Below are 57,671 nucleotides of genomic sequence, written 5' to 3'. Positions count from 1 at the left end.
CCCCTCCTCGGTCAAGTCTTCGTCGCGATAGTCTTCGCGCAGTTGCCGCTTGACCAGGTCGAGGAAGCCGGGGAACGAGCTGTCGGCCAGGCTGCCACGCTTGGTCACGCCCAGCGGCATTTTCTTCGCCGCCTCGGCCTGCTCGGTCGTCACCACGCCCTGCTGGGCCAGCAGGTCGAGCACCAGGTTACGCCGCTCCAGCGCGCGATCCGGATAGCGCCGCGGGTTGTAGTAGGACGGTCCCTTGACCATGCCCACCAGCAATGCCACCTGGTGCAGCTTCAACTCGGACAACGGCTGACTGAAGAAGAACTGACTCGCCAGGCCAAAACCGTGCACGGCGCGCTGGCCGTCCTGGCCGATGAAGACCTCGTTGAGGTAGGCCTCGAGAATCTCTTGCTTGCTGTAGTGCATCTCCAGCAGCAGGGACATCATTGCCTCGGTGAGTTTACGACTCAGGCTGCGCTCGTTGGTCAGGAAGAAGTTCTTCACCAGTTGCTGGGTCAGGGTACTGCCGCCCTGGCGCATCTGCCCGGAAGAGGTGTTGACCCAGATCGCCCGGGCAATCGACTTCGGCGAGACGCCGAAGTGATGGTAGAAATCCCGGTCTTCCACGGTCACCAGGGTTTCGAGCAGATACGGCGGCACCTGGTCGAGCTTGATCAGGATGCGGTCTTCGAGGTTTTTCGGGTAAAGCCCACCGATCAGCAGCGGCTCCAGGCGCACCACCGAAAGCTTCGCACCGTTGAGCCCGGCCAGTTCGGCCACGTAGTCGCCGGAGAAGCGCACACGTACCGGCTGGGCAGCCTCCATGCCCTCGTAGAACTGGAAGCCACGGGTATTCAGGTCGACCGTGTTGCCATTCACGGAAGCCGCGCCAGGGCCATTGACCGCCGGTTCGCGGCGATAGCCAAGGGCATCGAGTTCAGTGAGGAAATCGTCCTTGCTCAGCTTCTGGCCGACGAACAACTCCAGCGGCCGGGCATAGACCTTGGCCGGAATGGTCCAGCGCTTGCCGGAGAACTTCTCCTGCACCACGGCATCAAGGTAGACGGCAAAGCCGGCCAGCACCACGAGGCCGACCAGGCTGAGCTTGAGCGCCCAGCCGAGCCAGGGACGCAGGCCACCGGACGGAGGTTTGGGTTTGGAACGAGGGGATCGGGTACGAGTCATGGGCGCGGATTATACGCACTTTATTCATGATCAACATGCACACCCGGCGGTTTGCACTACCCGCCCCAGCGGCCATAATGACGCCCTTGAATTTCTGACCCCTGAAGGATCGCTCGTGAGCCAGTCCCTGATCGCCGCCCTGCAAAACCCGGCCCTCTACCCGCACCCGGTAGAAGGATTCCAGCTCATCGAAACTCACATTTCCTGGGTTCTGCTCACCGGGTCCTACGCCTACAAGATCAAGAAGCCGATGAACTTCGGCTTCCTCGACTTCACCGAACTGTCCGCTCGCGGACACTTCTGCAAGGAAGAACTGCGCCTTAACCAACGCCTGACGGACGACCTGTACCTGGAAGTCCTGCCAATTACCGGCAGTGCCGAGGCCCCGCAACTGGGCGGCGATGGCCAAGCCATCGAGTACATGCTGAAAATGCGCCAGTTCCCGCAAAGCCAGCTGCTCAGCACCCTGCAGGCCAACGGCGAGCTGACGGCCCGGCATGTCGACGAGATGGCTGAACAGATCGCACATTTCCACCAGAACGCCCCACAAGTGCCGCAGGAGCATTACCAAGGCACGCCGGAAGCGGTCATGGAGCCGGTGCGGCAGAACTTCGAGCAGATTCGTCCATTCCTGCAGGACAAGGCCGACCTGCTGCAACTCGACGCCCTGCAGGCCTGGGCCGAGTCCAGCTTCGAACGCCTCAAGCCGCTGTTCACCCAGCGCAAGGCCGAAGGTTTCATCCGCGAGTGCCACGGCGACATCCACCTGGGCAATGCCACCGTCATCGACGGCAAGGTGGTGATCTTCGATTGCATCGAGTTCAACGAACCGTTCCGTTTCACCGACGTCTATGCCGACACCGCCTTCCTGGCCATGGACCTGGAAGACCGTGGCCTCAAGAGCCTGGCCCGGCGCTTCATCAGCCAGTACCTGGAACTGACCGGCGACTACCAGGGCCTGGAGGTGTTGAACTTCTATAAAGCCTATCGTGCACTGGTACGGGCCAAGGTCGCCCTGTTCAGCCTGTCGCCAGAAGCGACAGCGGTGCAGCGCGCCACCACCCTGCGCCAGTACCGCAACTACGCCAATTTGGCAGAAAGCTACAGCACCATCCCATCGCGCTTCCTGGCGATTACTCACGGTGTTTCCGCAGTCGGCAAGAGCCACGTCGCCATGCGCCTGGTCGAAGCGCTGGGCGCGGTACGCCTGCGTTCGGATGTAGAGCGCAAACGGCTGTTCGGCCAGCAGCAGGGCGCCAAGGACGTCGGTACCGGCATCTATAGCCAGGACGCCAGCGCACAGACCTACCAGCGCCTGCACGAAATTGCCGACATCATCCTGCGTGCCGGCTTCCCGGTCGTGATCGATGCCACCTACCTCAAGCGCGTCCAGCGCGATGCCGCCGCCACGGTTGCCGAGGCTACCGGTGCACCATGCCTGATCATCGACTGCGACGCCCCGCAGGCGGTCATCGAGAGCTGGCTGGCGCAGCGCCAGGCCGACTCCACCGACCCTTCCGACGCCACCCTGGAGGTCATCGCCGCGCAACAGGCGTCCCGCGAGGCACTGGGGGCCGATGAAATCCTGCGCTCCAAGCGTGTCCAGACCAACGAAAGTGGCAGCCTCGACACCTTGATCGCGCAAATTCGCCTGCGTCTGCCAAACTTGTAAAAACTATTTCAGCCGTGAAGCCGCAACCGCTTCACGGTTGAAACATAGTGGCATTATACTGGCGTCATAAAACCAACGGGAGACGCCCCATGAGCCAGCCCAAGCTTCTCGATTCAGCCCTGTACGCCCTGCTGCATAAAGATGACGTTGCCGGCTTCAACAAGGCCCGTCCCAAGGATGGCCCGATCGACATGCGCGGCGGCGACTTCCGCGGTCTCGACCTGCGCGAACTGAATGCCGACGGGGTCGACTTCACCGACGCCTATTTCCGCTCCGCCGACCTGCGCGGGGTCGATTTCCAGAACTCCCGCCTGGAAGGTGCCAGCGTGGCCCATGCGCAGATCTCCGGCGCCTATTTTCCTGCGCAATTGAAGGCAGCGGAAATCCTGATGTCGGTTCAGTTCGGTACGCGGATGCGCTACGAGCCGGAGTAACCCGCCCGGCACGGCCACAGTCCCTGCAGTCCAGGCCAGCCCCTGCCCTGGATAGCGGCAGCTGTCGCGTTTTCCATTCCCGGCGCCACAGGACCTGCGCATTCTCGTGCTGGCCCTTAGAAGCTTTTGCGCCAAAACCGACCAACGAACCACGCTTTTCCTACTGACCGCTACACTCATTCCAGGCTTGCCTACTCTCGACAACGCAGCGTTCGGCCATCGCAAGGAGGCTTGATGAACGATGAACTGCAACATTTGAAAAACCTGGGCAAGACGTCGGCGCAATGGCTGCACGCCGTGGGAATCCACAGCGCATCGGACTTGCGTCGATTAGGGGCAGTGGACGCCTATCGCGCGGTGAGGACCCGGGGTTTTCGAGCTTCGAAGGTGTTGTTGTACGCCATCGAGGGCGCCCTGATGGACATACACTGGAATGACATCCCGCAGGAACGTAAAGAAGCCTTGAATAAACAATTGGAAGCGATATCGTCACGCCATAAAAACTGATTGTGCAGGTTTGTCATGTATCTACTCGGGGAGCAACCGGCCTACGCCGATGAATTGATCAATCGGCTGCAGAGCATTCCCGCTCGACTACTGGAAGGTTTGTCGCCTTGTGGCCAAGCCATCGAACTCGAACAGACTTCCGACCTCGCCCCGCTGCTGGCCGATGATCGGGTTTTCCTGATCGAAAGCGGCCTGGTGCACGCCAGGGTAGACGAGCGCCCGCTGTTCTACCTGCATGAGGGCGATCTGGTGGGACTGCGCCAGGGCATCGACTGGCCGCGTTGCCTGCTCAGCAGCGACAGCCCTTTGCGCCTGCTGCCCTACCTGCGCCGCGAGGTGTTCCAGCACATCTACGCCGACGAGTCTCGCAGCGAACTGCTGCTGCGTTACCTAGTGGGCCAGACCGCCCTGCTGTCGGACGCCGTCACTCGCCTCAAGCAACCAGAATTCCGCAGCAGCAATGGCTTCCAGCAGGTGGCGGCCGGTGAAGTGCTGATCCGCCAGGGCGACGATGCCGATCATGTGTTCATCATCATCGAGGGACATGCCGAGGCGTTTGTCGACGGGCACAAGGTCGGCGACGTCCCCAAGGACGAGATTTTCGGCGCAATGGCCGTATTTACCGGCGAAAAACGCAGCGCCAGTGTGATCGCCAGCCAGGCCTGTTCGATCATGCTGATCCCCAAGGAGCAGTTCCTCAACCTGACCCAGAGCAACCCACGCATCGCCCACAGCCTGATCCAGAGCATGGCGCGCCGGATCGACCTGTTGAACAAGGAAGTCACCCGCTTGAACGCCGCCAGGTCGTCAAACCGAGAACATGAATAACGCGGCGACAGACGGTCGCGAAAAAGCTGTTGACTTAGAAATGAGAATCGTTATGATTATCACAACTGATCGCGAGATCGGTTGGATTTTCTGAAGGACCTTGGTTCGGACTCTTCAGATTATCTCCTCATCAGGCTAATCACGGTTATTGACCCGGCTTTTTGCCGGGTCTTTTTTTTCCCGAATACATTCACGTTCGCCACCATCGCCTGCCGGAGCGGTAGTCCACTCCAACTGCGCCAGCAGCTCATCCAGCAGCCCCGAAGCGCCCAGGCGCACATGGTCGGCATTGACCCAACTCGCACCGAAACGGGCCTTCGCCAGCTCGATGTAGGTCCGGGCATCGCCCAAGGTGCGGATGCCACCCGCCGCCTTCAACCCCACCAGCCCGCCTCGCTCGGCAATCGCTTCGAGCATGATGCGCACGGCCTGTTCGGTGGCATTGATCAATACCTTGCCGGTGCTGGTCTTGAGAAAGTCGGCGCCGGCAGCGATTGCATCCTGGCTGGCCTGGCGAATCATCTGCGGATCGCGCAGCTCGCCGGTTTCCAGGATCACCTTGAGCCTGGCCCGCCCCGCACACAGTTCGTGACAAGCCGACACCATGGCCTGTCCCGTCTGCGTGTCGCCCATCAGCAGCGAACGATAGGGATAGACCAGGTCCACCTCGTTCGCCCCGGCCTTGAGTACCGACTCCGTTTCCGACACCACCGACGCGACGTTCGGCCCGCCATAAGGGAAATTGACCACCGTGGCCACCCGGACCACCTGCGCCCCGAGGCTGTCGAGTGTCTGCCGAGCCAGCGCGACGAACCGCGGGAAAACACATACCGCGGCGACAGGCCCAAAGGGCGTCACGGCCCGTCGACACAACGAAACGATTCGCTCGGCATCGTCGTCATTGCTCAACGAGGTCAGGTCGAGCAGGCTGATGGCCAAGTGGGCCAATTGCCAATCTGTCTGATTAGTCTGCTTCATGTTTGCTCCCGAATCCGATCATTGCATCAACGCGACCACCATCTGCGCTGGAAACGCCAGACGGCACGCGCAATACACGCCGTGGACACAATAAAGGAGTCATCAGGAGGAAATCGTGGTGCGCCAAGGACAAAGACCCGGACTACAAAAGAACAGGAGATATCTGTGTCTAGCGGCACAGATATCTCATGAAAAGCAGGCTACAAGCTCAGACAGAGGTCATTTCCGATCCAACCTACAGTTGATAGAAGGATTGACTGACGCAGCAGTCCGCCCTCCCCTCAGCGCGCAATGATCAGCGGATGCCCACGCTCAGGGTGAGACAACACCAACACCTCCAGGCCGAACACCGCCTTGAGTGTGTCGCCCTGCAAAACCTGCGCGGGACTGGCCAGGGCTCGGGGACGGCCACTTTCCAGAAGCAGCAGCCGATCGCAGTAACGCGCCGCCAGATTCAGGTCATGCAGGATGATCAGCACCGTGGCGCCACGGTCGGCAAACTCGCGAATCGCCTGCAGGGTGGTGTGCTGATGCAGGGGATCGAGCATCGAGGTCGGCTCGTCGAGCAGTAAGGTCTGGCCGGCATGCCCCGGCCAGAGTTGTGCGAGCACCCGCGCCAGGTGGACACGCTGGCGCTCGCCACCGGATAACGCCAAATAGCTGCGCCCGGCCAGATGAGCGGCATCGGCTGCTTGCAGGGCCTCGCTGATGATCTCCTGGTCTCGCCGTTGGCCGGTCTGGTGCGGCAGGCGCCCCATGCCGACGACCTCCTCGACGCGAAAAGCGAAATCAAGCGTCGAGGTCTGCGGCAATACCGCCAGGCGCTGGGCGCGCTGCGCGCCCTTCCAGTGAGCCAGGGGCTGCTGGTCCAGCCAGACACCGCCCTCGGTCGGCGCCAGTTCGCCACTCAGGGCGCCGAGCAACGTGCTCTTGCCGGCACCGTTCGGCCCAAGCACGCCCAGCAGCTCTCCTGGCTTGAGCTGCAGATCGATGTCCGCCAGCACGACCTGCGAGCCACGGCAGACCGTCAACTTCTCCGCTCGCAGCATCAGGCCCGCCCTCGCAATAGCAGATACAGAAAGAAGGGCGCCCCCAGGAATGCCGTCACGATACCGATCGGCAATTCCGCCGGGGCCAGCGCCAGGCGTGCCACCAGATCCGCGAACAGCAACAGGCCGCCCCCCGCCAGCACCGAGGCCGGCAGCAGTATCCGATGATCCGGACCGGCCAACAGCCGAACCAGGTGCGGTACCACCAGGCCGATGAAACCGATCATGCCCGCAGCCGCGACTGCCGCGCCAACGCCCAGGGCCGTGCACAGGACCAGCTCGCGCTTGAGCCCTTCGACATCGATACCCAGGTGACTGGCTTCCGACTCACCAAGCAGCAGTGCATTCAGGGCCTTGGCCCGACGTGGCAGCCAGAGCGCCACGCCGGCCGTGACCAGCAGCAGCGGCCACAGTCGCGCGTAGCTGGCGCCGTTGAGGCTGCCCAGGTTCCAGAAGGTCAGGGTACGCAAGGTCGCGTCGTCGGCCAGATAGGTGAACAGCCCGACCGCCGAGCTGGCCAGGGCAGTCAGGGCAATCCCCGCCAGCAACATGACGGCGACGCTGGTCTGGCCATTGCGCCGCCCCAACCGATAGACCAGCGCCGTCACCCCGAGTCCACCAAGAAAGGCGCAGAGCGACAACAGATAAGGCCCCATCATCTCCGGCAATCCGCCAAACGCCGCACCGCCGACAATCGCAATTGCCGCGCCGAACGCCGCCCCACTGGAGACGCCCACCAGCCCGGGGTCAGCCAGCGGATTGCGAAACAACCCCTGCATGGCGACGCCCGACAACGCCAGTACCCCACCCACCGCCAACCCCAGCAAGGTCCGCGGCAGGCGGATCTGCCCGAGGATCAGTTCGGCCTGCTCCAGCCCCTCGGCCGGCAGCGGAAAACCGAGCAGCCGCAAGGCCGCCCGCAAGACATCGATCAGGGGCAGGCTGACCGGCCCCAGCGCCAGCGACAGCCAGGCAGCCAGCAGACACAACAGGCCCAGGCCGATGAACAAGGCACGAGGCTTGACCAGCACGGTCATGGTGCGACCGGGGCCTTCGCGTAAAACTCATCGGTGAGTTTTTTCAGCGACTCGGGCAACCTCGGACCGAGCCCACCGACCAGCAGGGTCGGGTCAAGCTCGAAGACCCGACCGGTCTTGGCGGCCGGGGTCGAGGCAAGAATCGGGTTGTCTTTCATCAGCGCCTGGCGGGCAGCATCGCCCGTCAGGCTGCGATCGGCGAACACCAGCACTTCGGGGCTCAAACCGGCCAGGGCTTCGACCGAAAATGGCTTGTAGCCATTGTGGGTCGCCAGGTTATGCCCACCCGCCTGGGTCACCAACCACTCGGCAGCGGTGCCCTTGCCGGCGATCAGCGGCTTGCCACCAGCGCCCCCAATCAACAACAGCACGCCAGGCGATGATTGCCGGGCTTGCAGTTGCCTGACCGAAACCTGCTGCTGATCGAGCTGTTGCTGGTAGCCCAGGAACAATTGTGCGGCACGCTCTTCGTTACCCAGCAACTTGCCCAGGTGCTGCAGGTTGCCTTGCAGGGTCGGCAAATCCGGTTCGGCAGAGAACAGCTCGACCTGCACCCCGGCCCCACGGACCTGCGCCAATACCGGGGGCGGGCCCATTTCCTCTGTACCGATCAGAATCTGCGGGCGCAGGCTCAGGATGCCTTCCGCCGACAACTGACGCTGGTAACCGATACTCGGCAAAGCCTTGAGCGTTTCGGGGTGCCGGCTGGTGGTGTCGACGCCCACCAGCCGCGACTCCGCACCCAGTGCACTGACCCACTCCGACAACGCGCCACCGGCACTGACCCAGCGCTGCGGCAACTCACCTGCCAGCACCGCGTGGCTGAGCGATAACGCGGCTCCCAGGGCAATCAGACGTGAACTCAGACGCATGGGGCAAATATCCTTCGAAGGTGATCGAGCGACAAGGCCAAAGGTAGGAAGGCAACACTCTCCCCCTTGGGTAAACAGCTATTTGATAATTATTTGCATTTGACCGTCAACCTGAAACATCTCTTGTCACAGGCTTCGCCCCACACCTTCGATTGCCTTATCCTTCCCGTAGAAAGGCAAGAACAGCTTGCAAAGGATCGAGACAAAAAAGGTCGACATGAAATTTCTCTGCACTTCAGACACCCTCGCCAATAACAGCAGCCGTGGCTTCGAGCTGGACGGCAGCCCCTTGTTGGCCGTGCGTCGTGAAGGCCAGGTGTATGTCTACCGCAATCGCTGTCCGCATCGCGGCATCGCCCTGGAATGGCAACCCGACCAGTTTCTCGATGCCAGTGCCAGCCTGATCCAGTGCGCCAGCCATGGCGCACTGTTCCTGATCGAAAGTGGTGAATGCGTGGCCGGCCCGTGCGCCGGTCAAACGCTGACCGCACTGGCCTGCCGGGAAGACGCCGAGGGGGTCTGGGTGCGCGCCTAGAGCAGCACCGGCAAGCGCCGATCCACGCGGACTTCCTCGGCCGTCAGGCTGACACCGTAGGCGAGCACCTCGACCCCCGCCGCCACCGCCTCGCGCAGTGCCAGGGCGTAGGCCGGATCGATTTCCTGTGCAGGACGCACCGCCTCGATCCCCGTCAGGTTCACGCAATACAGTTGCACTGCCCGCACACCTTCCCGCGCCAGGGCGGCCAACTCGCGCAGATGCTTGGCGCCACGCTGGGTGACCGCATCGGGAAACGCCGCCACCGCAGTGCCGTCGAAACCCAGGGTAACGCTTTTCACCTCGACGAATGCGGAGCCGCTCGGGTAGTCAAGACGAAAATCGATCCGGCTGTTTTCCTGGCCGTAGGCGACTTCGCGCTTCAACCCGGTGAACCCGTCGAGCTCGCTGATCAGCCCGGCACGCAAGGCTTCCTCGATCAGCGGGTTGGCCCGCGCGGTGTTGATGCACGCCAACCGCCCCTGGGGGGTCTCGCCGATTTCCCAGGTACCGGGCAGTTTGCGCTTGGGATCATTGGAGCGGCTGAACCACACCTGCCCACCCTCGACCATGCAATTGAGCATCGAGCCGGTATTCGGACAGTGGATCGTCAGCAACTCGCCACTGGCGGTCTCGATATCCGCCAGGAAGCGTTTATAGCGCTTGATCAGCCGTCCTTCTTCGAGTGCGGGAGAAAAGCGCATCAGCCTTGCCAGCTCCGCAAGCCACGGGCGATCCGCTCCACCGCCTCCTGAAGACGCGGCAGGCTCTGGGTATAGGCAAACCGCACATGATGGCTGGCCAGGTGATGACCGAAGTCCAGGCCCGGCGTGAATGCCACATGTTCGGTCTCCAGGAAATGCTTGCAGAACGCGAAGGCATCGCCGCCAAACGCGCTGACATCCGCATAAAGGTAGAACGCCCCCTCGGGCTCAACCGCAATGCCGAAACCCAGCTCGCGCAGCGCCGGCAGGAGGAAATCCCGGCGCCGGGCAAATTCGGCCCGGCGCTCTTCGAGAATGCTCAGGGTGTCTGGTTCGAAACAGGCCAGGGCGGCATGCTGGGCCATGCTCGGGGCACTGATGTAAAGATTCTGCGCCAGCTTCTCGAGTTCTGGAACCGCCTCGGGGGGAGCCACCAGCCAACCCAGGCGCCAGCCGGTCATGCCGAAATATTTGGAAAAGCTATTCAGGACAAAAGCACTGTCGTCCACTTCAAGCACGCTGGTGGCGTCGCAACCATAGGTCAGCCCGTGGTAGATCTCATCAACCACCAAGTGGCCATCACGGGCCTTCACTGCGGTTGATAGTCCTGCCAATTCGTCACGGTTCAACAAGGTTCCGGTCGGGTTCGCCGGAGATGCAACCAAGGCGCCAACGCTGTCCTGGTTCCAATGACGATCCACCAGCTCGGCAGTCAGTTGGTAGCGGACATCCGGTCCGACCGGTACTAACTGTGCAGCCCCCTCGACCAGACGCAGGAAGTGGCGATTGCAGGGGTAGCCCGGATCGGCCAGCAGCCAGTGCTTGCCAGGGTCTACCAGCAGGCTGCTGGCCAACAGCAACGCACCAGAGCCACCCGGCGTGACCAGGATGCGCTGTGGATCGACGGTGAGCCCATAACGTTGCTGGTAGAAACCGGAGATCGCCTCGCGCAGTTCCGGCAGGCCGCGAGCGGCGGTATAGCGCGTCTTCCCCGCCGCCAGGGCGGCCTGGCCGGCCTGGATGATCGGCTGGGCGGTGGTGAAGTCCGGCTCGCCGATCTCCAGGTGGATCACGTCGTGCCCGGCAGCCTGCAACTCGTTGGCGCGCGCCAGCAGAGCCATGACGTGAAACGGTTCGATCGCGCGGCTGCGCGCACTGTAGGACTGAGTCATTGGCCTTCCTTGCATTCGTGTGGGCAAAATCGGGTTGGGCAAAATCTGATTTTACCCGACCATGAACGGCCGGGAACCTTTAAAACGTCGCCGAAGTCCATGAAGACCAATAGCGAAGCATTCCGACATCATGCCCAGCATTGACTAAAATGAATTATCGGCCTTTCCGTCCTGCCAGGCTCGACAACCGGGAGTAGCGCGCCCCGATTTGATCTGGTAAGTTCGCCCGCTTGCAGCCGCAGGGCCGGCAGGTGTCGGTGACGTTGAAATCCTGCGCAATGGATTAGAAGAGTAGAGGCGGTCCATTCATGCCCACCCAAGCAAAGCAGCAAAGCATCCAGTCGATCAGCGGCTTCGAACCCTATGTTGAAAGCAAGGGCGAGGAATACATGGGTGAGCCCATGCGCAAGCACTTCACTAAGATCCTGCAGAAGTGGAAGCAGGACCTGATGCAGGAAGTCGACCGCACCGTTGACCACATGAAAGATGAAGCGGCCAACTTTCCCGATCCCGTCGACCGCGCCAGCCAGGAAGAGGAATTCAGCCTCGAACTGCGCGCCCGCGACCGCGAACGCAAGCTGATCAAGAAAATCGACAAGACCCTGCAACTCATCGAGGATGAAGAGTACGGCTGGTGCGAGTCCTGCGGCGTCGAGATTGGCATCCGCCGACTGGAAGCCCGGCCGACCGCCGACATGTGCGTCGACTGCAAGACCCTTGCAGAAATAAAGGAAAAACAGGTCGGCAAGTAATCCTCGCCGAACTGAACGAACGGAGCGTGTGAACGCTCCGTTTTCGTTTCTGCGTTTGCTCGCATCACCTGCGGATTCTCCAGTACCCTGCTCGCCATGACTGCCCTGACTGCCTCTCCTGCCTATATCGGGCGCTTCGCCCCTACTCCCAGTGGACACTTGCACTTCGGCTCGCTGGTCGCGGCGCTGGCGTCCTACCTGGATGCCCGCGCGGTCGGTGGTCGCTGGCTGCTGCGCATGGAAGACCTCGACCCGCCACGGGAGGTGCCTGGCGCCCAGGCAGCGATCCTCGATGCGCTGGAGCGCTACGGCTTCGAGTGGGACGGCGAACTGATCCGCCAAAGCGACCGCCACGACGCCTACGCCCGGGTACTCGACCGCCTCTTCAGCCAGGGCTTGGCCTACGCCTGCACCTGCTCACGCAAGGAGCTGGAGGCCTATGGCGGAATCTATCCAGGCTTGTGCCGCAACCTCGGGCATGCCAGCGAAAACGCCGCCATCCGCCTGCGGGTCCCGGAACTCAACTACGGCTTCCAGGACAGGGTCCAGGGCGAGTTCCGCCAGCACCTGGGCCGCGAGGCCGGCGACTTCGTGATTCGTCGCCGCGACGGTTTCTATGCCTACCAGTTGGCGGTGGTGCTCGACGACGCCTGGCAAGGGGTGACCGACATCGTCCGCGGCGCCGACCTGCTGGACTCGACACCGCGCCAGCTCTACCTGCAGGAATTGCTCGGCCTGCCGCAACCACGCTACCTGCACGTCCCGCTGATCATCCAGCCGGACGGCAACAAGCTCGGCAAGTCGTATCGCTCCCCACCGCTGACCGGCGACCAGGCCACGCCGTTGCTGCTGCGTGCCCTGCGAACCCTGGGCCAGAAGCCCCCTGCGGAACTGGAGCAGGCCACCCCTCGGGAAGTACTCGACTGGGGAATTCGCCACTGGAATGCCACACTGATTCCACGGGTCGCGACCCTGGCCGAGGCGCAATTGCACTGACGCCTCTTGCAGGTTGGCGCCCATCCGTTACCATCGCCGCACGTTTTCGGGCACGTCATAAAAAAGAGAGGCCAGGATGTACATCTATCGATTGGTCCTGCTCCTGGTCGTCGGGATCTACCTGTTCTCGCCAGCGATCATGGATTGGTGGATCGACGCGACAGGCGCCTGGTATCGGCCTTACCTGCTCTGGCTGATCCTGATCGTCGTGACCTTCATCCTGCAGAGCCAAAAAGATGCCGATGAGCTTTAGCCTGACGCAGATGCTGCTGATCAGCGCCTTGTACATGCTGGCGCTGTTCGGCATTGCCTGGATCAGCGAACGGGGCGTGATTCCCCGCTCGATCATTCGCCACCCGCTGACCTACACCCTGTCGCTGGGGGTCTATGCCAGCGCCTGGGCGTTCTATGGAACCGTTGGCCTGGCCTATCAATATGGCTACGGTTTCCTCTCCAGCTACCTCGGTGTGTCCGGCGCCTTCCTGCTGGCACCGGTGCTGCTGTACCCGATCCTGAAGATCACCCGCACCTATCAGCTGTCATCGCTGGCCGACCTGTTCGCCTTCCGTTTTCGCAGCACTTGGGCCGGCGCACTGACCACGGTGTTCATGCTGATCGGCGTATTGCCATTGCTGGCGCTGCAAATCCAGGCGGTGGCCGACTCCATCGGCATTCTCACCCGCGAGCCGGTACAACATCGCGTGGCCCTGAGCTTCTGCGCCCTGATCACGTTGTTCACGATTTTCTTCGGTTCCCGGCATATCGCCACCCGGGAAAAACACCAGGGCCTGGTGTTCGCGATCGCCTTCGAGTCGGTGATCAAACTGGTGGCTATCGGCGGCGTCGGCCTTTATGCCCTCTACGGGGTGTTCGACGGTCCGCAACAGCTCGAGCTGTGGCTGTTGCAGAACCAGACCGCCCTCGCCGCCCTGCACACGCCGCTGCAGGAAGGCCCCTGGCGGACCCTGCTGCTGGTGTTCTTCGCCTCGGCCATCGTGATGCCGCACATGTATCACATGGCCTTCACCGAAAACCTCAACCCGCGCTCGCTGGTCAGCGCCAGCTGGGGCCTGCCCCTGTTCCTGCTGCTGATGAGCCTGGCCGTACCCCTGATTCTCTGGGCCGGCTTGAAGCTGGGCGCCACCACCAATCCGGAATACTTCACGCTGGGCATCGGCATCGCCGCCAACAACCCGGCCCTGGCCCTACTGGCCTACGTCGGCGGGCTCTCGGCGGCCACCGGGCTGATCATCGTCACCACCCTGGCGCTGTCCGGCATGGCCCTGAACCACCTGGTGCTGCCGCTCTACCAGCCGCCCGCCGAAGGCAACATCTACCGCTGGCTGAAGTGGACCCGCCGCGCCCTGATCGTCGCGATCATCATGGCCGGCTATGGCTTCTACCTGCTGCTGGGAGCTGAGCAGGACCTGGCCAACCTGGGTATCGTCGCCTTCGTCGCCACCCTGCAATTCCTGCCGGGGGTGCTCTCGGTCCTGTACTGGCCGACCGCCAATCGGCGCGGTTTCATCGCCGGCCTGCTGGCTGGCGTCCTGGTCTGGATGGTGACCATGATGTTGCCGCTGATCGGCAACCTGCAGGGTTTCTATATTCCCTTGCTGAACATGATCTACGTACTGAACGACACCAGTTGGCATATGGCGGCCATCGCCTCGCTGGCGGCCAACGTGCTGATGTTCACCCTGGTCTCGCTGTTCAGCAACGCCAGTGCCGAGGAGGCCAGCGCCGCCGAAGCCTGCGCGGTCGACAACGTCCGTCGCCCGCAACGCCGAGAACTGCATGCGGCCTCGCCCCAGGAGTTCGCCACGCAACTGGCCAAGCCGCTGGGGGCCAAGGCCGCGCAGAAGGAAGTCGAACAGGCCCTGCGCGACCTCTACCTGCCGTTCGACGAACGCCGCCCCTATGCCCTGCGTCGCCTGCGCGACCGGATCGAGGCCAACCTGTCCGGCCTGATGGGCCCCAGCGTGGCCCAGGACATGGTCGAGACCTTCCTGCCCTACAAGGCCGGTGGCGAAAGCTATGTCACCGAGGACATCCACTTCATCGAGAGCCGCCTCGAGGATTACCACTCGCGCCTGACGGGCTTGGCCGCCGAACTCGATGCCTTGCGCCGCTACCACCGCCAGACCCTGCAGGAACTGCCGATGGGGGTCTGCTCGCTGGCCAAGGATCAGGAGATCCTGATGTGGAACAGGGCCATGGAGGAGCTGACCGGCGTCGCCGCGCAACGGGTGGTCGGCTCGCGCCTGCCGACCCTGGGCGAACCGTGGAGAGGATTGCTGCAAGGCTTCATCAACCTCCCGGACGAACACCTGCACAAGCAGCACCTGGCGCTCGATGGTCAGACCCGCTGGCTGAACCTGCACAAGGCGGCGATCGACGAACCGCTGGCGCCCGGCAACAGCGGCCTGGTGCTGCTGGTCGAGGACCTGACCGAAACGCAGATGCTCGAAGACAAGCTGGTCCACTCCGAACGCCTGGCGAGTATTGGCCGCCTGGCGGCCGGTGTTGCCCATGAAATCGGCAATCCGATCACCGGTATCGCCTGCCTGGCGCAGAACCTGCGCGAGGAGCGCGAGGAGGACGGCGAGATCACCGAGATCAGCGGACAGATCCTCGAACAGACCAAGCGCGTCTCGCGTATCGTCCAGTCGCTGATGAGCTTTGCCCACGCCGGCAGCCACCAGCACAACGACGAGGCGGTGTGCCTGGCCGAGGTTGCGCAGGATGCCATTGGTCTGCTGGCCCTGAACCGACGCAATTTCGAAGTACAGTTCTTCAACCTCTGCGACCCGGACCATTACGTCGAGGGCGATCCGCAGCGCCTGGCCCAGGTGCTGATCAACCTGTTGTCCAATGCCCGTGACGCGTCGCCCGCCGGCAGCGCGGTACGGGTCAAGAGCGAAGCCTCCGAACATACCGTCGATCTGATCGTCGAAGATGAAGGCAGTGGTATCCCGAAGAACATCATGGATCGATTGTTCGAACCCTTCTTCACCACCAAGGATCCTGGCGAAGGCACCGGACTGGGCCTTGCACTGGTCTATTCCATCGTTGAAGAGCATTATGGACAAATCACCATCGACAGCCCGGCTGACACCGAAAGCCAACGTGGCACCCGTATCCGGATTACTTTGCCCCGTCATGTCGAAGCGACGTCCGCTGTGAACTGAGACCGTCGAGAGAACCGAATCAATGCCGCACATTTTGATCGTCGAAGACGAAACCATCATCCGCTCCGCACTGCGTCGCCTGCTGGAGCGCAATCAGTACCAGGTCAGCGAGGCCGGCTCGGTACAGGAAGCCCAGGAACGCTTCAGCATTCCCTCGTTCGACCTGATCGTCAGCGACCTGCGCCTGCCCGGTGCCCCCGGTACCGAACTGATCAAGCTCGGCCAGGGCACCCCGGTGCTGATCATGACCAGCTACGCCAGCCTGCGTTCGGCCGTCGACTCGATGAAGATGGGCGCGGTGGACTACATCGCCAAGCCTTTCGATCACGACGAGATGCTGCAGGCCGTGGCGCGTATCCTGCGCGATCGCCAGAACGGCCAGGCCGCCCCGGCAGAACGCAGTGCGCCGAAGAGCGGCGGTGCGGCGGAGAAATCCACCGGCGGTAACAGTAACGGCGAAATCGGCATCATCGGCTCCTGCCCTCCCATGCAGGATCTCTACGGCAAGATCCGCAAGGTCGCGCCCACCGATTCCAACGTGCTGATCCAGGGCGAGTCGGGCACCGGCAAGGAACTGGTCGCCCGCGCCCTGCACAACCTGTCCAAGCGGGCCAAGGCGCCGATGATTTCGGTGAACTGCGCGGCCATTCCGGAAACGCTGATCGAATCCGAATTGTTCGGCCACGAGAAAGGCGCATTCACCGGTGCCAGCGCCGGTCGTGCCGGACTTGTGGAAGCCGCTGACGGCGGCACCCTGTTCCTCGACGAAATTGGCGAACTGCCACTGGAAGCCCAGGCCCGCCTGCTGCGGGTGCTGCAGGAAGGCGAAATTCGCCGGGTCGGCTCGGTCCAGTCGCAGAAGGTCGACGTGCGCCTGATCGCCGCGACCCACCGCGACCTCAAGAGCCTGGCCAAGATCGGCCAGTTCCGCGAAGACTTGTATTACCGCCTGCACGTGATTGCACTGAAACTGCCCGCCCTGCGCGAGCGTGGTGCGGACGTCAACGAAATCGCCAACGCCTTCCTCGCCCGCCAGAGTGCCCGCATCGGCCGTAACGATCTCAAGTTTGCAGCGGATGCCGAGCAAGCGATCCGCCATTACTCCTGGCCGGGTAACGTCCGGGAACTGGAGAATGCGGTCGAGCGCGCGGTGATCCTCTGCGAGAACCCGGAAATCTCGGCCGATCTGCTGGGTATCGACATCGAACTGAGCGACCTCGAGGAAGAGGAATTCATCGGCCTCGCGCCGGTGCCCGGCAACCCGGCCAACACCAGCCATGAGCCGACCGAAGACCTGTCGCTGGAAGACTACTTCCAGCACTTCGTCCTCGAGCATCAGGACCACATGACCGAAACCGAACTGGCCCGCAAGCTCGGGGTCAGCCGCAAGTGCCTGTGGGAACGTCGCCAGCGCCTGGGCATCCCACGGCGTAAAACCGGGGCGACCAGCGAAAGCTGAGTGGGGGAGCCAGCCCCACGGGTAACACCCCCAGATGTGAAAAAACTGTTACCGCAGATTTTTCACGTAACAAAAGCCGGGTCTATCGGTAACGAAGCCCGGCTTTTTTTCGGGCCCCAAAAACCGAAAAATCCTCGAAACCCCCGGTTTTGCTGGACATCGAAAAAGTTGGCACGGCATCTGCTATATGCTTAGTACAAAAACAATAACAAGCAGACGTACAAGACAATAAAAATAAGACGAATCGACTCACGCATAACAAGAACAACACGGCGGAGGCGCAGCTAACTGATTCTTTTGGAGAGGCGTTGTATTTGGGGCTTGCCCCGCAACCAGGCTGAGAACAACAAGAACTGCACTCAAAGCAGAGCCTGAACTGGTTGGATCCACGGATCATGACGACACAGCGACCAAAGCAATCCGTTTGCTCTTATCTCCCGAATGGGAGGCGTCACAGGGTTAGAAACCCGTGACACAGGGCGATCAACAAAAACAAAAAGCCCGCGACCATAATAAAAAGAGCACGCAACTACTTCTGGGGGAGCTTCGGCTCCCCTTGTAGTTTCCGCAATATGCCCCATCAAGCCCGCCACACCTGGCTCCTGGCTCTCCTTGAGCACTCTCCCGCAGCGTCCTACACCATCCCTCGACTAAATGCTAGAATCCCCGCCCATCATGCGGCCATTTTCCGTGCTCGCCGAATATTCCTTCAAACAGTGCATCCCATGCTGAAGAAGCTGTTCCAGTCATTCCGTTCTCCCGTGCGTCGCACGCAACATAAGCGCAGCACCCCTGAAGTGCTTAACAGCAGCCAGCATTCGCTGCAAAAGGCCCAGTTCAGCCGGTATGCGGTGAATATCGTCGAGCGCCTGCAGAGTGCCGGCTACCAGGCCTACCTGGTCGGCGGCTGTGTACGCGACATGTTGCTGGGCATCACGCCCAAGGACTTCGACGTTGCCACCAGCGCCACGCCGGAACAGATTCGTGCCGAGTTCCGTAACGCCCGCATCATCGGGCGTCGGTTCAAGCTGGTGCACATTCACTTCGGTCGCGAAATCATCGAGGTCGCCACCTTCCGCGCCAATCATCCTCAGGATGAAGACGAGGAGGACAGCAACCAGTCCTCCCGCAATGAAAGCGGGCGTATCCTGCGCGACAACGTCTATGGCACCCTGGAAGACGACGCCCAGCGCCGCGACTTCACGATCAACGCCCTGTATTACGACCCGGTCAGCGAACGGATCCTCGACTATGCCAATGGCGTGCACGATATCCGCAACCGGCTGATCCGCCTGATTGGCGACCCGGTCCGCCGCTACCAGGAAGACCCGGTGCGGATGCTGCGGGCCGTGCGCTTCGCCGCCAAGCTCGATTTCGGCATCGAACGGCACACGGTCACGCCTATCCGCGACCTGGCAGCGCTGCTGCGCGAGATTCCGTCGGCGCGGCTGTTCGAGGAAGTGCTCAAGCTGTTCCTTTCCGGCCATGCCGCCGACACCTTCGAGATGCTGGTCGACCTGAACCTGTTCGAGCCGTTGTTCCCTGCCAGTTTCGAAGCGCTGGAACACAACCCGACCTACACCCATACGCTGATCAGCCAGGCGCTGATCAACACCGACCTGCGCATCAAGCAGAACAAGCCGGTCACCCCGGCGTTCCTGTTTGCCGCCCTGCTGTGGCCAGCGTTGCCAGCGCGGGTGCTGCGCCTGCAATCGCGTGGCATGCCGCCGATTCCGGCGATGCAGGAAGCTGCTCACGAATTGATCAGCGAGCAATGCCAGCGCATTGCGATCCCCAAGCGCTTCACCATGCCGATCCGGGAAATCTGGGACATGCAGGAGCGCCTGCCACGCCGCAGCGGCAAGCGCGCCGACCAGTTGCTGGACAACCCGCGCTTCCGCGCCGGCTACGACTTCCTGCTGCTACGCGAAACCGCTGGCGAGCAGACCGATGGCCTGGGTGAATGGTGGACCGATTACCAGGACGCCAATGACGCTGGCCGTCGCGACATGATCCGCGACCTCAGCGGCAAGGAAGACAGCAGTGGTGCGCCACGCAAGCGTCGACGCAGCAATGCCGGCAAGCGCAAGCGTACCGCCGGCTCGGAAGAGTGAAGTAATGGAGCGCGTCTATATCGGCCTGGGCAGCAACCTGTCCGACCCGGCAGAACAGTTGCGCAACGCGGTACAGGCCCTGGCCGAGCTGCCGGACAGTCAACTGGCCGGGGTTTCCGCGTTCTACCAGAGTGATTCGCTGCTGCCCGGCCAACCGCGCTATACCAACGCGGTGGCGGCCCTCGATAGTCGTCTGGCGCCACTGGATCTGCTCGACGCCCTGCAGCGCATCGAGATCGATCAGGGCCGCGAACGCCACGAACGCTGGGGCCCGCGCACGCTGGACCTGGATATCCTGTTGTTCGGTGAGCGCCTGATCGACGAACCGCGCCTGAAGGTCCCGCACTATCACATGCAGGCCCGTCCGTTCGTCCTGTACCCGCTGGCAGAATTAGCCCCGGCCGACCTGCAACTGGCCGATGGCCGCCGCTTGCAGACATTGCTCGCCGAATGCCCGTTCGTCGGCCTGGAGCGCCTGGCCCCGTAACTCTGCAGGAGCGCGACGTGCCCGCGAATTGGCCCTTGAAGCGTGCAAAAGCTTCGCGGGCAAGCCCCCGCTCCTACAGCTGGCTCGCTCCCCCACCTCTGTCGCCTCCTGCTGAATCGCATCAGTTACAGCGGTAACACTCCCCCCGTAACATTGCGGTAACACACACGATTGACTTCCCCTGTCCTCCTCACGACTATAGGCGTCCCGTTGCCGCCCCTGCGGCGTTGAAGGGCGCAATCCAGGCTTTATAAGCACGACAAAAGAACGTGCGCCTGTATAAATGACGAATCACGCGCGTTACTCGCAGTAATTTGCACAGCGCCTGAAGAGGACTTTTTCATGCCAGACATTACCCTGACCACCTTGCAAAGCCTCAAGCAGAAAGGTGAGAAAATCACCATGCTGACTTGCTATGACGCCACCTTCGCCCAGGCCAGTTGCGAGGCTGGCGTCGAAGTGCTGCTGATTGGCGATTCGCTGGGCATGGTTTCCCAAGGGCATGACAGCACACTGCCAGTGACTGTGGCCGAAGTCGCGTACCACACCGCCAGCGTCAAGCGCGGCAACCAGGGCGCGTTCATCGTCGCCGACCTGCCGTTCATGGCCTACGCCACCGTCGAACAGACCCTGCACAACAGCGCCCAGCTGATGCAGGCCGGCGCCAACATGGTCAAGGTCGAGGGTGCCGCCTGGCTGGCCGAATCCATTCGCCTGCTGGCCGAGCGTGGTGTGCCGGTGTGCGCGCACATGGGCCTGACCCCGCAGTCGGTGAACATCTTCGGCGGCTACAAGGTCCAGGGCCGCGGCGAGGCCCAGGCACGGCAGATGCGTGCCGACGCCATTGCCCTGGAACAGGCCGGTGCCGCGATGATCCTGCTGGAATGCGTGCCAAGCGACCTGGCGGCGGAAATCACGCAGGCGGTGAAAGTGCCGGTCATCGGTATCGGTGCCGGCAGTGCCACCGACGGCCAGGTGCTGGTGCTGCACGACATGCTTGGGCTGTCCATCAGCGGTCGCGTACCCAAGTTCGTGAAAAACTTCATGGCCGGCCAGACCAGCATCCAGGCCGCCCTCGGCGCCTACGTCAGCGAAGTCAAGGCGGTCACCTTCCCTGGACCCGAACATGGGTTTTCGGCATGAATACAGTAAAGACCGTCCGTGAACTGCGAGCCGCCGTCGCGCGCGCCCGCAGCGAAGGCAAGCGCATCGGCTTCGTCCCGACCATGGGCAACCTGCATGCCGGCCATGCCGCGCTGGTGACCAAGGCCGCACAGCGGGTCGACTTCGTGGTCGCGAGCATCTTCGTCAACCCGCTGCAGTTCGGCGCCAACGAAGACCTCGACAAGTACCCGCGGACCCTCGCCGCCGACCAGGAAAAACTGCTGGAAGCCGGCTGCCACCTGCTGTTCGCGCCAACCGTCGAAGAAATGTATCCCGATGGCATGGCCGGACAGACCCGGGTCAGCGTCCCGCAGTTGTCCGAAGGCCTGTGCGGCGCCAGCCGTCCCGGGCACTTCGAAGGCGTGGCGACCGTCGTCAGCAAGTTGTTCAACATGGTCCAGCCGGACCTGGCCGTGTTCGGCCAGAAGGACTTCCAGCAACTGGCGGTGATTCGCGCCCTGGTCCATGACCTGAACATGCCGATCCAGATCATCGGCGAGCCGACGGTCCGTGCCGCCGACGGCCTGGCACTGTCCTCGCGCAACGGTTTCCTCAGCGAAACCGACCGCGCCGCCGCCCCTGCCCTGTATCGTAGCCTGAGCCTGATCGCCACAGCCATCGAACAGGGAGAGCGTGATTATCCGAAACTGCTCGCCGAGCAAGCCAAGCTGATCGAGAGCGCCGGTTTGCGCGTGGACTACCTGGAAATCCGCCACGCCCTGAACCTGCGCACGGCTACCGCGCAGGACCGCGACCTGGTGATCCTGGTCGCCGCCTTCCTCGGCACCACCCGCCTGATCGACAACCTGCACCTTAACCTCGACACGCCAGCCTGAGCAGCGATTGCCCGGACCCCAGGGTTCGGGCAAACTGCCGCCGCACCTGGACTTCTATACGATTTCCGGACTCCTCGCCTGCCTGCCGGAAACCCGGATGAGTGCGAAAAAGTACCGGGAAAAGGACAGACAAAGCCAAGACAGATGCCTGCGCGAGGTTTACTGTAATCGCGCTGCGTCTCCAACCGTGCCGACGCAGGTTGCCGGACACTGCCACCCATAAGGGCAGGACGTTCCGGCATTTCTGATGTCCAAAAAAGCCAAATGTCCAAAAGGCAGTTCTCGTAAAAGGAAATCCGCAGCGATGGCGTACTACCGCACTCCTCACGACGTGACCGCTCTGCCCGCCTGGCAGGCGCTGAATCAACACCGCGAAAACATGCACAACTTCAGCATGCGCGAAGCCTTTAATGCCGATCCGCAGCGCTTCAATCAGTTCACGCTCAGCAGCTGCGGGTTGTTCCTCGACTACTCCAAGAACCTGATCACCAGCGAGACCCGCAACCTGCTGGTCGGCCTGGCCAACGAAGTCGATCTGCAAGGCGCGATCAAGGCGCTGTTCGCCGGCGAACCGGTCAACTCCTCCGAAGGCCGCCCGGCGTTGCACACCGCGCTGCGCCGCCCGGTGGGCGACAAGCTGTCGGTCAACGGCGTGAACGTGATGCCCGACGTGCACAAAGTGCTGAATCAGATGACCGAGCTGGTCGGCAAGATTCACGATGGCCTGTGGCGCGGTTACACCGAGAAACCGATCACCGACGTGGTGAACATCGGCATCGGTGGTTCGTTCCTCGGCCCGGAGCTGGTCTCCGAAGCCCTGCTGTCCTACACCCACAAGGGTGTGCGCTGCCATTACCTGGCGAATATCGACGGCAGCGAATTCCACGAGCTGTCGGCGAAGATCCGCGCCGAGACCACCCTGTTCATCGTCTCGTCGAAAACCTTCACCACCCTCGAAACCCTGAAGAACGCACGCGCCGCACGTGACTGGTACCTGGCCCAGGGCGGTTCCGAGGCCGAGCTGTACAAGCACTTCATCGCGGTATCGAGCAACAATGCCGCCGCCGTCGCCTTCGGTATCCGCGAAGAGAACATCTTCCCGATGTGGGACTGGGTCGGCGGGCGCTACTCGCTGTGGTCGGCCATCGGCCTGCCAATCGCCCTGGCGATCGGCATGTCGAACTTCAAGGAACTGCTGTCCGGTGCCTACACCATGGACCAGCACTTCCAGAACGCGCCGTTCGAACAGAATATGCCGGTGCTGCTGGCCCTGCTGGGCGTCTGGTACGGCAACTTCTGGGGTGCGCAGAGCCACGCGATCCTGCCGTACGACCACTACCTGCGCAACATCACCAAGCACCTGCAACAGCTGGACATGGAATCCAACGGCAAGAGCGTGCGCCAGGACGGCACGCCGGTGTCGACCGATACCGGTCCGGTGATCTGGGGTGGCGTCGGCTGCAACGGCCAGCACGCCTACCACCAACTGCTGCACCAGGGCACTCAGTTGATCCCGGCCGACTTCATCGTGCCGATCGTCAGCTTCAACCCGGTCGCCGACCACCACCAGTGGCTGTACGCCAACTGCCTGTCGCAGAGCCAGGCACTGATGCTCGGCAAGACCCGCGCCGAGGCCGAAGCCGAGTTGCGTGAGAAAGGCATGAGCGAGGCCGACGTGCAGAAGCTGGCACCGCACAAGGTGATTCCGGGCAACCGTCCGAGCAACACCCTGGTGGTCGAACGCATCAGCCCGCGTCGTCTTGGCGCCCTGGTGGCGATGTATGAACACAAGGTGTTCGTGCAGAGCGTGATCTGGGGTATCAACGCCTTCGACCAGTGGGGCGTGGAATTGGGCAAGGAGCTGGGCAAGGGCGTCTACAACCGCCTGACCGGCAGTGAAGAGTCCGCGGCCGAGGATGCCTCGACCCAGGGCCTGATCAACTACTTCCGCGGCCGCCATCGCGGCTGACCCCGACGGCGGTCGCGCTTCGGCACGGCCGCCTCTCCTCCCCGCGCAACGCGGGTGACGGGAAAGGCCGGGGTGACAAAAGGCTGGTAGAATTGCGCGCCAATTCCGACCCAAGGCGCGCTCCATGTCTTCCTTGAACCAGGCGCTGCGCGCCGCTCTTGACCAACGCCAGGACCTGCTGGCCGAACTCCATGCCCAAGGTACCGACTGCTACCGACTGTTCCATGGCAGCCAGGAAGGTGCAGGCGGCCTGACCTTCGATCGCTACGGTCCGCAACTGCTGGTACAGAGCTTCCACCAGACGCTCGATCGCGAGGCATTGCTCGCCGCACACGACGTCGTCAACCAGGCATTGGGACTGCAAACCCTGCTGGTCTATAACGACCGCTCCCACGGCAACTCGCGAATCGACCGGGAAGATCCCATCTACCGGGCCGAGGACAACGCCCTTGCCGACCTGGTCGGTCATGAGTGGGGTCTCAACTATCGCGTTCGTGGCCGCCACGCAGGACAAGACCCACTGCTGTTCCTCGACCTGCGCAATGCCCGTGGCTGGGTCAAGCAACACAGCCGTGGCAAGAGCGTGCTCAACCTGTTCGCCTATACCTGTGGCGTCGGCCTGAGCGCTGCGGCCGGGGGCGCGCGGGAAGTCTGCAACCTCGACTTCGCCGAGGGCAACCTGGCCGTGGGCCGTGAGAATGGCCTGCTCAATCCAGAACTGCCAGGCATGCAGTTCATCCAGTCCGACTACTTCCCGGCCATCCGCCAACTGGCCGGGCTGCCGATTGCCCAACGCCGGGGCCAGAAACTGCCGAGCTATCCACGCCTGGAACAACGCCAGTACGACCTCGTGCTGCTCGATCCACCCGCCTGGGCCAAGAGCGCCTTCGGTACGGTCGACCTGCTGCGTGACTATCAGAGCCTGCTCAAGCCCGCCCTGCTGGCCACCGCCGAGGGTGGCGTGCTGATCTGCTGCAACAACCTGGCGAAGGTCGGCATGGATGACTGGCGTGAACAGGTCCTGCGTTGTGCGGAAAAAGCCGGCAGGCCCGTGCGCGACTGGCAGGTGCTCAAACCTGCCGCGGACTTCCCTTCCAGCGACGGCCAGCCACCGCTGAAAATCCTGATTCTGCAACTCTAGAAATGACGCCAGAAAACCGTGGTCCGCGAAGAAAAAAGGCGATTGCTTCGCAACCATAAACGCGTGCCATACTCCAAGGCATCTTCGACTGAGAAAGACGACGCATCACATGTCCAAAGGATTGAAACGCGCCCTCGGCGCCTTGCTGACCGTCCTCGCACTCTACACCGTGCTGGGCTTTTTCATCCTGCCGGGCGTGGCGTTGCGCATCGCCAATCAGCAACTGGCGAACTACGCCACGGTACCGGCCAAGCTCCAGCGCCTGGAGCTCAACCCGTTCAGCCTCGAAGTGACGCTGTGGGGCCTGAATATCGGTGAGCCGGGCAAGGAACAGGTCGCGTTCGAGCGCCTGTACGTCAACCTGCAGATCGACAGCCTCTGGACCCACGCCCTGCACCTGGCAGAGATCCAGCTCGACAAGCCCCATACCGAAGTGTCCTTCAACAAGGACGGTACGCTGAACCTGGCCCAGCTGTTCAAACTGCCGGCCAGCGAACCGACGCCGGCCGACCCGAATGCCAAGCCGTTCCCCGTGCGCATCGACAAGATCGCCCTGGCCGACGGCTACCTGCACTTCCAGGACCTGCGCCCCAGCGAGCCGATCGAGTTCATCTACGACAAGCTGGACCTGCAACTGAAAAACCTCAGCACCCTGCCCGACGACAGTGCCGACATGGTGCTGGTGGCCGCCGGTCCAGAGGGTGGGCGCATTGACTGGAAGGGCAACTTCAGCCTGACGCCAATCACCTCCGAAGGTTCGCTGAAAGTCACCGACGGCAAGATGAAGCTCTGGTGGCCTTATGTGCGTGATGCCCTGCCGCTGGTTCTGGAAGACGGCATCCTGAACCTCAGCACCGACTACAAGCTCAGCCTCGCCAAGGAAACCGAGATGCAACTGAGCAACGCCTCGGTCAGCGTTGCCCCGTTCGCCATCAAGGCCCCCGACGGCCGTCAGCTGGCACGCCTGGAACGCCTGGACGTGAGCGAAACCACCGTCGACCTGGCCAAGCAGCAGGTGGTGGTCGGCAAGATCCACAGCAACAAGCTGGAAACCTGGGCCGCTCGGGAGGCCGACGGCCAACTGGACTGGCAGAAGCTGTTCGCCAGCCAAACGTCCAAGCCCGAGCCGAAGAAACCCGAACCTGCCACCGCCGACGCTCCGCCGCCGGCTCCGGCTCCGGCCGCGCCAAGCAAGCCATGGCAGGTGCTGCTCAAGGATGTGCAACTGCGCGACTACCGCGTCCATCTGGCCGATCGGGCCAACAAGACACCGGTCGCGCTCGAGGTTGGACCGCTGAACCTGGACCTGCAGAACTTCGACAGCCTGAACCAGTCACCCTTCACCCTCAAGCTCGACACCGGCTTGGGTAAACAGGGCAAGGTCCTGGCAAGCGGCGAAGTCAACCTGAACCCCATCAGCGCAAAATTGAAGGTCAACACAAAAGACATCGACCTGCGGGTAGCGCAAGCCTACGTCGAGCCATTCATTCGCCTGGAAGTGCGCAGCGGCATGCTGGGCAGCGACCTCGACGTCAACCTCAAAAGCGTCGACCCATTGGCCTTCAGCATCACCGGACGGGCCCAGGTCGACCAGATGCACACACTCGATACCCTCAAGAGCCGGGACTTCGTCAAATGGCAGAAGCTGCAGGTCGACGGCCTGAACTACCAGCACGGTGACGCCCTGTCGATCGACAAGGTCAGCCTGTACCAGCCTTATGCGCGCTTCATGATCAACGACGACCGCAGCACCAACGTCGATGACCTGCTGATTCCGCAGCCGCCCAGCAGCGGCAAGAAGTCCGCCGCCAAGCCCGCACCATCGAACAGCAAGCCTCTGGGTATCCGCATCGGCGGTATTGCCATCAACGACGGCTCGGCCAACTTCGCCGACTTCAGCCTGACGCCCAACTTCGCCACCGCCGTCCAGCAACTCAACGGCCAGATCGGTACCATCGACAGCCGCCAGGCGAAACCGGCGGATGTCGACGTCAAGGGCAAGGTCGACCGTTATGCGCCAGTGACCATCAAGGGCGCGCTGAACCCCTTCGACCCGATGGCCAGCCTGGATATCGCCACCAGTTTCAAACGGGTCGAGCTGACCACGCTGACCCCCTACTCCGGCAAGTTCGCCGGCTATCGTATCCGCAAGGGTCGGCTCAACCTCGACCTGCATTACCTGATCACCAAGGGCCAGCTCAAGGCTGAAAACAAACTGGTGGTCGAGCAATTGCAACTGGGTGAGAAAGTCGACAGCCCGGATGCCGTCGACCTGCCGATCAAGCTGGCCATCGCCCTGCTCAAGGACGTCGATGGCAAGATATCCATCGAATTACCGGTTTCCGGCGACCTGAACAATCCGCAGTTCAGCGTGATGCCGATCGTCTGGCAGACCTTTCGCAACCTGATCGTCCGTGCCGCCGCCGCGCCCTTCAAGTTCATCGGTGGGCTGATTGCCGGTGGCGACGCCCAGGACCTGAGTAACGTGGCGTTTACTCCCGGCTCCAGCGACCTGAGCAAGGACGCCGAGTCGTCGCTGACCAAACTGGCCGCCGCGCTCAAAGAGCGCCCGAACCTGCGCCTGGAAATCGAGGGTACCAGCGCCCAGAGCAGTGATGGCATGCTGATTGCCCAGCAACGCCTGGAGCGCGAGTACCAGGCGACCTACTACAAGATGCTCCAGCGCCGCGGCGATAAGGTTCCGGCCCAGGCGGCGCAGTTGCAGGTACCGGAGGATGAGAAGGCGCCGATGCTCGAAGGTATCTATCGCAACTTGCTCAAGCAGCAGCCACCGGCCGAATGGGCGCAGCTGGGCCGCGACGAACGTACCGCCAAGCTCCGCGAAGGTGTGCTGAAAAACTGGAGTGGCAATGCCGTGCTGCTGCGCAAACTCGGCCAGGATCGAGCCAGCAGCATCAAGGACTTCCTGGTGGACAAGGGGCAACTGCAGGACGACCGTGTCTACTTCATCGACGCCACGCTCGGAGAAGCCGAAAGCGATGGCCGTATCATCACCCCATTGCACCTGGACAGCGAGTAATCATGTCGAAACGCGTCATCTTCAGCCTGGCGGCTGCCTTGTTGCTGGCCGCCCAGGCCCAGGCCACTACCCTGCGCTGCGAGAAAGGCCTGATCAGCTACGGCGACAGCACCTATGATGTGACCACCAAGTGCGGCACTCCGGTGGCGGTCATCGACAAGGGCTATCTCGAAGTACGCCACGGCAATCGCCGGGATGGGGTCAAGGTCGAGGAGTGGATCTACACGCCTAGTGGCGGCATGAAACAGTCGCTGCGCTTCGAGGGTGGCCAGTTGGTGGATATCCGCAGTACCCGCAGTCCTTGAGCTGTAGCCGATGCTGAAGCCTATTCGCGGGCAACCGAGCGTCGGCCCGCTCGCCCGCAATGCTCCAAGGTGCATACCTTGCAGGAGCAGGCGGTGCGGCGACCTGGCTTGACCACGAAAAGGCGCGCCGCCCCGCGAAATAGAACAGGCCCCGACGCGAAGCGCCGGGGCCTGTAATGGTCACATCCGTGTGACCCGTCGCATGAACCTCAGGGTTCAACGAATGAACAACAGACTCATCCGTCATGCCCTACTGCCGGCTCTGGCGAAATTTTGATCGTTACTCGGTTTTCAGGGCTTCAGCGGTAACGCCTTTAACGCCCTTGATGTTCTTGGCGATATGCACCGCGGTTTCTTTCTGAGCGGCGGTCACCTTGGTTTCCGACGACAGCGAAACGACGCCCTTGGCGGTTTCTACCTTGATGTCGCTGCCAGGAATGCCTTTCTCGGTGAGCAGGTCAGCCTTGACCTTGGTGGTGATCCAGGTATCAGAGGTCTCTTCCTTGGCCTTGGTGACTTCACCGGCGGCGAGCATCATTGGCTTGGACGCCTGGGTCTGTTCAGCCGCGAAGGCAGCATTGGCCAGAGTCAGGGTCAGGGCGGTAGCAGCTGCGGTAGCGATAGCGAACTTTTTCATACGAGTCACTCCTGTTCTTCTGGAAAGTCTGCTGCCGTGTCCTGGCAGCAGGGTTACCTGAATATTGCAGGTGCTGTGCCAACCTGAAGATGGAAATAAAATACTTTAAAATCAAATAGTTAAACGAAACGTCGAAAAAATTGATCGTGCAGATTGCATGACCACCCATCCGCAGTGCATGCAAGTTGCAGCTTCTTTATGCCAGCAACCCGCTGAAATACCGCTGCTTTTGCGTGCCCATGAAAAAAGGACCCCGAAGGGTCCTTTTTCAACACAAGACGCTGGAACGATTAAACGCCCGATGCCTTGGCCGCCGCGACGTCCTTGATGGACAGCTTGATGCGACCGCGGTTGTCCACGTCCAGCACCAGCACTTCGACTTCCTGGCCTTCCTTCAGGATATCGGTGACTTTCTCTACGCGAGCGTCGCTCAGCATCGAGATGTGCACCAGACCATCCTTGCCCGGCAGGATGTTGACGAACGCACCGAAGTCGACGATGCGTTCTACCTTGCCCAGGTAGATCTTGCCGATCTCGGCCTCTGCGGTGATGCTCAGGACGCGCTGGCGAGCCGCCTCGGCCGCTTCCTTGGTTTCACCGAAGATCTTGATCGAGCCGTCGTCTTCGATATCGATCGAAGCCTTGGTTTCTTCGCAGATCGCACGGATGGTCGCGCCACCTTTACCGATCACGTCACGAATCTTGTCGGTGTCGATCTTCATCGAGATCATGGTTGGGGCGTTGGCCGACAGTTCGCTACGGGACTGGCCAATGACCTGATTCATCTGGCCGAGGATGTTCAGGCGCGCTTCCAGGGCCTGGCCCAGGGCGATTTCCATGATCTCTTCGGTGATGCCCTTGATCTTGATGTCCATCTGCAGCGCGGTGACGCCCTTGGCGGTACCGGCTACCTTGAAGTCCATGTCGCCCAGGTGATCTTCGTCACCCAGGATGTCGGTCAGGACAGCGAACTTCTCGCCTTCCTTGACCAGGCCCATGGCGATACCGGCCACTGGCGCCTTCATAGGTACACCGGCGTCCATCAGGGCCAGGGAAGCACCGCAGACCGAAGCCATGGAGCTGGAACCGTTGGATTCGGTGATTTCCGATACCACGCGAATGGTGTACGGGAATTCACTGTCGCTTGGCAGCATGGCCTGGACCGAACGACGGGCCAGACGGCCGTGGCCGATTTCACGACGGCCAGCACCGCCCATGCGGCCACACTCGCCCACCGAGAACGGAGGGAAGTTGTAGTGCAGCATGAAGGGGTCTTTCTTCTCGCCTTCGAGGGTGTCCAGCAACTGTGCGTCACGGGCGGTACCCAAGGTCGCAACGACCAGAGCCTGGGTTTCACCACGGGTGAACAGGGCCGAACCGTGGGTCTTCGACAGAACGCCGACTTCGATGTTCAGCGGACGCACGGTGCGGTTGTCGCGACCGTCGATACGTGGCTTGCCGTTGACGATGTTTTCGCGAACGGTGCGGTATTCGATTTCACCGAAAGCGGCTTTCACGTCGGAAGCCGAAGGCTGGCCTTCTTCGCCCGACAGCTTGGCAACCACCTGGTCCTTCAGCTCGCCCAGGCGAGCGTAACGGTCGGCCTTGACGGTGATGGTGTAGGCCTGGGAAATCGCTTCGCCGAACTCGGCACGGATTGCGCCCAGCAGCTCGGTGGCTTCAGCTTGTGGAGCCCAGGTCCAGGTTGGCTTGGCCGCTTCGGCAGCCAGCTCCTTGACGGCCTGGATCACGGCCTGGAACTCGTCGTGGGCGAACAGTACGGCGCCCAGCATCTGGTCTTCGGTCAGCTCCTTGGCTTCCGATTCAACCATCAGTACCGCTTCGGAGGTACCGGCAACGACCATGTCCAGGCTCGAGGCCTTGAGCTGCTCGTAGGTTGGGTTCAGCAGGTAGCCAGTGCTTTCATGGAAGGCTACGCGAGCGGCGCCGATCGGGCCGTCGAAAGGAATACCGGAGACCGCCAGGGCCGCCGAGGTACCGATCATCGCGGCGATGTCCGGATCGGTCTTCTTGCTGGTGGAAACGACGGTGCAGACGACCTGCACTTCGTTCATGAAACCTTCAGGGAACAGCGGGCGAATCGGACGGTCGATCAGGCGCGAAGTCAGGGTTTCTTTTTCGGAAGGACGGCCTTCACGCTTGAAGAAGCCGCCGGGGATCTTGCCGGCAGCGTAGGTTTTTTCCTGGTAGTGCACGGACAGCGGGAAGAAACCCTTGCTCGGGTCGGCCTGCTTGGCACCGACAACGGTCACCAATACGCTGACGTCGTCGTCAACGGTGACCAACACTGCGCCGGAGGCCTGGCGAGCGATGCGACCAGTCTCGAGGGTAACGGTCGACTGACCGAACTGGAATTTTTTGATTACCGGGTTCACGGTGTCCTACCTTCTTTGTGGCTCTTGGGGGAACTGGCTTCTTGCGAAATCCTTGGCCATTACCGGGCATCGACCCGGTTCTGGATCATTACGAAAACGGCCCGCCTGGCGGCTTTCGTAATGATCCGGCGCTCCAGATAAAACTTGAGGTTGGGAGCCTGCCCCTTGCCGATGGAAAACCACGGGCAAGGGACAGACAACCAACCTCTAGCGCAACCGCTTGTTAGCGACGCAGACCCAGGCGACCGATCAGGGCGCTGTAACGAGTCACGTCCTTGCCTTTCAGGTAGTCCAGCAGCTTACGACGCTGGTTTACCATGCGGATCAGACCACGACGGGAGTGGTGGTCCTTGCCGTTGGCCTTGAAGTGACCTTGCAGCTTGTTGATGTTGGCGGTCAGCAGTGCAACTTGCACTTCTGGCGAACCAGTGTCACCAACAGCTTGCTGGTAGTCGGTTACGATCTGAGCTTTTTCTTCAACGCTGAGTGCCATGTGGGCAATCCTTATATCAGGAAACCGTCCGGGAACGGTTTCAACAGGCCGAGGACAAATCCCCGTATCTATAAAAGAGTAGTGACCGTGCCTGTTGACAGCCACCCTCGTCCGGTCATTCTGACCGAATCAGTCGACGCGGCGCGATGCGCCCGTCTTCGCTCACTTCACCGATACCGATGAAGCGACCGTTATGATCCTGTACACGGACCATGCCGAATTTCGGCGCGTCCGGGGCACGAACTGGCTGGCCGTTGAGCCAGTAGAACGCACTGTGCTCGGAGAACTTGAGCAAAGGCCAATCCTGCAGGCCACTGTCCGACGGCATCAGGAAGCGATCGATCGCTTCGTTGCCACCTTCGGCATGGGCGGCTTCCAGCTCTTCGAGCGTCACCGTCTGGGCCAGGCTAAAGGGTCCGGCCTGGGTGCGACGCAGTTGCGCGACGTACGCGCCGCAACCGAGTCGCTCACCGATATCCTCCACCAGGGTACGAATATAGGTGCCCTTGCTGCACTCCACCGCCAGTCGGGCAGTATCGCCTTCGCTGGCCAGCAACTCCAAGCGCGCAATAGTAACAGAACGCGGTTCGCGCTCCACTACTTCCCCTGCACGTGCCAGCTTGTAAAGCGGCTGGCCATCACGCTTGAGCGCCGAGTACATAGGCGGTATCTGGCTGATTTCGCCACGAAAATCCGGCAGGACCGCTTCGATATCGGCACGACCAACGGTCACCGGACGGGTCTGCAGGACCTCGCCTTCGGCGTCCGCGGTGGTCGTGGTCTTGCCCAACTGCATCAGGGTTTCATAACCCTTGTCGGAATCGAGCAGGTATTGCGAGAACTTGGTCGCTTCGCCGAAGCACAGCGGCAGCACGCCGGTGGCCAGCGGATCGAGGCTGCCGGTGTGGCCGGCCTTCTCGGCGTTGAGCAGCCAGCGAACCTTCTGCAAGGCCGCATTGGAAGTAAACCCCAGCGGCTTGTCGAGCAGAATGATACCGCTGACGTTACGACGGATACGTTTGACCTGAGCCACCGATTACTCCCGGCCGTCTTCTGGAAGGCTGCCTGCTGCCGACGTACCGTCGGTGTGCTGGCTGTCCTCGGCCACGGCCCGCTCGATCAATGCCGACAGGTGCGCGCCACGGACGACGCTTTCGTCATAGTGGAAGTGCAGTTGCGGCACGCTGCGCAGCTTCATTTCGCGCGCCAGTTGCATGCGCAGGAAGCCCGCCGCCGAGTTGAGCACCTTGATGCTCTGGGCGATTTCTTCCTGGTTGTCCTGGCCCATCACGGTGATGAAGATCTTCGCGTGGCCGACGTCACGGCTGACATCGACTGCGGTGATGGTCACCAGGCCTACGCGCGGGTCCTTGACTTCGCGACGAATCAGTTGCGCCAGTTCGCGCTGCATCTGATCGCCGATACGCTGGGTACGGCTGTATTCTTTTGCCATGTCTTGTTACCTGTTACTGCCTCACGGCGAAACCCGTGTGGTCTGAAAGCGGCAAACGCCCGGCCTGGCAGAAGCCGGACCGGGCGTTGCGTTTAGAGTCCGCTCGACAACCGGTGCAGCAAACCGCGGCCGGCCATCGGGGCTCTTGAAGCGTTCGAATCAGAGGCTGCGAGCAACCTGGACCTTCTCGAAGACTTCGATCTTGTCACCGACCTTGACGTCGTTGTAGCTCTTGACGCCGATACCGCACTCCATGCCGTTGCGAACTTCGGAAGCGTCATCCTTGAAGCGGCGCAGGGATTCCAGCTCGCCTTCGAAGATAACGATGTCTTCGCGCAGTACACGGATCGGACGATTGCGGTACACGGTACCTTCGATGACCATGCAACCGGCGATCGCGCCGAACTTCGGCGAACGGAACACGTCACGGACCTCGGCCACACCCAGGATGTTCTCCCGGACGTCGCTGCCAAGCATGCCGGTGAGGGCCTTCTTGACGTCTTCGATGATGTCGTAGATGACGTTGTAGTAACGCATGTCCAGGCTTTCCTGCTCGACGATCTTCCGTGCGCCAGCATCGGCACGCACGTTGAAGCCGAACAGAACAGCGTTGGAGGCCAGTGCCAGGTTGGCGTCGGACTCGGTGATACCACCGACACCGCCACCGACAACGCGCACTTGCACTTCGTCGTTACCCAGGCCGTTGAGCGCACCTTGCAGAGCTTCAAGCGAACCACGAACGTCGGACTTGAGGACGATGTTAAGCGTCTTCTTCTCTTCCTGGCCCATGCTCTCGAAGATGTTTTCCAGCTTGCCGGCATGCGCACGAGCCAGTTTGACTTCGCGGAACTTGCCTTGGCGGAACAGCGCGACTTCACGAGCTTTTTTCTCGTCAGCCACCACGCTCATCTCGTCGCCAGCATCCGGAGTGCCGTCCAGACCGAGAATCTCGACCGGAATCGCCGGACCGGCTTCCTTGATCGGCTTGCCGTTCTCGTCGAGCATGGCACGCACGCGGCCGTAGTTCGAACCGACCAGTACCATGTCGCCTTGACGCAGGGTACCGTCCTGAACCAGGACAGTCGCCACCGGGCCACGGCCCTTGTCCAGACGCGACTCGACAACCACGCCACGGCCTGGAGCCGAAGGTGTGGCGGTCAGTTCGAGAACCTCGGCCTGCAACAGGACCGCTTCGAGCAACTCGTCGACGCCGGTACCCATCTTCGCGGAAACCGGAACGAATGGTGTATCGCCACCCCAGTCCTCGGAAGTCACGCCGTGAACCGACAGTTCGCTACGGATACGATCGAGGTCGGCACCCGGCTTGTCGATCTTGTTCACTGCGACCACGAGAGGAACGCCAGCCGCCTGGGCGTGCTGAACAGCCTCGACGGTTTGCGGCATCACGCCGTCGTCCGCCGCAACCACCAGGATCACGATGTCGGTTGCCTTGGCACCACGGGCACGCATTGCGGTAAACGCGGCGTGACCTGGGGTGTCGAGGAACGTCACCATGCCACGGTCGGTTTCAACGTGGTAGGCGCCGATGTGCTGGGTGATGCCGCCGGCTTCACCAGCTGCAACCTTCGCACGACGGATGTAGTCGAGCAGGGACGTCTTACCGTGGTCAACGTGGCCCATTACGGTCACGACCGGTGCACGGGAAACCGCTTCACCTTCGAACTTCAGGGACTCGGCCAGGGAATCTTCCAGGGCGGTGTCGCTGACCAGGGTCACCTTGTGACCGAGTTCTTCAGCAACCAACTGGGCAGTTTCCTGGTCCAGTACCTGGTTGATGGTGGCTGGGGTACCCAGCTTGAACATGAACTTGATGATCTCGGCAGCCTTGACCGACATCTGCTGGGCCAGATCGCCAACAGTGATGGTCTCGCCGATCTTCACATCACGCACGACCGGTCCGGTCGGGCTCTGGAAACCGTGGGCGTTACGCTTCTTCGGCTTGCCCTTGCCGCCACGACCGCCACGACGGAAACCATCGCTCTCTTCGTCGGTAGTACGCGGGGCCACACGTGGCGCCGGCGCCTTTTCCTTGACCGAGGCACGGTGCGGGGCATTCTTGCGCTCGCCGTCGCCGCTGCCGCGACGATTGTTGTCATCGGCACGTGGTTTATCCGGGCGACGCGGCTCTTCGCGCTTGCGCGCATCGGCAGCAGGCGCGGCGGCCGGTGCTTCACGCACAGGCTCGGCGGCCGCCACAGGGGCAGCAACAGCTTCCACCGCTGCTGCGGCAACCGGTTCGGCTGCAGCAGGCGCAGGCTGGCGGCGCGCTTCTTCTTCGGCGCGGCGCTTGGCTTCTTCTTCAGCCTTCTGGCGAGCCGCGTTTTCTACGGCGCGACGTTCTTCCAGCTCGCGCTTGCGCTCGGCTTCGATTTCTTCCGGGCTGCGCTGTACGAAGACTTTCTTCTTGCGTACTTCAACACTGATGCTCTTGCTGCCGGCAACACGCAGGGTGCTGGTGGTCTTGCGCTGCAAGGTGATCTTGCGCGGTTCTTCCACTTTCGCCTTGTGGCTGCTTTTCAAGTGAGTCAGCAGCGACTGCTTTTCGCTGTCGCTGACATGCTCCTCGGCGGCGGTGTGCGGCAGACCTGCCTCACGCATCTGCTGCAACAGGCGCTCTACCGGTGTTTTGACCTCATCGGCCAGTTGTTTCACCGTGACTTGCGTCATGCACTTCTCTCCTCAGGCCGCGCCTAATTACTCGAACCAATGGGCTCGGGCGGCCATGATCAACTTGCCGGCACGATCATCGTCGATGCCGTCGATGTCGAGCAGGTCGTCAATCGACTGCTCGGCCAGGTCTTCGCGGGTAATGACGCCGCGCACCGCCAGTTCCATCGCCAAATCCTTGTCCATGCCCTCAAGCGAGAGCAGGTCTTCGGCCGGATGGGCGTCTGCCAGCTTTTCCTCTGTAGCGATGGCTTTGGTCAACAGGCGATCCTTGGCACGAGCGCGAAGCTCGTTGACGATGTCTTCGTCAAAGCCGTCGATGTTGAGCATCTCTTCCAACGGTACGTAGGCAATTTCTTCCAGGCTGGTGAAACCTTCATCGACCAGCACCTGTGCCAGCTCTTCGTCGACTTCCAGCTCGTCGATGAAGTTGCGCAGGATGTCACCGGTTTCTGCCTGTTGCTTAGCCTGGATGTCCGACTCGGTCATCACGTTCAGGGTCCAGCCAGTCAACTGGCTGGCCAGGCGGACGTTCTGACCACCACGGCCGATGGCCTGGGCCAGGTTGTCGGCACCCACGGCGATGTCCATCGCGTGGGCATCTTCGTCAACGATGATCGCCGCGACTTCAGCCGGCGACATGGCGTTGATGACGAACTGCGCCGGGTTGTCGTCCCACAGCACGATATCCACACGCTCGCCACCCAGCTCGCCGGAGACGGCCTGGACGCGCGAACCACGCATGCCGATGCACGCGCCCTGCGGGTCGATACGCTTGTCCTTGGAACGGACGGCGATCTTGGCACGCGAACCCGGATCACGGGACGCTGCCATCACTTCGATCAGCCCTTCGGCGATCTCTGGCACTTCGATACGGAACAGCTCGATCAGCATTTCCGGCGCGGTACGCGACAGGATCAGCTGGGGGCCGCGGTTCTCGGTGCGGATTTCCTTGAGCAGTGCACGAACCCGTACACCGACGCGGAAAGTCTCGCGGGAAATGATGTCTTCGCGTGCCAGCAGGGCTTCGGCGTTGTTACCCAGGTCAACGATGACGTTGTCGCGGGTGACTTTCTTCACGGTGCCGGAGATGATCTCGCCCAGGCGCTCGCGGTAGGCATCGACCACCTGCGCACGCTCGGCTTCGCGAACCTTCTGCACGATGACTTGCTTGGCGGTCTGGGCAGCGATACGACCGAACTCGATGGACTCGATCTTCTCCTCGACGACGTCACCAACCTTGGCACCCGGATGGGTTTGCTCAACCTTGCTTGGCCAGGTCTCGATCGCCGGATCATCAAGATCGGCTTCCTCGACGACAGTCCAACGACGGAAAGTCTCATAGGAACCGGTGTGGCGGTTGATTTCCACACGCAGGTCAACTTCGTCTTCAAAGCGCTTCTTGGTAGCGGTCGCCAGAGCAATCTCCAACGCCTCAAAAATCACGCCTGCCGGTACACCCTTTTCATTGGATACCGACTCAACAACCAGCAATACTTCTTTGCTCATCGTACGCCTCGCCTTTCGCAAGCCATTGGATCCGCGGGATCCGCGTCTCAGTCAAAACTGGGAATAATGTTGGCCTTGTCGATCAAATCGATCGGCAACAGGAACTCGTGGTCATCCACCTGCACCACGACGTCCTGCTCTTCCACTCCGCGCAGAAGGCCCTGAAAGTTGCGTCGGCCCTCGAAAGGCGAGCGCAACCTTATTTTCACTTGTTCGCCGGCATGCGAGGCAAACTGTTCAAGAGTGAACAGCGGGCGTTCCATGCCAGGAGAGGAAACTTCAAGGGTGTATTCAGTGGAAATCGGATCTTCGACATCCAGCACGCCACTGATCTGGCGACTGACGATGGCGCAGTCATCCACCAGAACACCACCCTCTTTATCGATATAAACGCGCAACACGGAATGGCGGCCTTGAGCGGAAAACTCGATACCCCAGCATTCATAGCCCAGGGCCACGACCACCGGGGCCAGCAAGGCCTGCAACTGTTCTAGCTTGCTCGACACCTGAACCCCCTCGTGCATGATGTGCATGCGATTTAAGAAAACAAAAAATGGGCGAATCGCCCATCCCTGAAATGCCGTCAAAAAGCGGCATCAATTGTGTCCAGCTAACAAAAAGCCCCTGAAAAGGGGCTCCGCTAAAACTGGTTGCGGGGGCCGGATTTGAACCGACGACCTTCGGGTTATGAGCCCGACGAGCTACCAGGCTGCTCCACCCCGCGACAAAGCTGGGGCAAAAGTATACGACTGATCCCATTTTGGGTCAATGTAACCTTTCCACCTACAAGAAAGCCCGCAACAGCGGGCTCTCCTGATAATTGGTACCGAGAAGGGGACTCGAACCCCTACACCCTATGGGCACAACCACCTCAAGGTTGCGTGTCTACCAATTCCACCACCTCGGCAATACAACATTTACAGCATGAAACCCGTTTTACTTCTGCTCTGGAGCTTGAGGTACATCGCCTGCCGGAGTGGCCGACTTTTGCTCCTGGAGCACCGGAACATCATCAGATGCCGGTTTTTGCTTTGGCGCTTCCAACACTGCCGGACTTGGAAGACCTGCTTGAGTCAGCTGATGAGCTTTCTCTTTAGCAAAGTAACCTAACCCTAAGCTGGTTATGAAGAAACCTGCGGCAAGTATAGCAGTAAACTTACTAAGAAAGGTAGAGGAACCTTGGCTTCCGAACACAGTATTTGAAGCACCTGCGCCGAAAGATGCACCAGCTTCCGCACCTTTACCCTGTTGCAGCAATACGAGAGCAACAACGCCCAATGCTGCCAACAGATGAAGAACGACTACGATCGTTTCCAGCATTTCTCAGTTTCCCGCAGCGCGACAGATCGCGCCGAATTCATCTGCATTCAGGGACGCTCCACCAATGAGCCCCCCATCGATATCCGGCATGCCGAACAGTTCGACCGCATTGGCCGCCTTCACGCTGCCGCCGTATAGAAGCCGCACACCTTGAGCGACTTCAGAATTCTCTGCCGCCAACTGTGCGCGAATGGCTGCATGCACATCCTGCGCTTGTTGCGGCGAAGCTGTCAGCCCGGTACCAATGGCCCAGACCGGCTCGTAAGCGATCACAGCCTTGGCAAAAGCACCGACACCCAACTCTTCGATGATGCTGCCCAACTGACGCGAAACCACTTCCAGCGTCTTGCCGGCTTCACGCTCTGCCTGGGTCTCCCCTACGCACAGCACCGGAATCAGCCCGCAAGCTTGCGCTGCCGCAAACTTGCGATTGAGCATCCGATCCGTTTCACCCATTACCTGGCGGCGTTCAGAGTGCCCAACCAGCACCAGGGAGCAACCTGCATCGACCAATTGGCTCGGTGCAATCTCACCCGTCAAGGCGCCTTGCATGGATTCCACTGCAGAGTTCTGCGCGCCGACCGAAATCGACTTACCCTTCAAACCATCGACCACTTGGGTGATATGCAAGCAAGGCGGGAATACCACAACATCAACACCGCTCGGCAGGGCCAGATTCCGCAGCCCCTTGATCAGCTCAGCGACGCTGGCGCGGGTACCGTGCATCTTCCAGTTACCAGCTACCATGGGGCGACGCATGCTCTACCTCGCGGGTCAAAGTGGGCGCAGATATTACCCAACCAGATCATTGCTGGCAAGCCGAATCAGGCACAAACTTCAGCAACCAGTTTTGCCAGCCCTTCGGCATGCCCGCGAACGGCCGCTTCATCCTCGCCTTCGACCATCACACGCACCAGCGGCTCGGTTCCCGATTTACGCAGCAGCACGCGCCCACGACCGTTCATGGCCTCGGTCACGCGCTCGCATTCGGCGACCACCTGCGGATGCTTGACCGGGTCGACACCGCCACCAAAACGCACGTTGAGCAGCACCTGCGGGCACTTGCGCAGCGCCTGACGCGCCTGGGCAAGCGTCTCGCCCCGACGCCGCAACGCCAACAGCACCTGCAGTGCCGCGATGATCGCATCACCGGTGGTGTTGTGATTCAGGCACAGGATGTGCCCGGAGTTTTCGCCACCCACCAGCCAGTTACGTTCGAGCAACTCGGCAATCACGTAGCGGTCACCGACATTGGCACGCACGAAGGGAATATCCAGTTCCTTCAGTGCCAGCTCCATGCCCAGGTTACTCATCAGGGTTCCAACCACTCCCCCATTGAGCTTGCCGCGCTCAGCCAGGTCACGCGCAATGATGAACACCAGCTCATCACCATCGACGACCGTGCCCGTGTGATCGACCATCAATACCCGATCGCCATCACCGTCGAAGGCGATCCCGAGGTCGGCCTGCTCGGCCAGCACCGCCGCCTGCAGCGGTTTAATGTGCGTCGAGCCGCAGTTATCGTTGATGTTCAGCCCGTTGGGCTGCACGGAGAGCGCAGTGACCTGCGCACCCAACTCACGAAAGACACTCGGCGCCACCTTGTAGGTCGCACCATGTGCACAATCGAGCACCACCTTGAGGTTCGATAGCTTGGTGCCCGTCGGCACGCTGCCCTTGCAGAACTCGATATAGCGGCCGGCCGCGTCATTGATCCGCGAGACCTTGCCCAGCTTCTCCGAATCGACGACCGTCATCGGCGCGTCGAGCAACTCCTCGATCATCAGCTCGACTTCGTCTGGCAGCTTGGTGCCTTCGCCGGAGAAGAACTTGATGCCGTTGTCATCATGCGGGTTATGCGACGCACTGATGACGATCCCCGCCTCGGCGTGGAACGTACGGGTCAGGTAGGCGATGGCCGGGGTTGGCATCGGCCCCAGCAGCATAACGTCAGCCCCAGCGGCGGACAAACCGGCCTCCAGGGCGGACTCGAACATGTAGCCAGAGATGCGCGTGTCTTTGCCGACCAGCACGCGGCAGTTACCCAGCTTGCGGAACGCCATGCCGGCGGCCCAACCCAGCTTGAGCATGAAATCAGGAGTGATCGGGTATTGCCCGACGCGGCCACGAATACCGTCGGTGCCGAAATATTTCTTCTTCATAGGTGCTCCATCGTTCTTATTCGGCAGCGTCTACCGCGGCAAGCATCTTGACGATATCGGCCGTCTCGGCCACATCGTGCACGCGCAGGATGCGCGCGCCCTTGGTCATTGCCAAAGCGGCCAGGGCCAAGCTGCCATACAGACGCTCGCCCACCGGGCGCCCCAGCGTCAGGCCTATCATGCTCTTTCGCGAGACACCGACCAACAGCGGCCGCCCCAGGGCATGCAACTGCTCCATATGCTTGAACAGGCTCAGATTGTGTTCCAGGGTCTTCGCGAAGCCGAAGCCCGGATCCAGGACAATCCGCTCGGCAGGAATCCCCGCCGCCTCGCACTCACGCATGCGATCGACGAGAAACGCCTGCACGTCCTGCGTGACGTTGTCGTAATACGGGTTGTCCTGCATGTCGCCAGGCTCGCCAAGCATGTGCATCAGGCACACCGGCAAGCCGGTCGCCGCCGCCGCATCCAGCGCGCCATCACGCTGCAGCGAGCGCACATCGTTGATCAGGCCCGCACCCAGGCGGGCCGTCTCGCGCATCACGGCAGGCGTCGAGGTATCGACCGAAATGATCACATCCAGCTCACGATGAATGCGTTCGACAATCGGCGCCACCCGCTCGAGCTCTTCCAGTGGCGATACGACACGCGCACCGGGCCGCGTCGACTCGCCACCAACATCGATCAGCGTCGCACCGGCCTGCACCATGCCTTCGGCATGACGCAGCGCAGCGTCCAACTGACTGAAGCGACCGCCATCGGAAAAGGAATCGGGGGTAACGTTGAGAATGCCCATGACATGCGTCCGGGCCAAATCAAGAACCCGGTTGCCGCAAGGCAACCGGGTCGAGGACTGAACAGAAGTCATTTCAAACCTTAGTGATCAGCCGCAGGGCCGCCAATCGGGGCTTCAGGACGCTCGTTCTTCGCCACGGGAGGCGTAGTACCCGAAGAGCCCGAGCCACCCCAGTCACGCGGTTCGCGCGGAGTGCGACCGGCCATGATGTCGTCGATCTGGTCGGCATCGATGGTCTCGTACTTCATCAGCGCATCGGCCATGGCGTCGAGCTTGTCGCGGTTGTCGGTGAGGATCTGCTTGGCCGTGCCATAGCACTGGTCAATGATGCTGCGCACCTCGGAGTCGATCAGCTTGGCCGTTTCACCAGAGAAACTGGCGTTCTGGCCACCGCCGCCGCGACCCAGGAACACTTCCTGATCTTCCTCGGCATACATCAGCGGGCCGAGCTTCTCGGACAGGCCCCACTTGGTGACCATGTTCCGGGCGATCTGGCTGGCACGCATGATGTCATTGGAGGCACCGGTGGTGACGCCATCGAAGCCCAGGGTCATTTCCTCGGCGATACGGCCGCCGTACAGCGAGCAGATCTGGCTGATCAGCGCACGCTTGGACAGGCTGTAGCGATCCTCTTCCGGCAGGAACATGGTCACACCCAGTGCACGACCACGCGGGATGATCGAGACCTTGTAGACCGGATCATGCTCGGGAACCACACGACCCACGATCGCGTGACCGGCTTCGTGATAAGCGGTGTTCTGCTTTTCCTTCTCGGACATGACCATGGTCTTGCGCTCGGCGCCCATCATGATCTTGTCCTTGGCCAGCTCGAATTCCTTCATTTCGACGATGCGCTTGCCGGCACGGGCAGCGAACAGCGAAGCCTCGTTGACCAGGTTGGCCAGGTCGGCACCGGAGAAGCCAGGAGTACCACGGGCGATCACCGCTGGCGCGACGTCGTCACCGACCGGCACCTTGCGGATATGCACCTTGAGAATCTGTTCGCGACCACGGATATCCGGCAGGCCGACCACCACCTGGCGGTCGAAACGGCCTGGACGCAGCAGCGCCGGGTCGAGTACGTCGGGACGGTTGGTCGCGGCGATGACGATGATGCCATCGTTCATTTCGAAACCATCCATCTCCACCAGCAACTGGTTGAGGGTTTGCTCACGCTCATCGTGACCGCCGCCCATGCCGGCACCACGGTGACGACCGACGGCATCGATCTCATCGATGAAGATGATGCAAGGTGCGTGTTTCTTGGCCTGTTCGAACATGTCGCGAACACGGCTGGCACCGACACCGACGAACATCTCGACGAAGTCGGAACCGGAAATGGTGAAGAACGGCACCTTCGCCTCACCGGCGATGGCCTTGGCCAGCAGGGTCTTACCGGTACCCGGAGGGCCGACCATCAGCACGCCACGCGGAATGCGACCGCCCAGGCGCTGGAACTTGCCCGGATCACGCAGGAACTCGACCAGCTCACCGACTTCTTCCTTGGCCTCATCGCAACCAGCAACGTCGGACAGGGTGGTTTTCACCTGGTCCTCGGACAGCAGACGCGCCTTGCTCTTGCCAAAGCTCATCGGGCCGCCCTTGCCGCCCGCGCCGCCCTGCATCTGGCGCATGAAGAACATGAACACCGCGATGATCACCAGGATCGGGAAGCTGGCTACCAGCAACTGGGTCCAGATGCTCTGCTGCTCAGGCTGCTTGCCTTCGACCACGACGTGGTTGTCGACCAGGTCGCCGATCAGGCCGTTGTCCTGGATCGCCGGACGAATGGTCTTGAAGCTGTCGCCATCGTTGCGTTTGCCGGTGATCACATAGCCGTCCACGGCCACGCGCTCGACCTTGCCATCCTTCACTTGCTGGATGAAGTCGGAATAGTTGAGGGTCTGTGGTTCGTTAGGGCTGGAGAAGTTGTTCATCACCGTCACCAGGACAGCCGCGATGATCAACCACAGGATCAGATTCTTTGCCATATCGTTCAATTAACTACCCTCTGAAGCTTGCTCCGTTCGTGGTGCGCGCTTCGCATGATATTCACCGGCATAACTTACTACATTACCTACAGCTTCGCAGGCGCCGTCTGTAACCCTTTGTGAAACATTGACTACACAATATTCGCTTATGTTCACGAGGCGAAATGCGAATTTCCTATTGCCCCGTTCAAAACCCTTGCCTTACTCGACCCGCCCTCGGAAACCGCGACCCAGCAGATACTGCTCGCGGGAGCGATCACGGGACGACACCGGCTTGCGCGTCTGTACCTTGTCGAATTGCTTGCGGAAATTCTTGTGGTACTCGTCGAAGCCTTCGCCCTGGAAAATCTTGATCAAAAAATCACCACCAGGACGCAACACACGCCCCGCCAGATCCAGCGCCAGCTCGCACAGGAACATCGAGCGCGGCATATCCACTGCAGGCGTACCACTCATATTGGGGGCCATATCGGAAATCACAAGGTCCACCTCGGAATTTCCCACGGCTTCGAGGATCTGCGCCAGAACGGCATCCTCGGTGAAGTCGCCCTTGATGAAGGTCACGTCGGGAATGCTGTCCATATCCAGGATATCGGACGCGATCAGCCGACCCTTGCCGCCAATCAGACGACTGGTCACCTGCGACCAGCCCCCAGGCGCCGCGCCCAGGTCGATCACGGTCATGCCAGGGCGGATCAGCTTGTCCTTCTCCTGGATCTCCAGCAGCTTGTAGCTGGCACGGGAACGGTACCCATCCTTTTGCGCCATTTTGACGAATGGGTCGTTGAAATGCTCTTTCAGCCAATTCTGGCTGGTTTTGGAACGGGCCACGGGCCACCTCGAAAATTGTCGAATCGCGATTAACTAGGCGGTCCCGGACTCGGTCGGGTAAACTAGCCGCCATTTTTTACAAGATCAGACACAGGGTCAGATTATGCCGCTCACTCCAGAGCAGAAGAAACAGTACAAATCCATTGGCCACCATCTGAAACCAGTATTGACTGTGGCTGACAACGGTTTGACTGAAGGTGTGCTAGCCGAACTCGAGCGCGCACTGAACGATCACGAGCTGATCAAGATCAAGCTCAACATCCTCGATCGCGAACAGCGCCTGGCGCACATCGCTGAGCTGTGCAAGGTCGGCAAGGCGGACCTGGTACAGGTCATCGGCAAGATGGCGCTGATCTATCGCCGCAACTTCGACGTCAACAAGCAATTGTCGAACGTTCACCGCTACAAGTGATACCCGCCAGGGTCAAGGGTACGCTTCGCGTGCCCTGCCACTCTCGCCCGGAACGGGCTGCAACACCAACACCAGGCCAGACAGGCCGAGCACCAGGAAACTGAACAACTGCAAGCGCAAGGCTTGCGGCTGCCAGTAACGTACCGCGAAGTACATCGCGCACGCATACCAGGCCATCAGCAGTAGCTGCCCGCGAGTGTCGCGCCACAGGCTCGACCGACCTTCGGTTCGAACCAGCACCAGGACCTGCACGGTCACGCAGACCGCTGCAAACCCCACCAATAAGTAGCCTAGCTGAGCACCGATCTCTTCGATCAGCAGCGGCGCCAGGCCGATTTGCGTGAGGACCGGTAACAATCCCACATGCAATAACCACAAGCCGCCGACCCAGAGCATCTGGGCCAGCTGCCAGAGCATGGCGCCCGCGCGGAGCGGGCGTCTGCGTTCAGATGTGACGGACTGCGACAATCTCGTACTCGATCACGCCGCCCGGCGTCTTGACGGTCACGACATCACCTTCATCCTTGGCGATCAGGGCGCGAGCGATAGGCGAACCTACCGAGATCTTGCCCTGCTTGATGTCAGCCTCATCCTCGCCCACGATGTGATAAGTCACGCTTTCGTCGGTCTCGACGTTGGCGATCTCAACCGTGGTGCCGAAAATCACCTTGCCGGTGTGCGGGATAGTCGTGACATCAATGATCACCGCGTTCTGCAGACGACCTTCGATATCGCGAATCCGCGCCTCGACCATACCCTGCTGCTCACGGGCAGCATGGTATTCGGCGTTTTCCTTCAGGTCGCCCAACTCGCGAGCCGTGCCGATGTCCTGGCTCAGCTTCGGACGAACGACCTTGGTCAGGTGAGTGTGCTCATCTTCCAGGGCCTTGGCACCCTGAACAGTCATGGGGTACTTGGTTATGCTCATGCCTTCAATCCTGCGTGTAGATCCTGCAAGCGACGGACGGTCTTCTCGGGACCGAACTTGAGCGCTTCGCAGATGGCTTCGCCAGCAGCAATGGTGGTTGTGCAGTAGATCTTGTGCTGCAGCGCGTTACGACGAATGGAGTACGAGTCGGCAATCGACTGGCGACCCTCGGTCGTGTTGATGATCAGGGTGACTTCGTCATTCTTGATCATGTCAACGACGTGCGGACGCCCTTCAGTCACCTTGTTGACCCGGCGCACTTTCAGGCCTGCCGCTTCGATCAGCTTGGCAGTACCGGCAGTCGCCACCACTTCGAAGCCCAAGTTGATCAGATCACGGGCTACACCTGCAACCAGCGGCTTGTCGTCGTCACGCACGCTGATGAACGCGGTACCGCCAGTCGGCAGCACTTCGCTGGCACCCATCTGCGCCTTGGCGAAGGCTTCGCCGAAGGTATCACCCACGCCCATCACTTCACCGGTGGACTTCATCTCAGGGCCGAGAATCGGGTCGACACCAGGGAATTTGGCGAACGGGAACACCGCCTCTTTCACGCTGTAGAAGTTAGGGATGATTTCCTTGGTGAAGCCCAGCTCTTTCAGGGTCTTACCAGCCATCACGCGGGCCGCGATCATGGCCAGGGAAACACCGATGCACTTCGACACGAACGGCACGGTACGCGAGGCACGCGGGTTCACTTCGATGACGTAGATGTCTTCGCCCTGCAGGGCCAACTGCACGTTCATCAGGCCGACAACGCCCAGCTCCAGGGCCATTTTCTTGACCTGCTCGCGCATCTCGTCCTGGATGTGCGCCGGCAGCGAGTACGGAGGCAGCGAGCACGCCGAGTCACCGGAGTGAACACCCGCCTGTTCGATGTGCTGCATGATCGCGCCGATCACCACGTCGGTGCCGTCGCTGACCGCGTCCACGTCCATCTCGATGGCGCAGTTGAGGAAGTGGTCGAGCAGTACCGGGCTGTCGTTCGACACCTGGACCGCTTCGCGCAGGTAGCGCTTGAGCTCTTCTTCCTTGTAGACGATTTCCATCGCCCGGCCGCCCAGTACGTAGGACGGACGCACCACCAGCGGATAGCCGATCTTGCTCGCCGCACGCACGGCCTCGTCTTCGCTGCGCACAGTGGCGTTCGGCGGCTGACGCAGGTTCAGGCGCTCGACCATCTGCTGGAAGCGCTCGCGATCTTCGGCACGGTCGATGGCGTCAGGGCTGGTACCGATGATCGGTACGCCGGCGGCTTCCAGGGCACGCGCCAGTTTCAGCGGGGTCTGGCCGCCGTACTGGACGATCACGCCTTTCGGCTTCTCGACACGGACGATTTCCAGCACGTCTTCCAGGGTCACCGGCTCGAAGTACAGGCGATCGGAGGTATCGTAGTCGGTGGAAACGGTTTCCGGGTTGCAGTTGACCATGATGGTCTCGTAGCCGTCATCGCGCAGCGCCAGTGCCGCGTGTACGCAGCAATAGTCGAACTCGATGCCTTGGCCGATACGGTTCGGACCGCCACCCAGGATGATGATCTTGTCGCGGGTCGACGGGTTGGCCTCGCACTCTTCCTCGTAGGTCGAGTACAGGTAGGCGGTATCGGTGGCGAACTCGGCCGCACAGGTGTCGACGCGCTTGTAGACCGGGAACACATCCAGCTTCTGGCGATGGGTACGCAGGTTCTTCTCGGTGACGCCCAGCAGCTTGGCCAGACGCTGGTCAGAGAAGCCCTTGCGCTTGAGGCGGAACATCAGGTCGCGGTCGATGGCCGACAGACCCAGGGTCTTGACGCGCTCTTCTTCCTTGACCAGGTCCTCGATCTGCACCAGGAACCATGGGTCGATCATGTTCATGCCGAAGATTTCTTCGACGCTCAGGCCGGCACGGAAGGCATCCGCGACGTACCAGATACGCTCGGCGCCCGGCACGGTCAGTTCGCGCTTGAGCACGCCCATGCTTTCCGGGTTGCTCAGGTCGACCTTCTCGTCCAGACCGCAAACGCCCACTTCCAGGCCACGCAGGGCTTTCTGCAGGGATTCCTGGAAGGTTCGGCCGATAGCCATCACTTCACCTACCGACTTCATCTGGGTGGTCAGGCGTGCATCGGCCTGGCCGAACTTCTCGAAGGCGAAGCGTGGCAGCTTGGTGACGACGTAGTCGATGGACGGTTCGAAGGACGCCGGGGTCTTGCCACCGGTGATGTCGTTCGACAGCTCGTCCAGGGTGTAGCCCACGGCCAGTTTGGCTGCGACCTTGGCGATCGGGAAGCCGGTAGCCTTCGAGGCCAGGGCCGAGGAACGCGATACCCGCGGGTTCATCTCGATCACGACCATGCGGCCAGTGTTCGGGCAGATACCGAACTGCACGTTGGAACCGCCGGTTTCCACGCCGATCTCGCGCAGTACCGCCAGGGAGGCGTTACGCAGGATCTGGTATTCCTTGTCGGTCAGGGTCTGTGCCGGCGCCACGGTGATCGAGTCACCGGTGTGCACGCCCATCGGGTCAAAGTTCTCGATGGAGCAGACAATGATGCAGTTGTCCTTTTTGTCGCGGACAACTTCCATTTCGTATTCTTTCCAGCCGATCAGCGATTCGTCGATCAGCAGTTCCTTGGTCGGAGACAGGTCCAGACCACGGGCACAGATTTCTTCGAACTCTTCACGGTTGTAGGCGATACCACCGCCGGTGCCACCCATGGTGAAGGACGGACGGATGATGCACGGGAAGCCGAGCTTCTCGAGGACCGCATTGGCCTCTTCCATGCTGTGGGCGATACCGGAACGTGGGCAGGCCAGGCCGATGGACTTCATGGCCTTGTCGAAACGCGAACGGTCTTCAGCCTTGTCGATGGTGTCGGCGTTGGCACCGATCATCTCTACGCCGAACTTCTCCAGGACGCCTTCGCGCTCCAGGTCCAGGGCGCAGTTCAGGGCAGTCTGGCCACCCATGGTTGGCAGCAGGGCGTCCGGGCGCTCCTTCTCGATGATCTTGGCAACGGTGCGCCACTTGATCGGCTCGATGTAGGTGGCATCCGCCATGGCCGGGTCGGTCATGATGGTGGCCGGGTTGGAGTTCACCAGGATGACGCGGTAACCCTCTTCGCGCAGGGCCTTGCAAGCCTGGGCGCCGGAATAGTCGAACTCGCAGGCCTGGCCGATGACGATCGGGCCAGCACCGAGAATCAGGATGCTTTTAATGTCTGTACGTTTTGGCATGGGTTTGTCACTCAAATCCGCAGGTCAGTCGGCAAGTCGTTGAAACGTCCTTGAAGCTGCCGAGGGGGCCGCCGCCATGCGGGGCCGCCCAAGGCATCCAGGCAATCAACGGCGCTTGGCCATCTCATTGATGAAGCGATCGAACAGCGGCGCCACATCGTTCGGGCCCGGGCTGGCTTCAGGGTGGCCCTGGAAGCTGAACGCACTCTTGTCGGTGCGCTCGATGCCTTGCAGCGAGCCGTCGAACAGCGACTTGTGGATAGCCCGGACATTGCCTGGCAGGGTCGCTTCATCCACGGCGAAACCGTGGTTCTGGCTGGTGATCATGACGACACCGGAGTCCAGGTCCTGCACCGGGTGGTTGGCACCGTGGTGGCCGTGACCCATCTTGATGGTCTTGGCACCGGAGGCCAGGGCCAGCAGTTGGTGACCCAGGCAGATACCGAACACCGGAATCTCGGTCTCGAGGATTTCCTTGATCGCCTGGATGGCGTAGTCGCAAGGCTCCGGATCGCCAGGGCCGTTGGACAGGAACACGCCGTCCGGCTTGAGGGCCAGGGCTTCACTGGCAGGCGCCTGGGCCGGCAGCACGGTGACGCGGCAGCCGCGCTCAACCAGCATGCGCAGGATGTTCGACTTGATGCCGTAGTCGTAGGCCACGACATGGTAAGGCAGGTCGGCGGCCTCGATGGTCGCGTGACTGTCGGTCTTCAGGTCCCAGACCGTCGAACGCCACTCGTAGGATTCCTTGGTGCTGACGACCTTCGCCAGGTCCATGCCCTTCAGGCCCGGGAAACCGCGCGCCGCGGCGATGGCCGCTTCCTCGGTGATGTTGTCACCGGCCAGAATGCAACCGTTCTGCGAGCCTTTTTCACGCAGGATGCGAGTCAGGCGACGGGTGTCGATACCGGCGATGGCCACGACATTGTTGGCCTTCAGGTAGTCCGACAGGGACAGGGTGTTACGCCAGTTGCTCGCTACCAGCGGCAAGTCGCGGATGACCAGGCCAGCCGACCACACACGGTTCGACTCGGCGTCTTCCGGCGTGGTGCCGGTGTTGCCGATGTGCGGGTAGGTCAGGGTAACGATCTGTTGGGCGTAGGAAGGATCGGTAAGGATTTCCTGATAGCCGGTCATTGCGGTGTTGAACACCACCTCACCAACGGTCTGGCCGTCGGCTCCAATGGCTTCGCCGCGAAAAATGCTGCCATCAGCAAGGGCAAGTATGGCTGGCTTAGTCAAGAAGACCTCCCGTAAATAAAGCCTGAAAGGGCGATCGCAGGTTGTAAAAAAGCGGAGTGACGTATGGACACGTCACCCCGCTTCTTTCACTGAATTATTCTGCGCGCTTTTAGTGGACACACTAAAGCTGTAGCTTACAGAAAAATGCTTTTTTAATCCACCGCTAATGAGCCTTGAAGGCCAGGAAATGCGACAGGGCGTCGCGAAGCGGTTCTGAAGGCCGGCGCTACCTTACAGCACGCCCCCATACCTGTAGGAGCGTGGCTTGCCCGCGAAGGCGATCTTGAGATCGCCAAGAGCTTCGCGGGCAAGTCGGATCGCCGCACCGCCTGCCCCTACAAGGGCAAGACGCGCCCCAAGGAGACGCGCGACTTGGATCAATGCAGGTCGAGCACGTCCTGCATGTCGTACAAGCCAGCCGCCCGGCCGTCCAGCCACAGCGCTGCACGTACGGCACCCTTGGCGAACGTCATGCGGCTCGACGCCTTGTGGGTGATCTCCAGGCGCTCACCCTCGGTAGCGAACAAGACGGTGTGATCACCCACCACGTCACCACCGCGCACGGTAGCGAAGCCGATGGTGTCACGCGCTCGCGCACCGACATGCCCTTCACGCCCGTAGACCGCCACCTTCTGCAGGTCACGCTCCAGGGTATCGGCAATCACCTCGCCCATGCGCATGGCCGTACCCGAAGGCGAGTCGACCTTGTGCCGATGATGCGTCTCGATGATCTCGATATCGGCATCTTCACCCAGGACACGGGCTGTCAGTTCCAGCAGCTTCAGCGACAGATTGACACCAACGCTGAAGTTGGCGGCGAAGACGATCGGAATCTCCTTGCCCGCTTCCACCAACAGTTGCTTCTGCTCGGCAGTCAATCCGGTCGTGCCGATGACCATGGCCTTGCCCGCCTTGCGGCAGAACGCCAGGTTCTTCAGCATCACTTCCGGCAGAGTGAAGTCGATCAGCACGTCGAACTCTTCAGCCACCTTATCCAAGGCATCGGACAACGGCACGCCGATGCGCCCCAGGGAAGCCAGCTCACCGGCATCGGCACCGACCAGCGAACTGCCCGGACGCACCACGGCAGCCGTCAGGCCGGCAACCGGCACCTGCTGCTGCACCGCCTCGACCAGGATCTTGCCCATGCGCCCAGCGGCACCCATCACAGCTATACGTCGCATAAACGCTCCCTACAGGTCGCCGAAGAAGCGCTTCATGCCTTCGAACCAACCGCTGGCCTTGGGCGAGTGAGAGCTGTCGACGTCCAGCGAGGCGCGGAACTCTTCCAGCAGTTCACGCTGGCGACGACTCAGGTTCACCGGCGTTTCGACGGCCACGCGGCACATCAGGTCACCGGCACCACCACCGCGCACCGGCGCGACACCCTTGCCACGCAGACGGAACTGCTTGCCGGTCTGGGTACCTTCCGGAATCTTCAACTTGACCCGACCATCGAGGGTCGGCACTTCCAGCTCACCACCGAGGGCGGCATCGACAAAGCTGATCGGCACTTCGCAGTACAGGTGCTTGCCGTCGCGCTGGAAAATATCATGCTCACGCACGTTGATCACGACATACAGGTCGCCGGTCGGACCACCCTGGGTACCCGCCTCGCCCTCACCGGACAGACGAATACGGTCGCCGGTATCGACACCCGACGGCACCTTGACCGACAAGGTCTTGTACTCTTCCACGCGGCCCTGGCCATGACAGGAATCGCACGGATCGGAAATGATCTTGCCCTGGCCATGGCAACGCGGGCAGGTCTGCTGCACAGAGAAGAAGCCCTGCTGCATGCGCACCTGACCGATACCGCCACAGGTCGGACAGGTCACCGGCGAAGAACCTTTCTTCGCACCAGAACCGTCGCACGGCTTGCAGTTGACCAGCGTCGGAACACGGATATTCACGGTGGTACCGCGAACCGCTTCTTCCAGGTTCAGTTCCAGGGTGTAGCGCAGGTCGCTGCCGCGCTGGGCGCCGCCACGGGAGCCGCCACGGCCGCCACCAAAGAAATCGCTGAACACATCACCGAAGATGTCGGAGAAGTTCTGCCCACCGAAACCGGCACCGCCGCCGCCCATGCTCGGGTCGACACCCGCATGGCCGTACTGGTCGTAGGCGGCACGCTTGCTGGAATCGGACAGCACTTCGTAGGCCTCGTTGGCCTCCTTGAACTGCTCCTCGGCAGCCTTGTCATCCGGATTGCGGTCCGGGTGATATTTCATCGCAAGACGACGATAAGCCTTTTTCAGCTCCGCCTCGCTGGAGCCACGCTCGACCCCCAATACCTCGTAATAGTCACGCTTTGCCATAAATTGCCCCTGAGGCCAGCACCCGAGCGTTGTCGCATGCTGTAAAAATTTGCGTACTCCAGACACGCCAACGCGGGAGCAAGCTCCCGCGCGGCGACATCCTACCAGTCACCGCGCAAACGCAGTCAACCGGCCGACCAACAAGCAGAATTACTTGTGATCTTTGACTTCTTCGAACTCAGCGTCGACGACGTCGTCCTTGTGCGCTTCTTCCTGAGCAGGCTGCGCACCCGCTTCAGGTTGGGCGCCCTGTTCGGCGTACATCTTCTGAGCCACAGGCGCGGAGACCTTGGACAGTTCCTCGACCTTGGCGTCGATGGCAGCCTTGTCGTCGCCTTTCACGGCGGCTTCCAGGGCGACCACGGCAGCTTCGATAGCGGTCTTCTCTTCAGCAGTTACCTTGTCGCCAGCATCGGCAACCATCTTGCGAGTCGAGTGCACCAGCGCGTCACCCTGGTTGCGAGCGGCGGCCAGCTCTTCGAACTTGCGGTCTTCCTCGGCATTCAGCTCGGCATCGCGAACCATTTGCTGGATCTCTTCATCCGACAGACCCGAGTTGGCCTTGATGGTGATCTTCTGCTCCTTGCCGGTAGCCTTGTCCTTCGCACCTACGTGCAGGATGCCGTTGGCGTCGATGTCGAAGGTCACTTCGATCTGCGGCACGCCACGTGGCGCTGGCGGGATCTCGGACAGGTCGAACTTGCCCAGCGACTTGTTCTGTGCGGCTTGCTTGCGCTCGCCCTGCAGGACGTGAATGGTCACGGCGCCCTGGTTGTCGTCGGCAGTCGAGAACACTTGCGACTTCTTGGTCGGAATCGTGGTGTTCTTCTCGATCAGCGCAGTCATCACGCCGCCCATGGTCTCGATACCCAGGGTCAGTGGGCTGACGTCCAGCAGCAGCACGTCCTTCACGTCACCGGCCAGTACCGCGCCCTGGATGGCAGCGCCCATGGCGACCGCTTCGTCAGGGTTCACGTCCTTGCGTGCTTCCTTGCCGAAGAACTCGGTAACCAGCTTCTGTACCAGCGGCATACGGGTCTGACCGCCGACCAGGATCACGTCGTTGATCGAACCAACGTCGATACCGGCGTCTTTCAGGGCGATGCGGCAAGGCTCGATGGTGCGCTGAACCAGGTCTTCCACCAGAGACTCCAGCTTGGCGCGGGAGATCTTCACGTTCAGGTGCTTCGGACCCGAAGCATCGGCAGTGATGTACGGCAGGTTGACGTCGGTCGACTGCGACGACGACAGCTCGATCTTGGCCTTCTCGGCAGATTCCTTCAGGCGCTGCATGGCCAGCGGGTCACCCTTGAGGTTCATGCCGCTTTCTTTCTTGAACTCGTCGACGAGGTAGTCGATCAGGCGGATGTCGAAGTCTTCACCACCGAGGAAGGTGTCACCGTTGGTTGCCAGTACTTCGAACTGGTGCTCGCCATCGACTTCGGCGATTTCGATCACGGACACGTCGAAGGTACCGCCACCCAGGTCATAAACGATGACGGTGTGGTCGCCCTTGGCCTTGTCCATGCCGTAGGCCAGTGCGGCCGCGGTCGGTTCGTTGATGATGCGCTTGACGTCCAGGCCGGCGATACGACCGGCGTCCTTGGTAGCCTGGCGCTGGCTGTCGTTGAAGTAGGCCGGAACGGTGATCACCGCTTCGGTCACGGTCTCGCCGAGGTAGTCTTCGGCGGTCTTCTTCATCTTCTTCAGGATTTCAGCCGAGATCTGTGGCGGAGCCATCTTCTGGCCGTTCACTTCAACCCAGGCGTCACCGTTGTCAGCCTTGGCGATCTTGTACGGAACCATCTTGATGTCTTTCTGCACGACTTCTTCGTCGAACTTGCGACCGATCAGACGCTTTACCGCGTACAGGGTGTTGTGCGGATTGGTCACGGCCTGGCGCTTGGCCGACTGGCCAACCAGGGTTTCGCCATCGTTGGCGTATGCAATGATCGACGGCGTGGTGCGAGCGCCTTCGGCGTTCTCGATCACCTTGACGTTGCCGTTTTCCAGAATGGAGACGCAGGAGTTGGTAGTCCCCAGGTCGATACCGATGATTTTGCCCATTTCACTCTCCCGAAACTTGGATTTTTTTGCCGCAGTGGTTATGGCCAACTGCGGTAGCACTTAAACGCTTGACTTATAGATGGGGTCGCTATGACCGATTTCAAGCCTGCTCGTCGATAGTCGGCGAAACCGGAGCGACCGCCTTGCTCACCACGACCATGGCCGGGCGCAGCAGGCGACCGTTGAGCTGGTAACCCTTCTGGAACACCTTCAGCACGCTGTTCGGCTCGACGTCGGCGCTTTCCTGCATGGCCATCGCCTGGTGCAGCGAAGCATTGAAGGGCTCGCCATGGGGGTCGATCGCCTCCAGCTGGTGACGCTTGAAAGTGTCCTGGAACATCTTCAGGGTCAGCTCGATACCTTCGCGCATCGGACGGATGCTTTCGTCGTCCGGGCTGGACAGCTCCAGGCCGCGCTCCAGGCTGTCGAGGATCGGCAACAGGTCGCCGGCGAATTTTTCCAGGGCGAACTTGTGCGCCTTCTCGACGTCCTGCTCGGCACGGCGGCGAACGTTCTGCAGGTCGGCAGCGACGCGCAGGCTCTGATCCTGCGCGGCAACCAGTTGCTCTTCGAGTGCCTGCACGCGGGTTGCCAGGTCATCGCTCGAAGCTTCGGCAGCCTGATTGGCTTCTTGATTTTGCGAGTCCAGATTCTGTTCGTCAGCCATAAAAACCTCCTTTCGATATCGTCCGCGAGCTTGGCTCACGCTTCTGCCCCCGTATATGGGGCCGCATTTTCCAGGTTCAAGTGCCGAAAAAAATGCATCCCAGCCGATCGATGGCCAGGGTGCATCGCCAATTGCGCTAAAAAAGCCGGCCATTCAAGCGAATCGAACTAAGGCTTGGCATTGCCAGGAAAATTCAAAACACTGTATAAATAACCAGACCTAATCTGGGAGCGGCCTTCATGCTGGTGCACCTGTCCGTACACAACTACGCAATTGTCGAACACCTCGACCTGGAACTGGATCGCGGGATGAGCGTCATCACCGGCGAAACCGGCGCCGGCAAGTCGATCATGCTCGATGCCCTCGGCCTGACCCTGGGTGATCGCGCCGACAGTGGCGTGGTGCGCCCCGGCGCGGACAAGGCTGACATCCTCGCGACCTTCGACCTGCAGGACATCCCGGAGGCGCGCAACTGGCTCGCCGAACGCGACCTGGACAACGACGGGCCGTGCATCCTGCGCCGAGTCATCACTGCCGAAGGACGCTCGCGCGGCTATATCAATGGCTCTACCTGCCCGCTGGGCGACCTCAAGGCCCTGGGCGAGCTGCTGATCGATATCCACAGCCAGCACGAACACCAGTCCCTCCTCAAGACCGACACCCATCGCCGCCTGCTCGACGAGTACGCCGGCGCGACCGACCTCGCCCGCCAGGTGCAGCTCGCTGCCCAACGCTGGCGCCAGACCCGGCAGGAACTGGAACGCCTGTCCAACTCCAGCGATGAACAACGCGCGCGCCACCAGTTGCTCAGCTATCAGCTGGAAGAACTGGAAAACCTCGCCCTCGGCGAAAACGAGCTGGAAGAACTGGAGCAGGAACACAAGAACCTGACCAACGCCGAAACCCTGCTCGGCGTTTGCCGACAGGTGGTCGAGCAATGCAGCGAAAGCGACTCGGGCAACGTGCTTCACGCCCTCACCACCTGCCTCAATCGCCTTACCAGCGTCAGCAACGGTTCCGGCGCATTGGGCGAAGCCGCCAACCTGCTGGCCAGCGCACAGATCCAGGTGGAAGAAGCCGTCGGCGAACTGAATCGCTTCGTCGACCACTTCGACGCCGACCCGGGCCGCCTGCAATACCTCGAGGAACGTCTGGATGCCATCTACACCCTGGCGCGCAAGCACCGCATCCAGCCAACCGAAGTGGCGACCCTGCAGCAGAAACTGCTGGACGAAATCGAGACCATGAACGCCAACGACGAGGCCGTCGAACGCCTCGGCGAGGAACTGGCCGCCTACGCCCGGCACTACCAGGAACGCGCCCAGGAACTCAGCCAACTGCGCAGCCAGGCCGCCACCGGCCTGGCCAGCGCGGTCGAACAGGAAATCCAGCGCCTGGGCATGCCCGGCGGTCGTTTCAACATCGAGCTGCACGCCAACAGTAGCGACGAGCCGCTGCCTTATGGGCTGGAACAAGTCGAGCTGCTGGTCAGCGCCAACCCGGGCCAACCACTGAAAGCCCTGGCCAAGGTTGCCTCGGGCGGCGAGTTGTCACGTATCAGCTTGGCCATCCAGGTGATCACCGCACAGACCTCGCGCATCCCCACGCTGGTATTCGACGAAGTGGACGTCGGCATCGGCGGCCCGACCGCGGAAATCGTCGGCCAACTGCTGCGGCGCCTCGGCGATCGCGGCCAGGTACTGACCGTCACCCACTTGCCGCAGGTTGCCGCACAGGGCCATCACCACCTGTTCGTGCACAAGGTTCGCGGCAGCGATGCGACGCATACGGCCGTCTCCAAGCTGGGCAAGACCGAACGGGTCGAGGAAGTCGCGCGCATGCTCGGCGGTATCGACCTCACCAAGGAATCCCTGGCGCACGCGAAAAAGATGGTAGTGACTGCCAAGAGCTGAATGGCGGCCGGAATCCGAGTCAGGAAATTTCAGGTAACAAAAAGCACGAAGGCGACCCTAGGGTCGCCTTCGATCATTTCACCGGACCTGAATCCGTACGGCAGGATTACTTCTTCTTGCGTACGTACAGCACCAGGTTGTGCTCCACCAGCTCATAGCCATGCTGCTCGGCGATCGCGTGTTGGAGTTTCTCGATTTCCGGGTTGACGAACTCG

The 57,671-nt window shown here is 61.3% G+C and carries 50 protein-coding genes and 2 tRNA genes (2 of these 52 running past the window's edge); 20 read left to right on the top strand and 32 right to left on the bottom strand.

Translation table 11 applies throughout. The features are described 5' to 3' along the window. Positions 1-1,173, bottom strand: partial view of a penicillin-binding protein 1B gene (mrcB, locus tag AC6I6U_RS07755; RefSeq protein ID WP_497881395.1) — the 5' portion only. Its footprint begins 1,152 nt before the window's first position; only the first 1,173 of its 2,325 coding nucleotides appear in the window; its start codon is at positions 1,171-1,173; the stop codon falls past the left edge of the window. 115 nt (positions 1,174-1,288) lie between these two features. Between mrcB and AC6I6U_RS07750 the strand changes: the two genes are divergently transcribed. From AC6I6U_RS07750 to AC6I6U_RS07735, 4 genes are all read left to right on the top strand, one after another. Next, on the top strand, positions 1,289-2,845 hold the full coding sequence (locus AC6I6U_RS07750; protein WP_497881394.1) for a bifunctional aminoglycoside phosphotransferase/ATP-binding protein: 1,557 nt from the start codon (positions 1,289-1,291) through the stop codon (positions 2,843-2,845). An 89-nt stretch (positions 2,846-2,934) separates the two neighbouring features. Continuing rightward, positions 2,935-3,279, top strand: coding sequence for a pentapeptide repeat-containing protein (locus tag AC6I6U_RS07745; protein ID WP_497881393.1), 345 nt, complete (start codon positions 2,935-2,937; stop codon positions 3,277-3,279). A 234-nt stretch (positions 3,280-3,513) separates the two neighbouring features. Beyond that, positions 3,514-3,786 carry a TfoX/Sxy family protein gene (locus AC6I6U_RS07740; protein ID WP_177090230.1) on the top strand — a complete coding sequence of 91 codons (273 nt, stop codon included), beginning with the start codon at positions 3,514-3,516 and terminating at the stop codon, positions 3,784-3,786. Between the two features lie 15 nt (positions 3,787-3,801). Next, a complete protein-coding gene (locus AC6I6U_RS07735) occupies positions 3,802-4,614 on the top strand; it encodes a Crp/Fnr family transcriptional regulator (RefSeq protein ID WP_497881392.1) in 813 nt (270 codons plus the stop codon). Positions 4,615-4,749: 135 nt separating this feature from the next. Here the strand turns inward: AC6I6U_RS07735 and deoC are convergent, their stop codons facing one another. From deoC to AC6I6U_RS07715, 4 genes are all read right to left on the bottom strand, one after another. Next, positions 4,750-5,592 (bottom strand): deoxyribose-phosphate aldolase, encoded by an 843-nt coding sequence (gene deoC, locus AC6I6U_RS07730; RefSeq protein WP_497881391.1) that lies wholly within the window; start codon positions 5,590-5,592, stop codon positions 4,750-4,752. Positions 5,593-5,873: 281 nt separating this feature from the next. Continuing rightward, positions 5,874-6,641: a heme ABC transporter ATP-binding protein gene (locus tag AC6I6U_RS07725; protein WP_497881390.1), complete on the bottom strand. Its 768-nt coding sequence runs from the start codon at positions 6,639-6,641 to the stop codon at positions 5,874-5,876. Continuing rightward, entirely contained in the window at positions 6,641-7,624 is a 984-nt protein-coding gene (locus AC6I6U_RS07720) for a FecCD family ABC transporter permease (protein WP_497883000.1), read from the bottom strand. The genes AC6I6U_RS07725 and AC6I6U_RS07720 overlap by 1 nt, the downstream gene beginning before the upstream one ends. A 50-nt stretch (positions 7,625-7,674) precedes the next feature. Further along, positions 7,675-8,550: a heme/hemin ABC transporter substrate-binding protein gene (locus AC6I6U_RS07715; protein WP_497881389.1), complete on the bottom strand. Its 876-nt coding sequence runs from the start codon at positions 8,548-8,550 to the stop codon at positions 7,675-7,677. Between the two features lie 217 nt (positions 8,551-8,767). Here AC6I6U_RS07715 and AC6I6U_RS07710 point away from each other — a divergent pair, with 217 nt between their 5' ends. After that, positions 8,768-9,085 carry a Rieske (2Fe-2S) protein gene (locus tag AC6I6U_RS07710; protein ID WP_497881388.1) on the top strand — a complete coding sequence of 106 codons (318 nt, stop codon included), beginning with the start codon at positions 8,768-8,770 and terminating at the stop codon, positions 9,083-9,085. On the opposite strand, the gene sfsA is transcribed toward AC6I6U_RS07710, so the two are convergent. Both sfsA and AC6I6U_RS07700 read right to left on the bottom strand, forming a co-directional pair. Beyond that, on the bottom strand, positions 9,082-9,789 hold the full coding sequence (gene sfsA, locus AC6I6U_RS07705; RefSeq protein ID WP_497881387.1) for a DNA/RNA nuclease SfsA: 708 nt from the start codon (positions 9,787-9,789) through the stop codon (positions 9,082-9,084). The genes AC6I6U_RS07710 and sfsA overlap by 4 nt on opposite strands. Continuing rightward, positions 9,789-10,961, bottom strand: coding sequence for a pyridoxal phosphate-dependent aminotransferase (locus AC6I6U_RS07700; protein WP_497881386.1), 1,173 nt, complete (start codon positions 10,959-10,961; stop codon positions 9,789-9,791). The genes sfsA and AC6I6U_RS07700 overlap by 1 nt, the downstream gene beginning before the upstream one ends. Before the next feature lie 308 nt (positions 10,962-11,269). On the opposite strand from AC6I6U_RS07700, the gene dksA reads away from it, so the two are divergent. The 13 genes from dksA to AC6I6U_RS07635 all read left to right on the top strand — a co-directional run bounded on the left by dksA (position 11,270) and on the right by AC6I6U_RS07635 (position 28,415). After that, positions 11,270-11,713, top strand: coding sequence for an RNA polymerase-binding protein DksA (dksA, locus tag AC6I6U_RS07695; protein WP_497881385.1), 444 nt, complete (start codon positions 11,270-11,272; stop codon positions 11,711-11,713). Positions 11,714-11,809: 96 nt separating this feature from the next. Then, on the top strand, positions 11,810-12,709 hold the full coding sequence (gene gluQRS, locus AC6I6U_RS07690; RefSeq protein ID WP_497881384.1) for a tRNA glutamyl-Q(34) synthetase GluQRS: 900 nt from the start codon (positions 11,810-11,812) through the stop codon (positions 12,707-12,709). Positions 12,710-12,785: 76 nt separating this feature from the next. Next, positions 12,786-12,962, top strand: a complete 177-nt coding sequence (locus AC6I6U_RS07685) for a hypothetical protein (RefSeq protein ID WP_003176118.1) — start codon at positions 12,786-12,788, stop codon at positions 12,960-12,962. Then, on the top strand, positions 12,946-15,900 hold the full coding sequence (locus tag AC6I6U_RS07680) for a sensor histidine kinase (protein WP_497881383.1): 2,955 nt from the start codon (positions 12,946-12,948) through the stop codon (positions 15,898-15,900). Before AC6I6U_RS07685 ends, AC6I6U_RS07680 begins: the two co-directional genes overlap by 17 nt. Positions 15,901-15,922: 22 nt before the next feature. Next, on the top strand, positions 15,923-17,359 hold the full coding sequence (locus AC6I6U_RS07675) for a sigma-54-dependent transcriptional regulator (RefSeq protein ID WP_497881382.1): 1,437 nt from the start codon (positions 15,923-15,925) through the stop codon (positions 17,357-17,359). A 725-nt stretch (positions 17,360-18,084) separates the two neighbouring features. Beyond that, positions 18,085-19,473 (top strand): polynucleotide adenylyltransferase PcnB, encoded by a 1,389-nt coding sequence (locus tag AC6I6U_RS07670; RefSeq protein ID WP_497881381.1) that lies wholly within the window; start codon positions 18,085-18,087, stop codon positions 19,471-19,473. Between the two features lie 4 nt (positions 19,474-19,477). After that, positions 19,478-19,960 (top strand): 2-amino-4-hydroxy-6-hydroxymethyldihydropteridine diphosphokinase, encoded by a 483-nt coding sequence (folK, locus tag AC6I6U_RS07665; protein ID WP_497881380.1) that lies wholly within the window; start codon positions 19,478-19,480, stop codon positions 19,958-19,960. A 342-nt stretch (positions 19,961-20,302) separates the two neighbouring features. Next, entirely contained in the window at positions 20,303-21,103 is an 801-nt protein-coding gene (gene panB, locus AC6I6U_RS07660; RefSeq protein WP_497881379.1) for a 3-methyl-2-oxobutanoate hydroxymethyltransferase, read from the top strand. Then, complete coding sequence (gene panC / locus AC6I6U_RS07655) at positions 21,100-21,960, top strand: pantoate--beta-alanine ligase (protein ID WP_497881378.1); 861 nt, start codon at positions 21,100-21,102, stop codon at positions 21,958-21,960. Before panB ends, panC begins: the two co-directional genes overlap by 4 nt. 304 nt (positions 21,961-22,264) lie before the next feature. After that, positions 22,265-23,929, top strand: a complete 1,665-nt coding sequence (gene pgi, locus AC6I6U_RS07650) for a glucose-6-phosphate isomerase (RefSeq protein ID WP_497881377.1) — start codon at positions 22,265-22,267, stop codon at positions 23,927-23,929. Between the two features lie 124 nt (positions 23,930-24,053). Beyond that, positions 24,054-25,070: a class I SAM-dependent rRNA methyltransferase gene (locus AC6I6U_RS07645; RefSeq protein WP_497881376.1), complete on the top strand. Its 1,017-nt coding sequence runs from the start codon at positions 24,054-24,056 to the stop codon at positions 25,068-25,070. A 109-nt stretch (positions 25,071-25,179) separates the two neighbouring features. Next, on the top strand, positions 25,180-28,110 hold the full coding sequence (locus AC6I6U_RS07640; RefSeq protein ID WP_497881375.1) for a DUF748 domain-containing protein: 2,931 nt from the start codon (positions 25,180-25,182) through the stop codon (positions 28,108-28,110). A gap of 2 nt (positions 28,111-28,112) precedes the next feature. Beyond that, positions 28,113-28,415 (top strand): DUF2845 domain-containing protein, encoded by a 303-nt coding sequence (locus AC6I6U_RS07635; RefSeq protein ID WP_497881374.1) that lies wholly within the window; start codon positions 28,113-28,115, stop codon positions 28,413-28,415. Positions 28,416-28,695: 280 nt separating this feature from the next. Here AC6I6U_RS07635 and AC6I6U_RS07630 read toward each other — a convergent pair whose 3' ends face one another. The 16 genes from AC6I6U_RS07630 to rlmE all read right to left on the bottom strand — a co-directional run bounded on the left by AC6I6U_RS07630 (position 28,696) and on the right by rlmE (position 44,691). After that, a complete protein-coding gene (locus AC6I6U_RS07630) occupies positions 28,696-29,052 on the bottom strand; it encodes a BON domain-containing protein (RefSeq protein ID WP_497881373.1) in 357 nt (118 codons plus the stop codon). 290 nt (positions 29,053-29,342) lie between these two features. Beyond that, positions 29,343-31,448 (bottom strand): polyribonucleotide nucleotidyltransferase, encoded by a 2,106-nt coding sequence (gene pnp / locus AC6I6U_RS07625; RefSeq protein WP_497881372.1) that lies wholly within the window; start codon positions 31,446-31,448, stop codon positions 29,343-29,345. 223 nt (positions 31,449-31,671) lie between these two features. Continuing rightward, on the bottom strand, positions 31,672-31,941 hold the full coding sequence (gene rpsO, locus AC6I6U_RS07620) for a 30S ribosomal protein S15 (RefSeq protein WP_122454053.1): 270 nt from the start codon (positions 31,939-31,941) through the stop codon (positions 31,672-31,674). A 115-nt stretch (positions 31,942-32,056) separates the two neighbouring features. After that, positions 32,057-32,974 carry a tRNA pseudouridine(55) synthase TruB gene (gene truB, locus AC6I6U_RS07615; protein WP_497881371.1) on the bottom strand — a complete coding sequence of 306 codons (918 nt, stop codon included), beginning with the start codon at positions 32,972-32,974 and terminating at the stop codon, positions 32,057-32,059. 3 nt (positions 32,975-32,977) lie between these two features. Next, the gene (rbfA, locus tag AC6I6U_RS07610) at positions 32,978-33,394 is read right to left on the bottom strand and encodes a 30S ribosome-binding factor RbfA (RefSeq protein ID WP_497881370.1); all 417 of its coding nucleotides are present in this window, start codon (positions 33,392-33,394) and stop codon (positions 32,978-32,980) included. A gap of 159 nt (positions 33,395-33,553) precedes the next feature. Next, positions 33,554-36,082 (bottom strand): translation initiation factor IF-2, encoded by a 2,529-nt coding sequence (infB, locus tag AC6I6U_RS07605; RefSeq protein ID WP_497881369.1) that lies wholly within the window; start codon positions 36,080-36,082, stop codon positions 33,554-33,556. Positions 36,083-36,109: 27 nt separating this feature from the next. Continuing rightward, a complete protein-coding gene (gene nusA / locus AC6I6U_RS07600) occupies positions 36,110-37,591 on the bottom strand; it encodes a transcription termination factor NusA (protein WP_497881368.1) in 1,482 nt (493 codons plus the stop codon). Between the two features lie 47 nt (positions 37,592-37,638). After that, positions 37,639-38,097 carry a ribosome maturation factor RimP gene (gene rimP, locus AC6I6U_RS07595; protein ID WP_054058270.1) on the bottom strand — a complete coding sequence of 153 codons (459 nt, stop codon included), beginning with the start codon at positions 38,095-38,097 and terminating at the stop codon, positions 37,639-37,641. A gap of 141 nt (positions 38,098-38,238) precedes the next feature. After that, positions 38,239-38,315: transfer RNA gene (locus tag AC6I6U_RS07590), tRNA-Met, on the bottom strand. Positions 38,316-38,412: 97 nt separating this feature from the next. After that, positions 38,413-38,498 (bottom strand) — tRNA-Leu (locus tag AC6I6U_RS07585). Positions 38,499-38,527: 29 nt separating this feature from the next. Then, positions 38,528-38,911 carry a preprotein translocase subunit SecG gene (gene secG / locus AC6I6U_RS07580; RefSeq protein WP_081005950.1) on the bottom strand — a complete coding sequence of 128 codons (384 nt, stop codon included), beginning with the start codon at positions 38,909-38,911 and terminating at the stop codon, positions 38,528-38,530. Positions 38,912-38,914: 3 nt separating this feature from the next. After that, positions 38,915-39,670: a triose-phosphate isomerase gene (tpiA, locus tag AC6I6U_RS07575; protein ID WP_497881367.1), complete on the bottom strand. Its 756-nt coding sequence runs from the start codon at positions 39,668-39,670 to the stop codon at positions 38,915-38,917. A 65-nt stretch (positions 39,671-39,735) separates the two neighbouring features. Then, entirely contained in the window at positions 39,736-41,073 is a 1,338-nt protein-coding gene (gene glmM, locus AC6I6U_RS07570) for a phosphoglucosamine mutase (protein ID WP_497881366.1), read from the bottom strand. Between the two features lie 16 nt (positions 41,074-41,089). Further along, on the bottom strand, positions 41,090-41,941 hold the full coding sequence (gene folP / locus AC6I6U_RS07565; RefSeq protein WP_497881365.1) for a dihydropteroate synthase: 852 nt from the start codon (positions 41,939-41,941) through the stop codon (positions 41,090-41,092). An 8-nt stretch (positions 41,942-41,949) separates the two neighbouring features. Further along, positions 41,950-43,860 (bottom strand): ATP-dependent zinc metalloprotease FtsH, encoded by a 1,911-nt coding sequence (gene ftsH / locus AC6I6U_RS07560; RefSeq protein ID WP_497881364.1) that lies wholly within the window; start codon positions 43,858-43,860, stop codon positions 41,950-41,952. 201 nt (positions 43,861-44,061) lie between these two features. Beyond that, the gene (gene rlmE / locus AC6I6U_RS07555) at positions 44,062-44,691 is read right to left on the bottom strand and encodes a 23S rRNA (uridine(2552)-2'-O)-methyltransferase RlmE (protein ID WP_497881363.1); all 630 of its coding nucleotides are present in this window, start codon (positions 44,689-44,691) and stop codon (positions 44,062-44,064) included. A gap of 103 nt (positions 44,692-44,794) precedes the next feature. Between rlmE and AC6I6U_RS07550 the strand changes: the two genes are divergently transcribed. Beyond that, positions 44,795-45,103 carry a YhbY family RNA-binding protein gene (locus AC6I6U_RS07550; protein WP_497881362.1) on the top strand — a complete coding sequence of 103 codons (309 nt, stop codon included), beginning with the start codon at positions 44,795-44,797 and terminating at the stop codon, positions 45,101-45,103. Between the two features lie 12 nt (positions 45,104-45,115). On the opposite strand, the gene AC6I6U_RS07545 is transcribed toward AC6I6U_RS07550, so the two are convergent. The 8 genes from AC6I6U_RS07545 to grpE form a co-directional block, all read right to left on the bottom strand. Next, positions 45,116-45,520, bottom strand: a complete 405-nt coding sequence (locus AC6I6U_RS07545; protein ID WP_497881361.1) for an MFS transporter — start codon at positions 45,518-45,520, stop codon at positions 45,116-45,118. Positions 45,521-45,548: 28 nt separating this feature from the next. After that, positions 45,549-46,025, bottom strand: coding sequence for a transcription elongation factor GreA (gene greA, locus AC6I6U_RS07540; RefSeq protein WP_497882999.1), 477 nt, complete (start codon positions 46,023-46,025; stop codon positions 45,549-45,551). 2 nt (positions 46,026-46,027) lie between these two features. Continuing rightward, positions 46,028-49,249, bottom strand: a complete 3,222-nt coding sequence (carB, locus tag AC6I6U_RS07535) for a carbamoyl-phosphate synthase large subunit (protein WP_497881360.1) — start codon at positions 49,247-49,249, stop codon at positions 46,028-46,030. A gap of 105 nt (positions 49,250-49,354) precedes the next feature. Further along, on the bottom strand, positions 49,355-50,491 hold the full coding sequence (carA, locus tag AC6I6U_RS07530) for a glutamine-hydrolyzing carbamoyl-phosphate synthase small subunit (RefSeq protein ID WP_497881359.1): 1,137 nt from the start codon (positions 50,489-50,491) through the stop codon (positions 49,355-49,357). 377 nt (positions 50,492-50,868) lie between these two features. Beyond that, the gene (gene dapB, locus AC6I6U_RS07525; RefSeq protein ID WP_497881358.1) at positions 50,869-51,675 is read right to left on the bottom strand and encodes a 4-hydroxy-tetrahydrodipicolinate reductase; all 807 of its coding nucleotides are present in this window, start codon (positions 51,673-51,675) and stop codon (positions 50,869-50,871) included. Between the two features lie 9 nt (positions 51,676-51,684). Then, complete coding sequence (dnaJ, locus tag AC6I6U_RS07520; protein WP_497881357.1) at positions 51,685-52,809, bottom strand: molecular chaperone DnaJ; 1,125 nt, start codon at positions 52,807-52,809, stop codon at positions 51,685-51,687. Positions 52,810-52,959: 150 nt separating this feature from the next. After that, entirely contained in the window at positions 52,960-54,876 is a 1,917-nt protein-coding gene (gene dnaK, locus AC6I6U_RS07515) for a molecular chaperone DnaK (RefSeq protein WP_497881356.1), read from the bottom strand. A gap of 100 nt (positions 54,877-54,976) precedes the next feature. Continuing rightward, entirely contained in the window at positions 54,977-55,543 is a 567-nt protein-coding gene (gene grpE, locus AC6I6U_RS07510) for a nucleotide exchange factor GrpE (RefSeq protein WP_497881355.1), read from the bottom strand. Positions 55,544-55,782: 239 nt separating this feature from the next. Here grpE and recN point away from each other — a divergent pair, with 239 nt between their 5' ends. Continuing rightward, positions 55,783-57,456: a DNA repair protein RecN gene (recN, locus tag AC6I6U_RS07505; RefSeq protein ID WP_497881354.1), complete on the top strand. Its 1,674-nt coding sequence runs from the start codon at positions 55,783-55,785 to the stop codon at positions 57,454-57,456. A gap of 106 nt (positions 57,457-57,562) precedes the next feature. On the opposite strand, the gene fur is transcribed toward recN, so the two are convergent. Next, positions 57,563-57,671, bottom strand: partial view of a ferric iron uptake transcriptional regulator gene (gene fur / locus AC6I6U_RS07500; protein WP_497881353.1) — the final stretch only. Its footprint extends 296 nt past the window's final position; the window shows 109 of its 405 coding nt (coding positions 297-405); its start codon lies off the right edge, out of view — the gene reads right to left on this strand; its stop codon occupies positions 57,563-57,565.

This window comes from Pseudomonas sp. UTLPPB19802 (assembly GCF_059730225.1).
The sequence above is the reverse complement of the archived record's forward strand: the minus strand, read 5'-3'. Positions and strand labels throughout refer to the sequence as shown.

Excerpts from the sequence above, each read along its gene's own strand:
- AC6I6U_RS07745 (WP_497881393.1), top strand. The coding sequence starts at position 2,935 with ATGAGCCAGCCCAAGCTTCTCGATTCAGCCCTGTACGCCCTGCTGCAT.
- AC6I6U_RS07740 (WP_177090230.1), top strand. The coding sequence starts at position 3,514 with ATGAACGATGAACTGCAACATTTGAAAAACCTGGGCAAGACGTCGGCG.
- AC6I6U_RS07735 (WP_497881392.1), top strand. The coding sequence starts at position 3,802 with ATGTATCTACTCGGGGAGCAACCGGCCTACGCCGATGAATTGATCAAT.
- deoC (WP_497881391.1), bottom strand. The coding sequence starts at position 5,592 with ATGAAGCAGACTAATCAGACAGATTGGCAATTGGCCCACTTGGCCATC.
- AC6I6U_RS07725 (WP_497881390.1), bottom strand. The coding sequence starts at position 6,641 with ATGCTGCGAGCGGAGAAGTTGACGGTCTGCCGTGGCTCGCAGGTCGTG.
- AC6I6U_RS07715 (WP_497881389.1), bottom strand. The coding sequence starts at position 8,550 with ATGCGTCTGAGTTCACGTCTGATTGCCCTGGGAGCCGCGTTATCGCTC.
- AC6I6U_RS07710 (WP_497881388.1), top strand. The coding sequence starts at position 8,768 with ATGAAATTTCTCTGCACTTCAGACACCCTCGCCAATAACAGCAGCCGT.
- sfsA (WP_497881387.1), bottom strand. The coding sequence starts at position 9,789 with ATGCGCTTTTCTCCCGCACTCGAAGAAGGACGGCTGATCAAGCGCTAT.
- AC6I6U_RS07700 (WP_497881386.1), bottom strand. The coding sequence starts at position 10,961 with ATGACTCAGTCCTACAGTGCGCGCAGCCGCGCGATCGAACCGTTTCAC.
- dksA (WP_497881385.1), top strand. The coding sequence starts at position 11,270 with ATGCCCACCCAAGCAAAGCAGCAAAGCATCCAGTCGATCAGCGGCTTC.
- gluQRS (WP_497881384.1), top strand. The coding sequence starts at position 11,810 with ATGACTGCCCTGACTGCCTCTCCTGCCTATATCGGGCGCTTCGCCCCT.
- AC6I6U_RS07685 (WP_003176118.1), top strand. The coding sequence starts at position 12,786 with ATGTACATCTATCGATTGGTCCTGCTCCTGGTCGTCGGGATCTACCTG.
- AC6I6U_RS07680 (WP_497881383.1), top strand. The coding sequence starts at position 12,946 with ATGCCGATGAGCTTTAGCCTGACGCAGATGCTGCTGATCAGCGCCTTG.
- AC6I6U_RS07675 (WP_497881382.1), top strand. The coding sequence starts at position 15,923 with ATGCCGCACATTTTGATCGTCGAAGACGAAACCATCATCCGCTCCGCA.
- AC6I6U_RS07670 (WP_497881381.1), top strand. The coding sequence starts at position 18,085 with ATGCTGAAGAAGCTGTTCCAGTCATTCCGTTCTCCCGTGCGTCGCACG.
- folK (WP_497881380.1), top strand. The coding sequence starts at position 19,478 with ATGGAGCGCGTCTATATCGGCCTGGGCAGCAACCTGTCCGACCCGGCA.
- panB (WP_497881379.1), top strand. The coding sequence starts at position 20,303 with ATGCCAGACATTACCCTGACCACCTTGCAAAGCCTCAAGCAGAAAGGT.
- panC (WP_497881378.1), top strand. The coding sequence starts at position 21,100 with ATGAATACAGTAAAGACCGTCCGTGAACTGCGAGCCGCCGTCGCGCGC.
- pgi (WP_497881377.1), top strand. The coding sequence starts at position 22,265 with ATGGCGTACTACCGCACTCCTCACGACGTGACCGCTCTGCCCGCCTGG.
- AC6I6U_RS07645 (WP_497881376.1), top strand. The coding sequence starts at position 24,054 with ATGTCTTCCTTGAACCAGGCGCTGCGCGCCGCTCTTGACCAACGCCAG.
- AC6I6U_RS07640 (WP_497881375.1), top strand. The coding sequence starts at position 25,180 with ATGTCCAAAGGATTGAAACGCGCCCTCGGCGCCTTGCTGACCGTCCTC.
- AC6I6U_RS07635 (WP_497881374.1), top strand. The coding sequence starts at position 28,113 with ATGTCGAAACGCGTCATCTTCAGCCTGGCGGCTGCCTTGTTGCTGGCC.
- AC6I6U_RS07630 (WP_497881373.1), bottom strand. The coding sequence starts at position 29,052 with ATGAAAAAGTTCGCTATCGCTACCGCAGCTGCTACCGCCCTGACCCTG.
- rpsO (WP_122454053.1), bottom strand. The coding sequence starts at position 31,941 with ATGGCACTCAGCGTTGAAGAAAAAGCTCAGATCGTAACCGACTACCAG.
- rbfA (WP_497881370.1), bottom strand. The coding sequence starts at position 33,394 with ATGGCAAAAGAATACAGCCGTACCCAGCGTATCGGCGATCAGATGCAG.
- infB (WP_497881369.1), bottom strand. The coding sequence starts at position 36,082 with ATGACGCAAGTCACGGTGAAACAACTGGCCGATGAGGTCAAAACACCG.
- nusA (WP_497881368.1), bottom strand. The coding sequence starts at position 37,591 with ATGAGCAAAGAAGTATTGCTGGTTGTTGAGTCGGTATCCAATGAAAAG.
- secG (WP_081005950.1), bottom strand. The coding sequence starts at position 38,911 with ATGCTGGAAACGATCGTAGTCGTTCTTCATCTGTTGGCAGCATTGGGC.
- tpiA (WP_497881367.1), bottom strand. The coding sequence starts at position 39,670 with ATGCGTCGCCCCATGGTAGCTGGTAACTGGAAGATGCACGGTACCCGC.
- glmM (WP_497881366.1), bottom strand. The coding sequence starts at position 41,073 with ATGAAGAAGAAATATTTCGGCACCGACGGTATTCGTGGCCGCGTCGGG.
- folP (WP_497881365.1), bottom strand. The coding sequence starts at position 41,941 with ATGACTTCTGTTCAGTCCTCGACCCGGTTGCCTTGCGGCAACCGGGTT.
- ftsH (WP_497881364.1), bottom strand. The coding sequence starts at position 43,860 with ATGGCAAAGAATCTGATCCTGTGGTTGATCATCGCGGCTGTCCTGGTG.
- AC6I6U_RS07550 (WP_497881362.1), top strand. The coding sequence starts at position 44,795 with ATGCCGCTCACTCCAGAGCAGAAGAAACAGTACAAATCCATTGGCCAC.
- AC6I6U_RS07545 (WP_497881361.1), bottom strand. The coding sequence starts at position 45,520 with ATGCTCTGGCAGCTGGCCCAGATGCTCTGGGTCGGCGGCTTGTGGTTA.
- carB (WP_497881360.1), bottom strand. The coding sequence starts at position 49,249 with ATGCCAAAACGTACAGACATTAAAAGCATCCTGATTCTCGGTGCTGGC.
- dapB (WP_497881358.1), bottom strand. The coding sequence starts at position 51,675 with ATGCGACGTATAGCTGTGATGGGTGCCGCTGGGCGCATGGGCAAGATC.
- dnaJ (WP_497881357.1), bottom strand. The coding sequence starts at position 52,809 with ATGGCAAAGCGTGACTATTACGAGGTATTGGGGGTCGAGCGTGGCTCC.
- dnaK (WP_497881356.1), bottom strand. The coding sequence starts at position 54,876 with ATGGGCAAAATCATCGGTATCGACCTGGGGACTACCAACTCCTGCGTC.
- grpE (WP_497881355.1), bottom strand. The coding sequence starts at position 55,543 with ATGGCTGACGAACAGAATCTGGACTCGCAAAATCAAGAAGCCAATCAG.
- recN (WP_497881354.1), top strand. The coding sequence starts at position 55,783 with ATGCTGGTGCACCTGTCCGTACACAACTACGCAATTGTCGAACACCTC.